This is a genomic window from Actinomadura sp. WAC 06369 (assembly GCF_003947565.1).
Taxonomy (GTDB): Bacteria; Actinomycetota; Actinomycetes; order Streptosporangiales; family Streptosporangiaceae; genus Spirillospora; species Spirillospora rifamycini.
In genome coordinates, this window is record NZ_QHJN01000023.1 from 1 (window position 1) to 57,341 (window position 57,341).

Genomic DNA, 57,341 nt, shown 5'->3' on the forward strand with positions numbered 1-57,341 from the left:
ACCTGCTGATGCTCAACGACGTCAGCACCGAGACCCAGACGATCGTCACCGGCTTCCTGCTCATCATCAGCGTCCTCGCGCCTCGCGGGACACGGCGATCAGCCGCGGCGTGAGGACGCTGATGATGAGCAGGAAGCCGGTGACGATCGACTGGGTCTCGGTGCTGACGTCGTTGAGCATCAGCAGGTTGCGCAGCAGGCCGATCACCAGCACCGCGGCGATGACGCCGCCGAGGGTGCCCTTGCCGCCGTCGAAGTCGATCCCGCCGAGCAGCACCGCCGCGATGACGGTCAGCTCCAGGCCGAGGCCGTTGTCGGCGCGGGCGCTGCCGTAGCGGAGCGTGTAGATGATGCCGGCGAGGGCGGCGACGACGCCCGACACCGCGAACAGCACGAACTTGATCCGCTTGACGCGGATGCCGGCGAAGTACGCGGCGTCCTCCTGCGCGCCGATCGCGAACAGCGAGCGGCCGATGCCGGTGGCGTGCAGGACGACCGCGGTCAGCAGCGCCAGGACGGCGAACAGCGCGATCGGGTACGGGATCGGCGTGCCCGGCACGTTGTTCAGCGTCATGTCGGTGTAGGTCTGGGGGAACTGCGACACCGCGCCGGTGCCGAGCGTGACGTAGGCCAGGCCCCGGTAGAGGGTCATCGTGCCGATCGTCACCGCCAGGGACGGCAGCCCCAGCTTCGTCACCAGGAACCCGTTGACCAGGCCGCAGACCAGCCCGACCGCGAGCACGATCGGGATGATCGACTCGATGGCCATGCCGCCGTCCCACAGCTTGCCGGTGAGGGCGCTGCACAGGCCGAGCACGGACGCGACCGACAGGTCCACCTGGCCGCAGACGACCAGCAGCGTCATCGGCAGCGCGATGAGCGCGATCTCCGACAGGTCCCGCAGCGCGAACGACAGGTTTCCGCTGTTGCCGAAGTCGGGCGAGACCCCGATGCCGCCGACGAACACCGCGACCAGCAGCGCCGTGATGGCCGTCTCCCACCGGACGAACCGTCCGGCCGCACCCGTCTTCGAGAGGGAGCGCGCGTCGCTCGTCATGAGTCCTTCCCCTTCGTGACCGTGACCGTCTCGGACCCGGCCGCCGCGGACCCGGCCTTCGCCGCCGCGCCGGGCGCGTCGACCGAATGCCTGGTGCGGGACTTCAGCGCCCGTGCGACGCGCAGCTCCAGCAGCCGGTCCACGCTGATCGCCAGGAGCAGCAGCACACCGGTGATGGCCTGCTGCCAGAACGAGTTGACCTTGAGCACCACCAGCACGCTGCCGATGGTGGTGAGCAGGAGCGCGCCGAGCGCCGCGCCGTACACGGTGCCGACGCCGCCGGTGATCGCGACGCCGCCGACCACGACGGCGCTGACGACCGTCAGCTCCCAGCCGTTGGCGGCGTCGGCGACGACCGTGCCGAACCGGGCCAGCCACAGCACCCCGGCGAGGCCGGCGAGGCCGCCGCTGACGAGGTAGGCGGTCAGCACGCGGCGGCGGATCGGGATGCCGGCCAGGCGCGCCGCCTCCGGGCTCGATCCGATCGCGTAGAACTCGCGGCCGGACGAGTAGGAGCGCAGGTAGTACCCGACCATCAGCATCACGATCACCGTGATGATCGGCAGGTACGGGACGCCGAGGACGCCGCCGGTGCCGATCGACAGGATCCCGTCCGGCACCTCGGACGCGCTGATCTGCTCGCCCTGCGCGATGCGGTACTGGAGTCCCTGGATCACGTACAGCGTGCCGAGCGTGACGACCAGGGCGGGCACCCTGCAGAAGCTGACGAGCAGCCCGTTGACGAGGCCGCAGAGGAGGCCGATGCCGACGCCGAGGGCGACGGCGACGAGGATGTTGGTGTCGCTGTCCGACACGAAGCTGCCGACGAGGAACGCGACGAGCCCGACGGTCGACCCGACCGACAGGTCGATGTTGCGGGTGACGACCACGATCGTCTGCCCGACGGCCAGCAGCACCAGGATCGAGGCGTTGAGGAAGATGTCCTTCACGCCCTGCTCGGACAGGAACCGCGGGTTCGCGATCGTCGTGGCGACGACCAGGACGACCAGCGCCCCGAAGATGCTCAGCTCGCGCGCGCGCAGGATGAAGTCGACGAGGCGGCGCCCTCCCCCCGGCGCGCCGTCCGGCCCGCTGCGGGCCGGGGACTCTGCGAGGACGGTCATGGGTCAGGCCGCCTTTCCGTTGTCGGCGCGGCCGGTCGCGGCGGCCATCACGTTCTCCTCGGTCGCGTCCCCGCGGCCGATCTCGGCGGTGATCCGGCCCTCGTGCATCACCAGGACGCGGTCGGCCATGCCGATCACCTCCGGCAGGTCGGAGGAGATCATCAGGACGGCGAGGTCCTGCGCGGCGAGTTCGGACAGCAGCCGGTGCACCTCGGCCTTGGTCCCGACGTCGATGCCGCGCGTCGGCTCGTCCACGATGAGGACGTCCGGCTCGGTCGCGAGCCACTTGGCGAGCACGACCTTCTGCTGGTTGCCGCCGGACAGGACGCCGACGACGTCGGTGAGCCGCGCGTACTTGAGCTGGAGCTTCAGCGCCCAGTCGGCGGCGCGGTCGCGCTCGACCTTCCGGGAGATCAGCCCGGCGCGGCCGGTCGCGCGGCGCAGCGACCGCAGCTGGGTGAGGCCCATGTTGCGCTCGATGGACATGTCCATGACGAGCCCCTGCTGGCGGCGGTCCTCGGGGACGAGCGCCAGCCCGGCCGACATCGCGGCGGTCGGGCTGCCCGCGGGCAGCGCCTTGCCCGCGACCTCCACGGAGCCGGCGTCCCAGCGGTCCACCCCGAAGATCGCGCGGGCGACCTCGGAGCGGCCCGCGCCGACCAGCCCGGCGAGCGCGACGATCTCGCCGCGCCGCACCTCGAACGAGACGTCGGTGAAGGTGCCCTCGCGGGTCAGCCGGCTCACCTTGAGCGCGACCTCGCCGGGCGCCACGTCCTGCTTGGGGTAGAGCGCGTCGAGGTCGCGGCCGACCATGCGGCGGACGAGGTCGTCGGGCGTGAGGCCCTCGAGCGCCTCGGTGCCGATGTAGGTGCCGTCCCGCAGCGTGGTGACCCGCTGGCAGATCTCGAAGATCTCCTCCAGCCGGTGCGAGATGAACAGGATCGCGCAGCCCTGCTCCTGCAGCGTCCGGGTGACGGTGAAGAGCCGGGCGACCTCCTGCCCGGTCAGCGCGGCCGTCGGCTCGTCCATGATCAGCACGCGGGCGTCCCGGGAGATGGCCTTGGCGATCTCGACGACCTGCTGGTCGGCGATCGACAGGCCGCGCGCGGGCTGCTGCGGGTCGAGCGCGACCCCGAGCCGCTCGAACAGCTTCGCGGTCTCGGCGTGCATCGCCCTGCGGTCGATGCGGCCGCCGGCGGCGCGCGGCTGCCGCCCCATGAAGATGTTCTCCGCGACCGACAGGTCGGGGAACATCGTCGGCTCCTGGTAGATGACGGCGACGCCGGCGGCCTGCGCGTCGGCGGGGCCGCCGAAGCTCACCGGCTCGCCGTCGACCCGCACCTCGCCCGCGTCCGGCCGGTGCACGCCTGCGAACGTTTTTACGACCGTGGACTTGCCTGCGCCGTTCTCCCCCGCGAGCGCGTGCACTTCGCCCGCGTGGAGCTCCAGGGTCACGCCCTGGAGGGCGCGGACGGCGCCGAAGGACTTGCTGACGTTGACCAGGGCCAATGTCGGCGGTGCCGACCGGCCGGGTGCACTCATGGCGACCCTCCTCGCGGGGGACGTCCGAAACGGGACGGTGAAAAACGTTTTAACAGGATGTTGCGGAGGACGGTAGATGTGACCTGATGCACCCGTCAAGAGGGAACATCGGCGAGAACCCGGCGTAACGTCGCGGAAACCTCGGTGTGGCAAGGGACGGCGACGTTTTGAAGATGCCCGGCGTCCGGGTCCGGCCGCCGCCCGCGGGGGCACCCGGCTGTTCATCTCGGGGTTGACACGTTTTAATCGATGACCCAAAGTGTCCGACACCACAACCGGATCCGACGGGGGCGAGAGCGTGAGCACTGAAGGCACCGGGCGGCCGGGCGGCGGCCGCCCCGCTCGGGGGCGCCCCGCCGTGGGCATCAAGCAGGTCGCCGCCCGCGCCGGCGTCTCCCCCGGCACCGTGTCGAACGTGCTCAACCGCCCCGAGCGGGTCGCCGAGGCCACTCGCGCACGCGTCGAGCAGGCGATCGTCGAGCTCGGCTTCGTCCGCAACGGCTCGGCGTCCACGCTGCGCGCCGGGCACAGCAGCACGATCGGGCTGATGGTGCTCGACCTCGCCAACCCGTTCTTCACCGACCTCGCGCGCGGCGTCGAGGACGTCGCCAGCGAGCGCGGCTACGCGGTGATCCTCGCGTCGTCCGCCGAGTCGGACGACCGGGAGCAGCGCAACCTGCGGGTGCTCGCCGAGCAGCGGGTCCGCGGCGTGCTGCTCACCCCGGTCGGCGACGACGGCGCGAACGCCGACGTGCTCCGCGACCGCGGCGTCCCGGTCGTCCTGCTGGACCACCCGACGCCGCGCGCCAACCAGTGCTCGGTCGCGGTGGACGACGTCGCGGGCGGCGAGCTGGCCGCCGGGCGGCTGCTGGACGACGGGGCCCGCACGCTCGCGTACGTCGCGGGCCCGTCCGTCCTGCGGCAGTGCGCCGACCGGCGCAGGGGGGCGCTGCGCGCGCTCAAGGCCGCCGGGCTCGGCCGGGAGGCGATGCGCGAGGTGACCGTCCCGGCGATGAACGCCCGGGCCGGGCAGGAGGCCGCGCTGCGGCTGCTGTCGGACGGCCGCCCGCTGCCGGACGCCGTCTTCTGCGCCAACGACCTGCTCGCGCTCGGCGTGCAGCGCGAGCTGCTGCAGGCCGGCGTGAAGGTCCCGACCGACGTCGCGATCATGGGGTACGACGACATCGAGTTCTCCGCGGCCGCCGCCGTCCCGCTCAGCTCCGTGCGGCAGCCCACCTACCAGCTCGGCCGCATCGCGACCGAGCTGCTGCTCGAGGAGTGCGACGACGAGGGCGCGGGGCACGCTCACCAGCAGGTGATGTTCCAGCCGGAACTGGTGGTCCGCGAGTCCAGCCGGCCCGCGGGGGGCCCGAAGGGGGGTCAGGGGTGAAGATCGCGCTGTTCCTGACGTGCGTCAACGACACGATGTACCCGGAGACGGGCAAGGCGATGGTGCGGCTGCTGCGGCGGCTCGGCCACGACGTCGAGTTCCCGCCCGGGCAGACGTGCTGCGGGCAGATGCACCTCAACACCGGCTACCGCACGCAGGCGAAGCACCTCGTCAAGGGGTTCTCCGAGACGTTCGACGCGTACGACGCGGTGGTGACGCCGTCGGCGTCGTGCGCGGCGATGATCCGGGACTGGCATCCCCGCCTCGCGCCCCGCACCGCGGGCCTGGCGTCCCGCGTCCACGAGCTGACCGAGTTCCTCGTGGACGTCCTCGGCGTCACCGACGTCGGCGCGTACTACCCGCACCGCGTCACCTACCACCCGACCTGCCACTCGCTGCGGATGCTGCACGTCGGCGACCGCCCGCTGAAGCTGCTGCGCGAGGTGCGCGGCATCGACCTGGTCGACCTGCCGGACGCGACCCAGTGCTGCGGGTTCGGCGGCACGTTCGCGCTGAAGAACTCCGAGGTCTCGGCCGCGATGTGCGCGGACAAGGTGACGGCCGTCCGGGAGACCGGCGCGGAGACCCTGTGCGCCGCCGACAACTCGTGCCTGATGCACATCGGCGGCGCGCTCAGCCGCACCCGCGCGGGCGTCCGGACCGTCCACCTCGCCGAGATCCTCGCGTCCACGGAGGAGGACCCGTCGTGACGTCCCAGAACGCGATGCCGACCTACCTCGGCATGCCGTCCTTCCCCGACGCCGCCCGGCGCGCCGTCGCGGACCCGCGGCTGCGCGGCAACCTCGCGCACGCCACCGGCACGATCCGGGAGCGCCGCGCCGACGCCGTCGCCGAACTGGACGACTGGGGCGCGCTGCGGGAGTCGGGCAAGCAGATCAAGGACCACGTCCTGGCGAACCTCGGCCACTACCTGCGGGTGCTCGAGGAGAAGGTGACCGAGGCGGGCGGAACGGTCCACTGGGCGCGGGACGCCGCCGAGGCGAACCGGATCGTCGCCGACCTGGTGAAGGCGACCGGCGAGACCGAGGTCGTCAAGGTCAAGTCGATGGCCACCCAGGAGATCGGCCTGAACGAGGCGCTCGCCGAGGAGGGCATCGCCGCCTACGAGACCGACCTCGCCGAGCTGATCGTGCAGCTCGGCCACGACCGCCCGTCGCACATCCTCGTCCCCGCCATCCACCGGAACCGGTCCGACATCCGCGACATCTTCCGCAAGGAGATGCCGGACGCGCCCGCGGACCTGAGCGACTCCCCCGCCGACCTCGCCGAGGCCGCCCGGCGGCACCTGCGCGCGAAGTTCCTGTCGGCGAAGGTCGCGGTGTCGGGCGTCAACTTCGCCGTCGCCGACACCGGCACCCTCGTCGTCCTCGAGTCCGAGGGCAACGGCCGGATGTGCCTCACCCTCCCCGAGACGCTCATCTCGGTGATGGGCGTGGAGAAGATCGTCCCGACGATGCGGGACCTCGAGGTGTTCCTGCAGCTCCTCCCCCGCTCGTCCACGGCCGAGCGGATGAACCCCTACACCTCCACCTGGACGGGCGTGCACCCCGGCGACGGGCCCCGCGACTTCCACCTCGTGCTGCTCGACAACGGCCGCACCGACACGCTCGCCGACGAGGTCGGCCGCCAGGCGCTGCGCTGCATCCGCTGCTCGGCGTGCCTCAACGTCTGCCCCGTCTACGAGCGGGCCGGCGGGCACGCCTACGGCTCCCCGTACCCGGGGCCGATCGGCGCGATCCTGTCGCCGCAGATCCGCGGCATCGGCTCCGAGGTCGACGCCTCCCTGCCCTACGCGTCGTCGCTGTGCGGGGCGTGCTTCGAGGCGTGCCCGGTCGCGATCGACATCCCCGAGGTGCTGGTCCACCTGCGCGCCCGCGCCGTCGAGGACGGGCCGCGCCACCCGGTGGAGAAGGCCGCGATGACGGCGGCCGGGTGGACGCTGCGCTCGCCCGCGCGGCTCGCGCTCGCGCAGCGCGCCGCGTCCGCGTCCCGCCGGATCGTCGCGCCGCGCGGCCGGATCCGGCGGCTGCCCGGGCCGCTCGGCGCCTGGACCGAGACCCGCGACGCGCCCGCGCCGCCGAAGGAGTCGTTCCGCGCCTGGTGGGCCCGCACCGACGGCGGCCGCACACCCGACCCGGGACACGGCACCGACCCGGCCGGCCCGGGAGGCACGGAGGACGCGAAGCGGGAGAAGGGGGAGGACGCGTGAGCGCGCGCGAGGAGATCCTGCGGCGGATCGACGGAATCGTCCCGGCGCGTCCGGACGCCGAGATCGCCGCCGACTACGCGCGGATCGAGCGCGGCTACCTGCGGCGGCACCACGACGACGGGGTGCTCGACCTGTTCGCCGAGCGCGTCGCGCACTACCGCGCGGTCGTCCTGCGCGCCGCCGAGGCCGACCTGCCGCGGGTGATCGCCGAGCGGCTGGCCGCGCGTCCGGGCGCGCACGGGGTCCCCGGCGACCTGCCGGCGGCGTGGCTCGCGGGCGCGGACGCCGACCTGGTGCGCGACCCGGCCGTCGCCGACCTCGACGGGCTCGCGGGCGCCGTCACCGGCTGCGCCGCCGCGATCGCCGAGACCGGCACGATCGTCCTCGACCACGGGGCCGGGCAGGGCCCGCGGGCGCTGTCGCTCGTCCCCGACTACCACCTGATCGTCGTGCGCGCCGCCCAGGTGGCGCCGGACGTCCCCGAGGCGCTGGAGCGGCTCGACCCGTCCCGTCCCCTGACGATGGTCTCCGGTCCGTCCGCGACCAGCGACATCGAGCTGTCGCGCGTGGAGGGCGTGCACGGCCCCCGAACGTTGGAAGTGGTGATCGCCGAATGAGCGAGAAGGTGTTCGCGGCCGTCGACCTCGGCGCGTCCAGCGGCCGGGTGATGACGGCGCGGGTCGGACCGGACGTCCTGGACCTGCGGGAGGAGCGGCGGTTCGCGAACCGGCCCGTGCGGGTGAACGGCACGCTGCACTGGGACATCCTCGGGCTCTACGGCAACGTTCTCGACGGCCTGCGCGCGCACACGGGCGAGCTGGCGTCCATCGGCATCGACTCGTGGGCCGTCGACTACGGGCTGCTCGACGAGGACGGGAAGCTGCTCGGCAACCCCGTCCACTACCGGGACGGGCGGACCGACGGGGTCATGGAGCGGCTGCGCGCCGAGATCGGCGACGACCTGCTCTACCGGGAGTCCGGACTGCAGTTCCTCCCGTTCAACACGATCTACCAGCTGGCCGCCGACGACCTGTCCCGCGCGCACTCCCTGCTGCTGATCCCCGACCTGCTCGCCCACTGGATGACCGGCGAGACGGTCGCGGAGCGGACGAACGCGTCCACGACGGGACTGCTCGACCCCCGCACCGGACTCTGGTCGACCACGCTGCTCGACCTCGTCGGCGCCTCGCCCGACCTCCTGGCGCCGCTGGTCGACCCGGGCGAGGTCATCGGCCGCATGGGGCCGGAGGCGGGCGGCGAGTGCGGGCACCGCGGCACCCCCGTCACCGCCGTGGGCTCGCACGACACCGCGTCCGCGGTCGCCGCCGTCCCGGCGTCCGGCCGGTTCGGCTACATCTCGTGCGGGACGTGGTCGCTGGTCGGCGTCGAGCTGGACGAGCCCGTCCTCGGCGAGGAGAGCCGCAAGGCGAACTTCACCAACGAGGGCGGGGTGGACGACACCGTCCGGTACCTGCGCAACGTGATGGGGCTGTGGCTCCTGCAGGAGTCGATGCGGGCCTGGGGGAACCCCGACCTGCCCGCGCTGCTCGCCGAGGCCGCGCGGGTGCCGGGGCTGCGCTCCCTCATCGACCCCGACGACCCGGAGTTCCTGCCGCCCGGCGACATGCCGTCCCGGATCGCCGCGCACTGCCGCCGCCGCGGGTTCCCCGAGCCGGCCACGCGCGCCGAGACCGTCCGCTGCATCATGGACAGCCTCGCCCTCGCGCACCGGGAGACGCTGCGCGAGGCGGCGCGGCTGTCGGGCACCGAGGTGGAGGTCGTGCACCTCGTCGGCGGCGGGAGCCGCAACGAGCTGCTGTGCCGGCTGACGGCCGACGCGTGCGGGCTCCCGCTCGTCGCGGGCCCGGTCGAGGCGACCGCACTGGGCAACGTCCTGGTGCAGGCGCGCGCGCACGGCATCGTGGGGAGTCTCGCCGAGATGCGCGAACTCGTCGCCGCGACGCAGCCGCTGCGCCGCTACGAGCCGTCGGCCGATTCCGGCCGCTGGGACGAGGCCGCCGAGCGCCTGCGCTGACGTGTAGCGCCGAGGTGTGGCGCCAACTTATGGCGCCGGGATATGGCGACGTATAGCCTCGCCGTGTGCGCGCGCGGCGAATCATCGGCTGGACGCTCGCCGGCGGCGCCGCGGGATACGCGGCGTCCTGGCTCGCCACGAGCACGGCGATGCTGCTGCTGAGCGAGCGCGCCCGTGCGGGCGTCCACCGTGTCCCCGCGCCGGGCATCGCGAAGTTCGCCCGCGTCGACGACCGCGTGTGGCGCGGCGCCGCCCCGACCGCCGAGGGCTACCGGTGGCTGCGCGCGCAAGGCGTCCGCACCGTCGTCGACCTCCGCTCCGAGGCCCCCGGGGCGCCCGGCCCGGCCGCCCGGGCGTCCGGCATGGCGGTCGTGCGGATCCCGGTGCGGGACGGGCGGACGCCGACGCCCCAGCAGGTGCGGCGGTTCCTGGACGTGGTCGCGGACGCGCGGCGCCCGGTGTTCGTGCACTGCGGGGCCGGGGTGGGACGGACGGGATCGATGGTCGCGGCGTACCTGGTCGGCGCGGGCCGGGCCTACGCGGCGACGGCCGCCCGGCGGAGCCTCGCGTTCGGACCGCCGACGCTCGAGCAGCTCGCGTTCATGCGGGGACTGGACGGCCCGGCGGCGCGGCGCCCGCCGCGGGCGGTGGTCCTCTTCAGCCGGATCGCCGACTCTCCCCGCCGGGCGCGGGCCCGGGCGCGCGGAATGTGACGGCCGGGGCACGGTTTACCCACCACCGGTTGACACCGGCCCCCTTGCGACGCTTGATAGCTATTGGACACGATGGTCAGAAGGAGGCGGATCCGTGCGGCCCCGCGGGGCCCGGGGGCGTGTTCCCCCGACTTATTGACTGATCACCCGATAAGGTGATCCCTGCAATTCTCGGGAACCGCGACGACAAGCATGATCACGGCGTATCGACCGCCTGTCGCTGTTGGGGTGTGGACATGGAGGGTCGTGCCGACCGCGACGCCGGTGCTCAGCCGATCGGCAACGCTCCGCTGGTAGGGCGACGGGACGCGCTGGACGGGATCGGCCGCGCCCTGGACGGCGTCGAGCACGGGTTCGGGTTCCTGGCGCTGATCGGCGAGCCGGGCGTCGGCAAGACGCGCCTGCTGGGCGAGTTGGCGGACGGCGCCGGGGCCCGCAAGCTGCCGTGCCGCGCCGGGCGCGCCGCCGAGTTCGAGCAGGAGATGCCGTTCGGCGCGGTCGTGGACGCCCTCGACGACCTCCTCGAGGACTCGGCCCCCGACCTGCCGGACGCGCAGCTGCGGCTGCTCGGCACCGTGTTCCCGTCCCTGTCGGATCCGGCGGCCGAACCGCCGCCCGCCGGCGGCGACCCCGTGTCGCGGGTGGCCCGCTACCAGCTGCACCGGACGGTGCGGCACCTGCTGGAGCAGCTCGCCGCGCCGTCCGGCCTGGTCCTGATCCTGGACGACCTGCACTGGGCCGACGACGCGACGATCGAGCTGCTCGACCATCTGGTCCGGCACCCGCCGCGCGCCCGGGTGCTCATCGCGGCGGCGTACCGGCCCGCGCAGGCGTCGCCGCGGCTGGCGGCGCTGGTCGACGCGGCCGGGCCGCACGGCACCCGCATGCCGGTCGACCCGCTCACCCAGGGGGAGGTCGAGGAGTTCCTCGGCCCGCGGGTGAGCCCGGCGCGGTGCGAGTCGCTGTACAAGGCCAGCGGCGGCAACCCGTTCTACCTCGAGGCGCTGGCCAGGATGGGGCGCGACGACGTCGCCGGGGGCTCCGGGATCGACGGGACCGACTGGCGCGAGGGCGTCGCCGAGCTGACCGAGGTGCCCGCGGCCGTCCGGACCGCGCTGCAGGTCGAGCTGAGCGCGCTGCCGGAGGAGGCGCTGCTGCTGGCGCGCGGCGCGGCCGTCGCCGCAGACTTCTTCGAGCCGGCGCTCGCGGCGGTGGCCGCCGAGCTGGACGAGCCCGCCGCGCTGGCGGCGCTCGACGTGCTGACCGGGCACGACGTGGTGCGCGCCGGGACGGGCGGGCGGTTCAAGTTCCGGCACCCGCTGGTGCGGCACGTCGCGTACGCGTCGACGGCGGCGGGGTGGCGGCTCGCGGCGCACGAGCGGGTCGCGGTCCGGCTGGCGGAGCTGGGCGCCCCCGCGACGGTGCGGGCCCACCACGTGGAGCGGTCGGCCCGGTTCGGGGACCGGCGGGCGGCGGCGACGCTGGTGGAGGCGGCGCGCTCGGTCGGGCAGCAGGCCCCCGGCACAGCCGCGTACTGGCTGCAGGCCGCGCTGGGGCTGCTGCCGGACGAGCCGGCGGGCGACGGCGACTCGGGCGGCGACTCGGGCGGCGGGCCGGACCGCACAGAGCTGCTGCTGGAGCTCGCGCACGTGCAGGCCGTCAGCGGCCACGCGGAGGAGGGCCGGGAGACCGCGCGGACGCTGCTGGCGCTTCTGCCCGAGGACGACACCGTCCGCCGGGCGCGGACCGTGCACCTGTGCGCGGTGATGGACCGGCAGATCGGCCGCATCCACGAGGCGCGCGCGCTGGTGCTCGACGAGCTGCGCCGCCTCCCGGACCGGCAGACGCCCGAGGCGGTGCTGCTGCGGATCCGGCTGGTCGCCGACCGCATCCAGAAGGCCGATGACCGCGGGTCCCAGGCCGTCCTGGACACCATCCCCGAGAGCGCGCCCGAGTGGGGCGCGGGCCTGACCGCGGCGGTCGCGTCGATGCGGCCGATGGTGTCGTACGTCCGCGGCGAGATCGCCGAGGCGATCGCGTACGCGCGCGCGGCCGACGAGCGGTTCTCCGCGGCGGCCGACACCGACTTCGCCGACTGCCTCGACTGCATCACCTGGCTGGTGTGGGCGGAGCTGTTCCTCGGCATGTACGACAGCGCGCTGCGGCACGTCGACCGGCTCGTCGCGATCGCGCGGCGCACCGGGCAGCTGTACATCCTCGGCTACATGCTGGCCGGGCGGGCCCGCGGGCTCAGCCTGCTCGGCCGGTTCGAGGAGGCCGCGGCCGCCGCCGACGAGGCCGCCGCCGTGGGCCGCGACCTGCGCTCCCCCGAGGTGATCGCCTACGGGGCGACGCAGCGGTGCCTGATCGCGAGCTGGACGGGCGACCACGAGCGGGCGTCGGCCGCCGGGGACGAGGCCGTCTCCTGCGACACCGGGTCGGGCGAGTGGTGGACGCACATGGCGCCCGTCTCCCGCGCGTTCGCGATGATCAACGCGGGGGACCACGCGGCGGGCGCGGAGGCGCTGATCTCCGCGTGCTCGGCCGGCACCGGCGGGCTCGACTTCGGCACGCTGACGGCGTGCGCCGAGTCGCTGGCGCGGGTCCGCGCCGGGCAGGACGACGCCGACGACGCGGCCACCTGGGCGAACATCGCCGAGGAGCTGGCCAACCCGGCGCTGGAGGGGGACGTCGGGCTGGGCCGGCTCGCCCGCGCCCACGCCGTCCGCCTCACCGACCCCGCGCGTGCGGCGGGCATCGCGGGCGAGGCCGCCGCGCTGCTGGCGGCGGCGGGCCGAAGCCCGGAGGCGGGCCGCGCCGAACTCACCGCCGGGATCGCGCACGCCGCCGCCGGGGACCGTCCGGAGGCGCTGGACCGGCTGCGGGCCGCCGCCGCCGTCTTCGACGCCTGCGGCATGCGGGACCTGCACGCCGAGACCGTCCGGGAGCAGCGGCGCCTCGGCGTGCGGGTGCCGGGCGCCGGTGCCGGGAAGGGCGGGCGGCGCGCCCGGGCGAAGGCGTCCGCGGACGCGCCGTACGGGCTGTCGCCGCGCGAGCTGGAGATCGCCGGGCTCGTCGCCGAGGGCTGCAGCAACCAGCAGATCGCCGAACGGCTGTTCCTCAGCGTCCGGACGGTCGAGACGCACCTCACCCGCGTCTTCGCGAAGATCGGCGTCTCGTCGCGGGTCGGGGTGGCGACCGCCATGCAGCGTCCGGAGTGAAGCAACGCCCGGAGTGAACCGACGAGTCCCTTTCCGACTCTTATCTCACGTACGTGGTCACGGGCCGCACGCCTCACGATGCACGTAAGTACGGGTTCTCCACGATGCCGCGCCGACCTCGGCGTTTGGCAGGGTAGGGGCGTCCGGAGCCGGGAGGAAGGCCGCGAAGGAGGTGGGCACCCCATGAAGACGATCAGAACGGTCGACGCGGACGGGATCGCACGTTTCACGCACGACGGCGTCGCCGACGCCGAGGTGTCCGCGCATCCCTTCGCCACCGCCGACGGCCTCGGCCTCGCGCTGACCCGGTTCCGCCGCGCCGGCACCGCCCACGGCGGCACCGACGCCGTCCTGCTGGTGCACGGGCTGACGACGTCCAGCGACATGTACGTCATGCCCGAGCACACGAACCTGGTGAACGCGCTGCACGACGCCGGGTTCGGCGACGTGTGGGCGGTCGACTACCGGATGAGCGCCCGGTTCCCCTACAACGCGGAGACCCACCGCCACACCTTCGACGACGTCGCCCACTGGGACCACCCGGCCGCGCTGGCGGAGATGCGCCGCCACATCGGCGACGGCCGCCGCGTCCACGTCATCGCGCACTGCGTCGGGTCGGTGACGTTCTCGATGGCGCTGTTCGCCGGGACGGTCACCGGCGTGTCCAGCCTGGTGTGCAACAGCGTCGCGCTGACGCCCCGCACGCCGCCGTGGTCGAGGCTGAAGCTCAGGTACGGCCCAGCGCTGATGGAGTACGTCCTCGGCCCGCCGTACGTCGACCCCCGCTACGGGACGTCGCCGGTGATGACGCGCGGCTGGATGCTCGCGAAGGGGATCGCGCCGTTCCACCGCGACTGCGGCGAACCGGCCTGCCACATGCTGTCGTTCATGTGGGGCGGCGGGCGCCCGATCTTCTCGCACGACAAGATGTCGCCGGTCACGCACGCCCGGCTGACCGACCTGTTCGGCGCCTGCAACGTCCACTACTACCGGCACATGCACAGGATGGTGGAGGCCGGACGCGCGGTGCGGTACGCCCCTCGGGACCCGCGGCACGCGGACCTGCCCGTCGACTACCTCGCGGGCGCCGCGGACGTGACGACGCCGATCCTGTTCCTCACCGGAGACCGCAACCACGTGTTCACCGACTCCAACATCGTCTGCCACCGCGCGCTCGAATCGATCACCCCCGGGCTGCACGAGCTGGAGATCCTCCCCGGCTACGGCCACCAGGACCCCTTCATGGGCCGGGCGTCCGACACCGAGGTGTACCCGCGGGTCCTGGACTTCCTCAAGCGGAAGGCGGGCTGAGGGCATGGCGGCGGGAGAGCGGGCCGAGCACGTCGACGCGGTCGTCGTCGGCTCCGGGTTCGGCGGGTCGGTGGCCGCCTACCGCCTCGCGGAGGCGGGGCTGTCGGTGGTGCTGCTGGAGCGCGGGCAGCCGTACCCGCCGGGCAGCTTCCCGCGCTCGCCCCGGCAGATGAACCGCGCCTTCTGGGACCCGGCCGCCGGGCTGTACGGCATGTACGACGTGTGGAGCTTCAAGGGCTGCGACTCGGTGGTGTCGGCGGGCCTCGGCGGCGGGTCGCTGATCTACGCGAACGTCCTGCTGCGCAAGGACGAGCACTGGTTCGTCGACGAGCAGCCGATGCCGGGCGGCGGCTACGAGTCGTGGCCGGTCTCCCGCGCCGACCTGGACCCGCACTACGACGCCGTCGAGCGGATGATGGGCGCGACGCCGTACCCGCTCGACACGGCGCCGTTCAGCGACACCCCGAAGACGCACGCGATGCAGGACGCCGCGGCGGAGCTCGGGCTGCGCTGCGAGCTGCCGCCCCTCGCGGTGAGCTTCGCCGGCGAGCCGGGCGGGCGGCCGGGCGTCGGCCTGCCGATCGCCGAGCCGCCGTACGGCAACCTGCACGGCATGCCGCGCCGCACCTGCAAGCTGTGCGGCGAGTGCGACATCGGCTGCAACGAGGGCGCCAAGAACAGCCTCGACCACAACTACCTGTCGGCGGCCGCGCACCACGGCGCCGACATCCGCACCGCCCGCGAGGTGAAGGCGATCCGGCCCCGTCCCGGCGGCGGCTACGAGGTCGACTACGTGCACCACGCCGACCTGACCGTCCGCCGCAGGCCGGCACGGCAGCCGGTGGAGACGATCACCTGCGACCGGCTGGTCCTGGGCGCCGGCACCTACGGCACGACGTTCCTGCTGCTGAAGTCGCGGTCGGCGCTGCCCGGGCTGAGCGGGGCGCTCGGCTCCCGGTTCAGCGGCAACGGCGACCTGCTGACGTTCCTGCTGAACGCCCGCGACCGCGAGCGCGTCCGGCCGCTGGACGCGTCCCGCGGGCCGGTGATCACCAGCGCGATCCGGCTGCCCGACGAGGTCGACGGCGTCCCCGGCGCGGGCCGCGGCGCCTACATCGAGGAGGGCGGCTACCCGGGGTTCACCGACTGGATCGTGCACAGCCTCGACGTGGGCGACGCGGTCGAGCGGGCGGTGCGCTTCCTGTGGGACCGGTTCGTCGAGTTCTTCAAGGACGCCCCGGATACGAACCTCTCGCGGGAGATCTCGGACCTGATCGGGGACGGCGCGCTGACCGTCAGCTCGCTCCCGCTGCTCGGCATGGGCCGCGACACCGCCGACGGGCGGCTGCACCTGCGGGACGGGCGCCTCGCCGCCGACTGGACGACCGAGACGAGCGAGGAGCTGTTCACCCGCGTCCGCAAGACCATGCAGGGCATCGCGGACGTGCTGGGCGCCGAGTACGCAGACAACCCGATGTGGTTCCGCAAGCGGATCGTCACCGTGCATCCGCTGGGCGGCGCCCCGATGGCCGACCATCCGGGGCGGGGCGTCTGCGACGCCTTCGGGGAGGTCCACGGGTTCCCGGGCCTGTACATCGCCGACGGGGCGGCGATGCCGGGCCCGGTGGGTCCCAATCCCTCCCTGACGATCGCCGCGCACGCCGACCGCATGGCGACGCGGCTGCTGGAGGGCGCGACCCGCGCCGTCTCCGCGCCGGGGGGCGCGGAGGCGGCGGGGGACCCCGTTCCGGTCCTCACGGGGGCCGAGCCGGTCGGGGGGTCGACCGGCTCGCCGGATCGGGCGGGGAACGGCGCGGCGTACGCGCCGGAGTCGGGGAGCCGCGGCGGTGCCAGGGGACCGTCCGCCGCGGCGTCCGGCCGTACGCCGCCGCCGCTCGATGCGGCGGACCCCGCCGCGCCCGCGCCCGCGCGCGCCGGGGCGGCCGGCGCCGAGGCGACCTCGCTGTCGTTCACCGAGACGATGAAGGGGTTCGTCACCTACGGCGTCACCGAGCCGCGCGCCGGGGCGGTGCACCCGGGGCGCGAGCCGCTGTCGTTCCGGCTGACGATCACGGCCGACGACGTGGACCGGTTCCTGGCCGAGACCGAGCACGAGGCGCGCGCCGAGGGCTGGCTGGACGCCGCCGCGCACGGGGGCCGGCGGCCCGTCCGGTGGGGGCGGTTCAACCTGTTCGCGCCGACCGGCGACGAGGACCGGCGGCTGATGAAGTACCGGCTGTTCTTCACCGACGGCGAGGACCGGCCGCGCACGCTCACCGGCCGCAAGAACGTGCTGCACGGGCCGCCGACGCGGATCTGGCCCGACACCTCCACGCTGTACGTGCGGCTGCTGGAGGGGCACGTCCCCGAGGACGCCGAGGCGGACGCGGCGGTCGTCGCGGCGGGCGTCCTGCACATCGAGCTGGGCGACTTCGCGGAGCAGCTCACGACGTTCCGGACGTCCGGCCCGGACGGCGCGGGGAAGCTGCTGGACTTCGCCCGGTTCTTCGCCGGGGAGCTGTGGGAGGTGTACGGCCCCGAGTCCGATTAGGGGCCGTCCGAGGACGGGTGCGGGCCGAGGGAACTGCGGGGTGCTCTCGGCCCGTGCCTCTTTCCCGGGCGCGCCGGACGCGCCGGACGCGCCGGACGCGCCGGGTGCTACAGGTCGCCCGCGTCGCGGGCGGGGCAGTCCGGGGGGCAGTTCGCGGCGTGCTCGGGAAGCCGGCGCACGAACATCGTCAGCATCCGCCGGAAGACGAAGCCCAGGAGGGGCCCGGTGCCGGGGACGAGCGGTTCGAACGTCGCCCGCCACCGCAGGTCGGTCCCGGTGCCGTCCTCGTGCTCCTCCAGGTGGACGTCCGAGCGGTACCGGCGGACGGGCAGCCCGGACAGCGCGATGTAGGAGAAGCGCGTGTAGGGCTCGAAGGCGACGGTCTGCTCCTTGGCGGGCCAGATCTGCTTGACGCACCCGACCCCGTACGTGGTGGTGTCGCCCTTGCGGACCTGGCGGGCGGGCGTCGGGAACGGGCCCCACGCGCCCCACGCCTCCGGAACGGCGAGGTGCCGGAAGAGCACCTCGGGCGCGGCGGTCGCGGTGGCGGCGACCTCGATCTCCTGCGGCATGCGTGCCTCCCCGGATGGCGGTCCCCGGCACCGTACCGCGCCGGACCCGCGGCGTCAGCCCTCGCCGCCCCGCCGGCCGCCGGGCCGCTCGCGGGCCCGGAACGCGGCGGTCTTGACGCGGTTCTGGCAGGCGGTGGAGCAGAACCGGCGGGTGCCGTTGCGGGACGTGTCGACGTAGACGCGGTCGCAGCGGGGCGCGGTGCAGACGCCGAGCCGGTCGCGGAACTCGCCGCCGAGGACGATCGCGAGCCCGGTGGCGCACGGGGCGGCCCAATCGGCGGTGAGCGTGCCGCCGTCGCCGTGGAAGTGGACGTGCCAGGGTTCGCCGTCGTGGCGTGCCAGGCGGGGCCGGGCGCGGGTCTCGTCGAGCAGCCGGTTGACCTGCCCGGCGGCGGCGTCCAGGTCGCCGGCGGCGACGCCCTCGAAGACCGCGCGCAGGTCGCGGGCGACGGCCGCGAGCTCCTCGGCCTCGGCCGCGTCGGCCCGGGGGCGTTCCGGGCGCAGCCCGCGGAGCACGTTCGACGCGGCGGCGAGCCGGTCGGCGGGGGCGGGCAGCAGGTAGGGGCGGCCGCGCCGCTCCCCCTCGGTCAGCTCGTTGACCAGCTCGACGGCGGCTTCCACGACCGCATCGGTGTGACTGTTGAAGTCCACTTGACCAGTTACGCCTTCCCGTTTAGCTTGTAACTATCCAAAGGCTATACGACAGTTACGGGAGAGGTCATGACGCTGCTCGACCGGGAGACCGCCGACGCGTGGATCGCACGCTGGGACGTCCAGCAGGAGGGCTACGTCCCCGACCGCGAGGAGCGGTTCACCGCGCTGATCGACGCGCTGGAGGCCGCCGCCGGACGGCCCGACCCGCTCGTCCTCGACCTCGGCTGCGGGCCCGGCTCGCTCGCCGCCCGCATCCTGGACCGGCTGCCCGCCGCCACCGTCGTCGCGGTCGACGCCGACCCGCTGCTGATGGCGCTCGGCCGGGCCGCGCACGCGGGCCGGGACGGGCTGCGGTTCGAGGAGCTCGACCTGCGCGACGCCGGCTGGGCGGCGCGGCTGCGGCTCGACCGGCGGGCCGACGCCGCCGTCAGCACCACCGCGCTGCACTGGATCTCCGGCGCGGAGCTGCGCGTCACCTACCGCGAACTGGCCGCGGTGCTGCGGCCCGGCGGCCTGTTCCTCAACGGCGACAACCTGGCGGCCGAGGACGCCGCGCCCGGCCTGGCCCGGCTGGAGACGGCGCTGCGCGAGCGGGAGCGCGCCCGGCGGTTCGCGCCGGAGGGCGCGGGCGCCCCGGAGGACTGGGAGCAGTGGTGGGCGGCGATCGCGGCGGACCCGGCGCTCGCCGGGCTGCTGGACGAGCTGGGAGGGCGGGGCTGGTACGAGCGGGCGACGGCGCTGTTCGTCGCGTCGGCGGTGCGGGACGAGGCGTCGATCGCGCACGTGCTGGCCGCGACGCGCGACCCCGACGCGTGGATCTCGCAGCAGGCGGTGCGGCTGTCGGTGCGGTACGCGCCGGGGCCGGAGGCGCTGCTGGAGAGCCTGCTGGACGCGCCCGCGGCGATCCGCGCGGCGACGTACCGGGCCGTCCGCAAGCACCGGCGGCGCGACCTCGCGGACGCGCTCCTCGGGCCGGTCGCGGACCGGTGGGGCGAGGACGAGGCGGCGTCGCTGCTGCCCGCGTGCGGCCCGGAGGTCGCGGCGGGACGCCTCAGGGCGCTCGCGCACGCCGTCCCGAACCGGCACTCGCTGGGACGGGCGCACCCCGCGGCCGTCCTCGACCACGCCGAGGAGAGCCTGCGGGCACTGGCGGAGGGCGCGCGGGCGTCCTGGTGGCAGTGGCACGGGACGGGCGTCGCGGCGGCGGTGGAGCACGACCCGGCGCGCGTGGTGGGGCTGCTCGAGGAGTACTGGCACACCGGCGACCTGCCATGGGCGCTGCTGCCCGGGGTCGGGCGGCTGCTGGACGCGGAGCCGGAGCGGACGCTGCGGCTGCTGCTGGCGGACGGGCGGCGGGCGGGGGCGCTGGTGCGCCGCCGCGCGGTGCGGGAGCGGATCGTCCGGATCGGCGGGGACGCGCTCGCGGAGGCCGCCCGGGCGGTCCGGGGCGACGAGCACACGCTGCGGCTGCTGCTGAAGGCGGTGCCGCCGAGCGAGCGGGGCGCGCTGTTCGACACGGCGATGCGCGGCGTCGACCTGACCGCCGCCGTCCTCGGGGACGCGCTGCTGGACGTCCTGCCGCGGGACGTGCGGGTCCGGGAGGCGCGCCGGATGCTGGGGCTGCGCGCGGTCGCCGACGATCCGGCGCAGGTGCGGCGGGTGACCGCGTTCCTGCCGTTCGAGGAGGCGCGCCCGGTGCTGGCCGAGCTGATCCGGCGGCCGGACGCCGAGGAGCGCGCGGCGGGGTACGCGCTGCTCGTCCGCTGCGCGGGCCGCGAGCGGGACCCGGAGGCGCTGGGCGCGCTCCTGGAGTCGTTCGACCGGCTCCGCAACGAGCAGGACCCGGTCCGGCTCAGGGCGCTGGACGCGCTGGCGTCGGTCCCGGAGGGGCTGCTGCGCGCCGGGCACGCCGAGTCCGTCCGCCGGTTCGCCGAGGACGCGCTGGACGCCCGGGACTGCTCGTACACGACCCGGCAGAAGCTCGCCCAGATCGCGGTGGCGTTCGCCCGGCAGGGCGCGCTGCGGGACGAGGGCGACCTGGCGGTGTTCGGCGTCGGGCTGCTGGAGCGGGTGGTGGGGCACGCGGGGTTCGCGCACCTGCCCAGGCTCGACCGGGGGCTGCCCCGCGGGCAGGAGCACCGGCTCGTCGAGCATCTGGCGCCGCTGCTGGAGCGGGACGCCCGCCGCGACGACCACGCGCTCGCGCTGGCGCTCGTCCGGGCGCTCGGCCGCCGCGCCCACGGGGTGCCGGTGCTGCAGGACGCGCTGGAGAAGGCGCTCGACGCCACCGACGACCGGACCATCACCGCCGCGATCGCGCTGTGGCTGGAGCCGCCGGGGACGCGCGGCGAGCGGGTCGAGCGGGTGGTGGGCAAGGACCCGTCGGCCGTCGCGGTCCCGGCGGTGCTCGCCGCGATCGCGTCCGAGCGCACCGACCTGCTGCACCTGGTGCTGTCCGGGAACGCGGCCGGGCGGTTCCAGCGCGACGACGTCGCGTACGTCCCGCGGGCGGAGGGCGCGTGGACGCGGCGCTGGACGGCGCGGCAGCACGCCGCGTACCTGCGGCTGCTGGAGCGGGCGGCGGGCGACGAGGGCGCCGCGGAGTCCGCGCGGGCCGGGGCGGTCGCGGCGATCGCGGCGGTGCCGGGGACGGGCGCGGAGCGGCTGCGCCCGTACCTGGAGTCGGACGACGCGCACCTGCGGCGGGCGGCGCTGAGCGCGGCGCCGTGGACGTCGTCGCCGCAGGACGTCCTGCCCGATCTGCTGGCGCGGGCGTCGTCCGACGACGCGCACGTCGCCGTGTACGCGGCGGGACGGGCGGCGCGGTTCGTCCGGCCGAGCGCACTGGGGCCGCTGCTGCGGCCGGTGCTGGCGGACGGCAAGATCACCGCGCGGAAGGAGGCGCTGCGGATCCTGCTGCGGACCCGGGTGCCGGACGCGCTGTCCGTCGCCGCGGAGGCGTGGGACGACCCGCGCCAGCACCGGGACGTGCGCGCGGCGATCGCGTCGGCGCTCCGCCCGTACATCGCCGACCCGGTCGCGCGGCGCGTCCTGGCGGAGGCGGCGCAGGGGCCGCGGGACCTCGCGCGGCAGGTGCTCGGCGGGTGGCCGCACGAGATCGAGGAGCGGTACCGGGCGGAGTACGCGGCGCTGATCGTCCGGGTGGCCGGGTCGGACGACCCGGAGGCCGCCGACGGGGCGCTGGAGGTGCTGGGCCGGTGGGCGCCGTGGGCGCCGGAGGTCCCGGGGCTGCTCGCGGGCGTCCTCACCGATCTCGGGGAGACGCGCCGCTGGCGGGCCGCGATGCTCGCGCTGCTGGGCTGCGTGCGCGAGGGCCTGGGCGCGGACGAGCTGGGCGCCGCCGTCGCGACGCTCGCCGGGACGGGCGACGGCGCGAACGCCGAGGCCGAGCGCGACCTCCCGGCCGCGCAGCGGCTGGCCGCGCTGGTGTCGGCGATCCGCGGCGGCGCCGCGCGGGACCGCGCGGCGAGCGAGCCGGCGCTCGCCGCGGTCGCGGGGCGGCTCCCGGTGCCGCTCGCGCTCGAGCTGTCGGCCGCGACGCTCGACTGGGACGCCGACGAGGACGAGGTGGACGACGCCCTGGACGCGCTCGCCGACGGCTGCGCGGGACTCGGCGCCCTCGCCGCCGCGGCGGTCGCCGAGGCGCTCGCGGGCGGCGAGGACGACGACCTGCACTACGGCTACGTCGTGCCGGACGTGCCGGACGCCGAGGACGTCCACCCGCACGCCGCCCGGCTCGCGGCGCGGGGCGACCTCGCCGGCGGCCTGTTCGCGTGCGCGCTCGCCGAGCTGCACGGCGACGAGGCGGGCTGGCCGCGGGAGTGGCGGTCGCTGCTGCGGGAGCTGCGCGCCCACCCGGAACCGGACGTGGTGTTCACGGCACGGAGGATCCACACGGCCGAGGAGTGAGGCCGCCCGTACGGCTCGTCCGCCGGCATCCGCGCACGTCCGGCCGGGCGCCCGCGGAGGCCGGCGAACGCGCCCCACGGAACGATCTTGAGGGGGCGCCTAGCAAGCATTAGGTTGTCGACATGCGGGTTCTCGTCACAGGCGCCTCCGGGTTCGTCGGGTCGCACACCGTCCGGGCGCTCCTCGCGCGCGGCCACGCGCCGCGCGCGCTGGTGCGCGATCCGGGGAAGGCGGCACGGGTCCTCGGGGCGCTCGGCGTCGCCGACGGCGACGTCGAGTTCGTCCGGGGCGACATGCTGGACGCCGGGGCCGTCGCCGAGGCCCTCGAGGGCTGCGACGCCGCGATCCACGCGGCCGCCGCGATCGGCGTCACCGGCCACGGCCGCGACGTCGTCGACGCCAACGTCGCCGGGACGCGCAACGTCGTCGGCGGGGCCGTCGCCGCCGGGCTCGCCCCGGTGATCCACGTGTCCACGATCGGCGTGTTCGTCCCCCCGGCGGGCCCGCTGATCACCGCGGACGCGCCCCTCGCCGGCCCCCGCACCGGCTACGGGCGCTCGAAGGTCGCCGCCGAACGCTACGCGCGCGGCCTCCAGGACGACGGCGCGCCCGTCACGATCGTCTACCCGGGCGGCGTGTTCGGCCCCGACCAGCCCGTCCTCGACGCCCTGCCGGAGGGGCTCGTGGGGGCCCTGTCGAAGGTCTGGCCGCTGCCGGGCGGCGGCGTCTCCGTGCTGGACGTCCGCGACCTCGCCGAGGCCCTCGCCCGCGCCGTCGAGTCCCGGCAGGGCGCGAGCCGCTGGGTGCTGGGCGGCCGCTACCTCACGTGGCCGCGGCTCGCGGCGCTGTGCGGCGCGCTCACCGGCGTCCGGCCGCGCACCTTCCGCGTGCCGTCCCCGGTGATGCTCGGCCTCGGGTCCGCGCTCGACGCGGCCAAGCGCGTCCGGTCCTTCGACTACCCGCTGACGCGGGACGCGGCCGAGTTCATGGTGACGCTCGTCCCGACCGACGACCGCCCCATCCTCGACGCGCTCGGCATCACGCTGCGCCCCGTGGAGGAGACGGTCGCCGACGGGCTGCGCTGGCTCGCCGCGTCCGGGCACCTGGACGCGCGCCGCGCGGGACGGCTCGCGCCCCCGGCGGCGCACGTCCCCGCCGCCGAGCGCACCGCCGTCCAGCGGGTGCTGGGCCCCGTCTTCCACCGGGTCTCCGGGTCCGCCTGGTTCGCGAAGGCCGGGCCCCGGATCGTCCCGCCCGTCGACCGCACCCTCAACCGGCTGACCGGCGGCCGCCTCATGCTCGGGCAGCTCCTCGTGCCCAGCCTGATCCTCACCACCACGGGCGCGGTGAGCGGCCTGCCCCGCACGACCCCGCTGGCGTGCCTGCCCGAGCGGGACGGGTCGTGGCTCGTCGTCGGCTCCAACTTCGGCCGCGAGAAGCACCCCGCCTGGACCGGCAACCTCCTCAGGACGCCGGAGGCCGAGGTCCTGTTCCGCGGCCGCGCCGTCCCCGTCAAGGCGCACCTCCTCGACGACGACGAGCGCGCCGAAGCCTGGCCCCGGCTCGTCCGGGTATGGCCGGTCTACGACCGCTACGTGGAGCGCACCACCCGGCGGCTCCGCGTCTTCCGCCTCACCCCCCGCTGACCCGTCACGAACCGCGCAGGGACCGGGACAGCCGGCGGCCGAGGAGCAGGTACGCGAGGACGACCCCGGCGACGTTCAGGATCACGTCGTCGATGTCGAAGGCGCGGCCGACCACGAACGCGCCCTGCACCAGCTCGACCGCGAACGAGAACAGCGCCGTCAGCACGGCGAGCCGGACCGGGCCGCGCAGCCGCTTGGCGACCAGCGGCACCAGCACCCCGATGGGGGCGAGCAGGGCGAGGTTGCCGCCGAGCTGGAGCACCGCCTCCTTGGTCGGGCGGTCCAGGTAGAAGCGCAGGGAGTCGCCGGGCCGGAAGTTCGCCCCGGCCTGCCCCTCGTCGCGCACGGGCGTCAGCGTGAGCCGGAACGCGACGTAGCAGAAGCCGCCGAGCAACACGAGCGCCGTGACGGCGACGGCGGCGCGCAGCGCGAGGAGGTGCCGGGGGACGCGTTCACCGGGCGGAGCGGGCTGCCACATTTCGACCAACACGGCGCCCCTCCTCCCCCGCCCGCGCCCCCGCATGCCCGCCGGCGCGATTCGGACGTCCGATATGCCCCTCCCGGGCCGGACCGCGGGCAGGCGGACGCCCGCGGCCCGGCCGGGCCGCGGGCGTCCCGTCCCGTCAGGCGGCGACGGCCGTCGTGGCGGGCTCCAGCGCCAGGTCGAGGACCTCCCGGACGTCGCTGACGGTGAACACCGTCAAGCCGTCCAGCACCTCCTGCGGCACCTCCTCCAGGTCGGGCTCGTTGCGCTTCGGGACGATCGCGGTGGTGATGCCGAGGCGGCTCGCCGCCAGCAGCTTCTGCTTCAGCCCGCCGATCGGCAGCACCCGCCCGGTCAGCGACACCTCGCCGGTCATCGCGACGTCCGGCCGCACCGCACGCCCCGACAGCAGCGACGCCAGCGCCGTCGTCATCGTGATGCCCGCGCTCGGCCCGTCCTTCGGGATCGCGCCCGCCGGCACGTGGACGTGCACGCCGCGGTCCTTCAGGTCGCCGACCGGCAGCTCCAGCTCCGCGCCCCGCGACCGCAGGTAGCTCAGCGCGATCCGCGCCGACTCCTTCATCACGTCGCCGAGCTGCCCGGTCAGCGTCACCCCGGTGTCGCCGGTCTCCCGGTCGGCCAGCGACGCCTCGATGTACAGGACGTCCCCGCCCGCGCCGGTCACCGCGAGGCCGGTCGCGACGCCCGGCACCCCGGTGCGCCGCTCGCCCCGGCTCAGCTCCACCTCCGGCGTGAACCGCGGCCGGCCCAGGTAGTCCTTGAGGTCGTCGGGGCCGACCGAGACCGGCAGCGACGCCTTCTCCAGCGCGACGTTCGCGGCGATCTTCCGCAGCACCCGCGCGATCGACCGGTCCAGCGACCGGACGCCCGCCTCGCGGGTGTACTCGGACGCGAGCAGCCGCAGCGCCGCGTCGTCCAGCGCCACCTCCGACGGCTCCAGCCCCGCCTTGCCGAGCTGGCGCGGCAGCAGGTGGTCGCGGGCGATCGTCACCTTCTCGTGCTCGGTGTAGCCGTCGAGCTGCACCAGCTCCATCCGGTCCAGCAGCGGCCCCGGGATCGCCTCCACCACGTTCGCCGTCGCCAGGAACAGGACGTCGCTCAGATCGAGCTCGACCTCCAGGTAGTGGTCGCGGAACGTGTGGTTCTGCTCCGGGTCCAGCACCTCCAGCAGCGCCGCCGTCGGGTCGCCCCGGTAGTCGGCGCCGACCTTGTCGACCTCGTCCAGCAGGACGACCGGGTTCATCGACCCCGCCTCCCGGATCGCCCGCACGATCCGGCCGGGCAGCGCCCCCACGTACGTCCGCCGGTGGCCGCGGATCTCGGCCTCGTCCCGGACGCCGCCCAGCGCGACCCGGACGAACGTGCGGCCCATCGCCCGCGCGACCGACTCGCCCAGCGACGTCTTGCCGACCCCGGGAGGCCCGGCCAGCGCGAGCACCGCGCCGCTGCGCCGCCCGCCGACCACGCCGAGCCCCCGCTCCTCGCGGCGCTTGCGCACCGCCAGGTACTCGATGATGCGCTCCTTCACGTCGTCGAGGCCCGCGTGGTCGGCGTCCAGGATCTCCCGGGCGCCCGCGATGTCGTAGGCGTCCTCGGTCCGCTCGTTCCACGGGATGTCGAGGACGGTGTCGAGCCAGGTGCGGATCCAGCCGCCCTCCGGCGACGCGTCCGACGACCGCTCGAGCTTGTCGACCTCCTTCAGCGCGGCCTCCCGCACCTTCTCCGGCAGGTCCGCCGCCTCGATCCGGGCGCGGTAGTCGTCCTCCTCGTCGGCGGGGTCGCCGTTCAGCTCGGCCAGCTCCTTGCGGATGGCCTCCTGCTGCTGCCGCAGCAGGAACTCGCGCTGCGTCTTCTCCATGCCCTCCTGCACGTCCTTGCGGATCGTCTCCGCGACGTCCAGCTCGGCGAGGTGGTCGCGCGCCCAGCCGATCACGAGGGTGAGCCGCTCGACGACGTCCGTCGTCTCCAGCACCTCCACCTTCTGCTCGTCCGACAGGTAGGGCGCGTACCCCGCGTTGTCCGCGAGCGTCGACGGGTCGTCGATCTGCTGCACCACGTCGACGACCTGCCACGCGCCGCGCTTCTGCAGGATCGCGCTGACGAGGCCCTTGTACTCCTTCGCCAGCTCCTGCGCCCGTCCGGACGGCGCCTGCTTCTCGATCAGGGTCCCCTCGACCCACAGCGCCGCGCCCGGCCCGGTCGTCCCCGTGCCGATCCGCACCCGGGCGACGCCGCGCACGACGGCCCCCGGCTCCCCGCCGGGCAGCCGCCCCTCCTGCTCGACCACGCCCAGGGTCCCGACCGCCGCGTACTGCCCGTCCAGCCGCGGCACCAGCAGCACCCGCGGCTTGCCGGGCGTCCGTATCCCCGGCCCCTTCGTCTGCGCCACCGCCCGCGCCGCCTCGATGGCCGCCCGCACCTCCGCGTCGCCGGACAGGTCGAGGGGCACCACCATGCCCGGCAGAACGGCCCCGTCGTCCAGGGGCAGCACCGGCAGCGTCAGGGTCTCGCTCATGCTCACTCCAAGTCCGTGTCCCACCGGCCCCTCGGGAGGACCGGCGACCCAACTCCAGAAGGTTGAGTCATCCACACTCAAGAAAACGGAGCAGCATTTTGTTTCCTCCCCCCGTTCGCTCTCAGCGATCAACGCCGGAGCCCCCCGTTCACGACACTGGGGGCATGCCCTTCGAGCACGCCCCGTGCCGTCTCGTGCAGCCAACGGCGGCGCTGCGGGAGTCATTCCTCGCGGGCGAACTGGCCGACTGCCGCGCCGAGGGGACGTCCGCCGCATGGCTCGCGCCCGCCTTCGCCGACTTCCGCGCGTTCGTCGCGGGACGGCGCGGCGTCCACGTCCGCTGGGGCGTCCCGACCACGACGTTCTGGTACGTCGCGGGCGGGCACTACCTCGGCACGCTGATCCTCCGCCACCGGCTGACGGCGGCCCTCGCCGACGCGGGCGGGCACGTCGGCTACCACGTCGTGGCGCCGTGGCGCCGGCGCGGCCACGCGACCCGGATGCTCGCCGCCGGTCTGGACGAGTGCGCCCGGCGCGGCCTCGCGCGCGTGCTGGTGACCTGCGCGCCGGGCAACGAGGCGTCCCGCCGGGTCGTCCTCGCCAACGGCGGCGTCCCGGCCGGGCGGAAGCGCGGCGAGGACCGGTTCTGGATCGCCCTCGACGACGGCCCCGCGAGCCGGAAATCGCGTTGCGGGTGAGGTGGGAGCGTGGCAGGTTGCCGATGACGGCGGCCGGTGCACGTAGCGGGCCGGACGCGCCGGTCGAGCGTGCGCCGCTAGCTGAGGGGGAACCGTGACGAACTGCCCCGAATGCGGCGGCCCCGGTCCCTGCGACGACCTGTTCCAGGAGCTGCTGGCGCTCGACCACTCGCGGCGCGAGCCGTGGGGGCCGCTGCACGGCGTGTCCGTCGCGTGCTTCGTGTACCAGCATCCGAGCCGGCTGGTGTCCGCGCCGCCGTTCGGCTGGACGATCCTGGACGCCTTCCTGCGGGACGGACGGGCGGGCGCCGAACGGGTCGTGTCCGGATTCCGGCGCGCGAACTCGCACCGCCGCCGCGAGGGCCCGGCCACGGACGCGCGGGCGCCCTCCGGGACGCCGCCCGCGCGGTTCGCCGTCACCATCGCCGAGGTCGCGGTCGACGGCACGTTCCCCGCGGACGGTTTCCCCGACCGCGTCCGGGAATGGGCGGCCGCGACCGTCGAGGCGTGGACGGCGCGTCCGGAATGACGCGGGGAAAACCGTTTCTCAAGGGGAGAGCCCGCGCGAATAATGGGCTCGGTGACCCTCACTAACTGGCCTTTGTACGGGCTCGTCCTGCGGACGCCCCGGCTGGAGTTGCGCCTGCCCGACCTGCGGGAACTCGACTCCGCGGGCGACCTGGCCGCCGAGGGGGTCCACGATCCGGCGGCGATGCCCTTCGCGACGCCCTGGACGGACGCGCCCCCGGCGGAGCGCGGGCGGGCGCACATGCAGTTCCACTGGCGGCAGCTCGCGGAATGGACGCCCGAGAACTGGACGCTGCAGCTCGCCGTGTTCCTCGACGGCCGGACGGTCGGCGTCCAGAGCGTCGGCGCCCGCGACTTCGCCGTGGTGCGGGAGGTCGGGACCGGCTCGTGGCTCGGGCGCCGCTTCCAGGGGCGGGGCGTCGGCACGGAGATGCGCGCGGCGGTGCTCGCGCTCGCGTTCGAAGGGCTGGGCGCCGAGACGGCGGTGAGCGCGGCGTTCGCCGACAACGCGGCGTCCGTCGCGGTGTCGCGGAAGCTCGGGTACGAGCCGAACGGGACCGAGCGGGTGCGGGTGCGGGACGAGCGGCGCATCGACCGGCGGTTCGTCCTCGATCGGGCCGGGTGGGAGCGGCACCGCACGGTGGACGTCGAGATCCGCGGGCTCGCGTCCTGCCTGCCCTTCTTCGGCGTCTGAGTTTATTGTCGGCGGCATGGCGGACGTCGAGGTGTTCCAGGGGCAGCGGCCCCGGCTGATGGGGCTCGCGTACCGGATGCTGGGGTCGGCGGCCGAGGCCGAGGACGTCGTGCAGGACGCCTACCTGCGGTGGAGCCGGGCCGACCGGGTCGAGGTGCCGGCGGCGTGGCTGACGACGGTGGTGACGAACCTGTGCCTCAACCGGCTGTCGCTGGCGCGGGTGCGGCGGGAGAGCTACGCGGGCCCGTGGCTGCCGGAGCCGGTGCTGACCGCGGACGGGGCGCTGGGGCCGCTGGAGACGGTGGAGCAGCGGGAGTCGGTGTCGCTGGGCGTGCTGGTGCTGCTGGAGCGGCTGTCCCCGGCGGAGCGCGCGGTGTTCATCCTGCGGGAGGCGTTCGGGCATCCGCACCGGGAGATCGCGGAGATCCTCGGCATCGGGGAGGACCATTCCCGCCAGCTCCACCGGCGGGCGCGCGCGCACGTCGGGGAGGACGGCCGGAGGCGGGACGTCGACGCCGGGCGGCACCGGCGGATCGTCGAGACGTTCTTCGGGGCGACGCTGGACGGGGACGTCGCGGCGCTCGAGCGGCTGCTGGCCGAGGACGTCGTCGCGGTGGCGGACGGCGGCGGCGAGGCGTCGGCCGCGCGGCGCCCGATCGCGGGGCGCGCGACCGTCCTGCGGTACCTGCGCGGGCTGGGGCGGCGCCCGGAGGCGGCGCGGGTGACGAGCCGGGTCGCGGAGGTCAACGGGGAGCCGACCGTCCTGTTCTGGGTCGGGGACGCGCTGTCCGGCGTGCTGTCGGTGCAGGTCGAGGACGGGCGGGTCGCCCGCGTGCGGATCGTCCTGGCGCCGCGCAAGCTGGCGTTCGTCGCCGCGCAGCTCGTGTGAGCGGCGTCACGCGCGCGGGCCGTCACGGATCGGGGCCCTGACCGGTTCAGCTTCCGGAACTCGAGCGAGGAGGAAGCATGACTCACCGCATCGTGGTGCTCGGCGCCGGGTACGCGGGGCTGGGCGCGGCCAAGCGCGCGGCCCGGACCGCCGGACCGGACGCCCGGGTGACCCTCGTCAACGCGTCCGACCGCTTCGTCGAGCGGGTCCGGCTCCACCAGTTCGCGGCCGGGCAGGACCCCGCGGACCTGCCGCTCGCGGGCCTGCTCGACGGGACGGGCGTCGAGCTCGTCGTCGCCCGCGCGACGGGCCTCGACGCGGGCGCCCGGACCGTCCGCCTGGACGGCGCCGCGGACCTCGGCTACGACACGCTCGTCTACGCGCTCGGCAGCACCGCCGACCTGGACGCCGTGCCGGGGGCGCGCGAGCACGCGCTGGGGATCGCGCGGAAGGCGGACGCGGGGCTCCTGCGGGAGCGCCTGCCGGAGCTGGGGTCGGTGGCGGTGGTCGGCGGCGGCCTGACCGGGATCGAGACGGCGGCCGAGCTCGCCGAGGCGCGGCCGGGGCTGCGCGTCGAGCTCGTCACCGCCGGGCCGCTCGGCGAGGGCCTCGGCCCCCGCGCGCGCCGCCACGTGCACCGGGCGCTGGCGCGGATGGGCGTCGCGGTGCACGAGGACGAGCGGGTCGCGACCGTCGCCGCGGACGGCCTGCTGCTGGCGGACGGCCGCGACCTGCCGGCGGACGCGGTCGTGTGGACGGCGGGCTTCCGCGTCCCGCCGCTGGCCGCCGACGCGGGACTGGAGGTGGACGAGCGCGGGCGCGTCCGCGTGGACGGGGCGCTCCGGGCGCGGAGCCACCCGGAGGTGGTCGCCGTCGGGGACGTCGCCGTGCTGCCGGTGCGGGGCCGCGCGGCGCGGATGTCCTGCCAGATCGGCCTGCCGATGGGCCTGCACGGCGGGGCGGCCGCGGGGGCGCTCGCCCGGGGCCGCGAGCCGCGGCCGGCGAAGCTGCGCTACATGTCGCAGTGCGTCAGCCTGGGGCGCCGCGACGGCGTCGTCCAGTTCACCCGGGCGGACGACACGCCCATCGAGCGGGCCGTCCTGACGGGGCGCTCGGCGGCGCGGGTGAAAGAGGCCGTCGTGCGCGGCACGGTGTTCGCGATGCGCCGCCCTAACGTGGCGGCGGCGGGATACTGACGAGCAGCGCGGTGACGTTGTCCGCGCCGCCCGCGTCCAGCGCGCGCCCGACCAGGGCGCGCGCGTCGTCCAGGGGGCTCCCGCCCGGCATGGCGGCGCGCAGCGGGGCGGGGTCGGGCAGGTACCGCCACAGCCCGTCGGTGCAGAGCAGGAGGCGGCCCGCGCCCGCGGGGCGCAGGCTGCGGCAGCGGGGCTCCGGCTCGCCCGCGTCGGCGCCGAGCCAGGCGGCGATCGCGTCGTGCTCCCCGACGTCGTCCTCGGTGAGCGCGGTGCCGGGCCCCTCGTCGGGGAGCCAGTAGGCGCGGCTGTCGCCGATCCAGCTCGCCCACAGGCCGTCCGGTCCGGCGACGCCCGCGACGTACGTGCACGCCGGGGCGGACCGGGCGGACGCCGCGAGCGCGGCGACGGCGCGGCCCGCGCGGGCGGCGGCCTCGTCCAGCGCGGTCTCGGGCAGGACGCCGGCGGGGAGCCGGGCGGCGAGGACGGCCGCGGCCGTGTCGGCGGCGACCCGGGCCGCCCGGTCGGCGCGGGGCGCCATGGAGACGCCGTCGCAGACGACGCCGATCGTCCACGGCCCGGCCGCGACCAGGGCCATCGCGTCGGCGTTGACGTCCCGGCGGCCGCGGTCGGCGACCCCGGCGGCGCCGGGGACGGCCGTCTCCAGGTGGGCGCGGTAGGCGGGCTGCGCGGCCCCGCAGTCCCAGCAGCGGCCGTCGGGCGCGACGGTACCGCCGCACTCGGCACAGGGCATGACGGGAAAATAGCTTGCCTGACGGGCGAACCGCATGAGAACGTGCGTCCGCTCCCACGAGAGGACGATCGATGCGCCACCCGGTTCTCCGCACGACCGCGACCGACGCCTCGGCGGCGGAGCGCGCCGCGCCCTGACCGGGCGCGCGGCACGCGCTCCCGGCGCCGAGGCGAGCCCCTGACGGCCTGTCTCTCGCGGAGCCCGGCGGCTCCGCCGTGTCGAATCGTGGAGTCCCGTGTCCTCGCACGCCCCTTCCGCGGCGCCCGCGCGCCGCGGCGAGCCGGCCCCGCTCGGCCGCCGGCTCGTCCTCCTTCTCGCGCTGACCTGCGGTGTCGCGGTCGGCAACCTCTACTTCCCGCAGGCGGTCGGCCCGCTCGTCGCGGACGGTCTCGGCGTCTCCCCCGGCACGGCGGCGCTGGTGGCGACGGCCGCGCAGTTCGGCTACGCGGCCGGAAACTTCCTGCTGGTGCCGCTCGGCGACCGGATCCCGCACCGGACGCTGATCGTCGTGCTGCTCGTGCTGACCGGGATCGGGCTGCTCGCGGCGGCCGGGTCCCCGGCGCTGCCGCCGCTGCTCGGCGCGAGCGCGTTCGTCGGGATCACGACGGTGGTCGCGCAGGTGATCGCGCCGATGGCAGCCGGGCTGGTCGCCGACGAGCGGCGCGGCGCCGTGCTGGGGACGCTGCTGAGCGGGTCGATCGGCGGGATGCTGCTGGCCCGCGCCTTCGGCGGCGTCATCGGCGACCGGCTGGGCTGGCGCGGCCCGTACGTGGTGTCGGCGGCGGCCGCGCTGGTGCTGGCGGCCGTGCTGGCGGCCGCGCTGCCGGCGGCGCGGCCGCCCGCCCGGGTGCCGTACCGGACGCTGCTCGCGGCGGCGCCGCGGCTGCTGCGGCGCGAGCCGGCGCTGCGGCGTTCGTGCCTGTACCAGGCGGCCGTCTTCGGCGGGTTCCAGGCGGTGTGGACGGGCGCCGCGCTGTACCTGACGGGTCCCGAGTACCGGCTGGGGGCGTCCGCCGTCGGCGTCCTGGCCCTGGTCGGCGGGGTGACGATGGCGTGCACGCCGGCCGCCGGACGCCTCGTCGACCGGCGGGGCGCGGACGCGGTGAGCCTCGCCGCGATAGCGGGGACGATCGCGGCCGCGGGCGTCCTCGCGCTGGGCGTCCTCGGCGGCACGGCGGGGCTCGTGGCGCTGGGGGCGGGCACGCTGCTGCTCGACGTGGCGATGCAGGCGGGGATGGTCGCGAACCAGGCGCGGATCTTCGCGCTCCGGCCGGACGCGCGCAGCCGGATCAACACCGCGTACATGACGTGCGCGTTCCTCGGCGGCAGCGCCGGCTCGTGGCTGGGCGCCCGCGCCCACGCGGCGTTCGGCTGGCCGGGCGTCTGCGGGCTGGTGGCCGCGCTGGCGGCGGCCGCGCTGGCCCGCCACCTCCACCACCTGTGGAGTTCTCATTATCGATAATGATAAAGTGCGTCCGTGAGCACATCGAAGGAGCGGTGGGAGGAGCTGGCGCTCCATCCGGTACGGCTGCGGATCCTCCGCTCGGTCGCCGGCGGGCGCCGCACGACGCGGGAGATCGCCGCGCTGCTGCCGGACGTCCCGCAGGCGACCCTGTACCGGCACCTGGCCGCGCTCGCCAAGGGCGGCCTGCTGGAGGCGACCGAGGGGCGGCGGATCGGGCAGGAGCGCGTCTACACGATGCCGCCCGGCGGCGCGGTGCTCGGACCCGAGGAGCTGGCCGCGGCGACCGCCGAGGACCACGGGCGGTACTTCACCGCGTTCGTCTCCAGCCTCCTCGCCGACTTCTCCCGCTACCTGGCGCGCGACGAGATCGACCTCGTCGCCGACGGCGTCGGCTACCAGCAGGCCGTCCTGCACCTGGACGACGCGGAGTTCGCCGAGTTCGCGCGCGGCTTCGCCGAACTCGTCGGCCCGCTCACCGCGAACGAGCCGGGCGGGGGACGGACACCGCGCCTGCTCGCGACCGTCCTCATGCCCGTCGCCCCGCCCGACGACCCTGCCGAGGAAGCCCCCGAGGAAGCCCCCGAGGAAGCGCCCGCCGGCGACCCCGGCGAGGCCCCCGACGACACCTGACGGCCCGGACCCGGGCCGCGACGAGAAAGGCGATGACATGGCCGAAGTGAAGGTCGCCCGCGACCGCATCGACATCGAGTTCGGCAGGTGGGAACGCACCTGGACGGGCCGCGGCCGGGTCACCGTCCCGCTCGCCGCCGTCGACGGCGCCGCGTGCGTCGACCGGCCGCTGCGCGTCCCGCGCGGTACCCGGCGCGGCTGCCACGTCTCCGGCGTGGCGAAGATCGGCGTCTGGGGGCTCGTGCGCGGCCCGCGCCGGCTCGTGGCGGTGCGGCGCGGACGCCCCGGCCTGCACCTGACGCTGAACCGGGAGCTCGCCGGGGACGACTTCGACGAGATCGTCGTCTCCCACCGGGACGCGGCGGGGCTCACCCGGCGCATCCACCGCGCCGCCGCGGACCGCCGGGGCCGGACGTGACGGGCCCGGACGCGACGGGCCCGGACGCGACGGGCCCGGACGCGACGAGCTCGGACGCGACCGGGCCGCGGATCGAGGTGTCCGGGCTGACCAAGCGGTTCGGCGACGTCGTGGCCGTGGACGGCGCCGGCTTCACCGTCGAGCCCGGCCGGGTCACCGGCTTCCTCGGTCCGAACGGCGCCGGGAAGACCACGACGATGCGGATGATCGTCGGGCTGGTCGCGCCGACGTCCGGGACGGCGACGGTCGGGGGGCGGCGCTACCGCGACATCCCGAACCCGTCGGCGACGGTCGGCGCGGTCTTCGACGCCTCGACGTTCCACCCGGCGCACACGGCGCGCGACCACCTGCGCGTGTACGCGGCGATGGGCGGGCACCCGGACGGGCGCGTCGACGAGCTGCTCGGCGTCCTCGGGCTCGCCGCGGCGGCGGACCGCCGGACCGGCGGCTTCTCCACCGGCATGCGGCAGCGGCTGAACCTCGCGACCGCGCTGCTGGGCGACCCGCCGGTGCTGCTGCTCGACGAGCCCGGCAACGGCCTGGACCCGGAGGGCACGGCGTGGCTGCGGACGTTCCTGCGCCGCCTCGCGGGCGAGGGCCGCACGATCCTGTTCTCCAGCCACGCGCTCGGCGAGGTGCGGCAGATCGCCGACGACGTCGTGGTGATCCGCGGCGGCCGGGTCGTGGCGGCCGGGGCGCTGGACGGCCTCGCGGGCGCGGCGCCCGTCGTCCTGGTCCGCTCGCCGGACGCGGCCGAGCTCGCGCGGACGCTCGTCCGGGAGGCGCCGCCCGGACGTCCCGTGCGCGCCGAACCGGCCGGGCCGGACGCGCCCGAGGAGCTGCGGGTGCACGGGCTGGACGCCCCGGGCGTCGCGGCCCTCGCCGCCGCGCACGGGTTGCGCGTCCACGGCCTGTCCACCGAGGAACTCGATCTGGAGCGGCTGTTCCTGGAACTCACCGGAGGGGCGCGATGAGCCGGCTGGTCAAGGCGGAGTTCCGCAAGCTGCTCGCCACCCGGGTCTGGCTCGGGATCCTGCTGCTCGGCGGGCTCGCCGGGGGCGGCCTCGTCGGCGTGCTGACCGCCGTCGGCCCGGAGAACTTCGACCCGCCGATGCCGGGCCTGCACACCGAGGAGGGCGTCCGGTCGGTCCTGGGGATGCTCGGGTTCACCGCGCTCGTCCCGGCCGCGGTCGGCACGCTGGCGATGGCGTCGGAGTACCGGCACCGGACGGCCGACGCCACGTTCCTGTTCGCGCCGCGCCGCGGGCGGGTCCTCGCGGCGAAACTGCTGGTGCACGGCGCCGCCGGGGCCGGGTACGGGGCGGTGCTCGCGGGCACGGCCGCCGCCGCGTTCTTCGGCGTCGCCGCGGCGAAGGGCGTCGACCTGGGGCTGCCCGCCGGGACGATCCTCGCCCTGCTCGCCCGCATCGGCGTGGCGATGACGGTGTACACGCTGCTCGGCATCGGGATGGGCGCGCTGATCCCGAACCGGACGGCGGCGCTCGGCGTCGTCATCGGCTACCTGTACGCGGGCGAGACGCTGCTGATGATGGTGCCGGGCGTCCGGTGGCTCTACCCGTGGCTGCCGGGCGGGGCGACCGCGGCGCTGACCGACTTCACCGCGGTCGCGGACGCCCTCTCGCAGCAGATGGCGACCGATCCCGTCCGGCTGCTGCCGCCGGTGGCGGGCACGCTCGTCCTCCTCGGGTACGCGGCCCTCGCCGCGGCCGCCGCCGTCGCGGCGCCCCTGCGCCGCGACCTCACCTGACCCGGCCCCGGCCCCGGCCCCGGCACGGGGGCCGGGGCCGGGCGGCCGGGCGGTCAGGCGATCAGGCCCGGGATGGTGCTCGGGGACGCCTCGCCGCCGGCGGCGCGCCGCGACTCGTCGGCGGCCCACTTGAACACGCCGGTCGCCATCAGCGACGGCTCGGCGGCGGCGCGGGCGGCGTACACCTCGGCGCGGGCCCCGTGCAGCGCGGCGTCCTGCGGGTCGGCCAGCACCGCCGTCTCGGCGAGGTGCGCGGCCAGCCGCAGGTCGCCGTCCGCGGCGGCGCGGCGGGCGGCGTCGGCGACCTTCGCGGCGCCGCCCGCCAGGTCCGCGACGGCCCGCGCCACGGCGGCGTCCGGGGCGGGCTTGAGGTGCGCGGGGTTGCCGTCGTACCAGCCGCCGTACATGCGCCACAGGTTCCGGACGATGAACTCCGGCTCGTCGTACTTCGCCTGCAGGTAGACGCGGTCGGCGAGGTGCGCGGGCGGCGTCACCGCGTGGACGATCTCGTCGAGGCGGCGGCCCTCGTTGAGCAGGCCGAGCGTCTGGTCGACGATGCTCTCCAGCCACTCGGCGGTCTCCAGCAGCGCCTGCTCGATCCGGTCGGCGCCGAAGACGGGGGCGCCGTGCGACGGCATCATGATCTCGGCGCCGAGCGCGGCCATGCGGCGCAGCGCGTGCGCCCACTCGCGGGGGTAGCGCTGCACCTTCTGCGGGTTGCCGCAGTTGGGGGCGAGCCAGATGAACAGGTCGCCGGGCAGGAGCAGCCGGTGCTCGGGGACGTACGCGACGGCGGCGTCGTCCGTCTCGCCCTTCGCGTGGAACAGCTCGAACGTGAGGTCGCCCCGGGTGACGGTCAGGGCGTCGCGGAACGTCACGTCCGGGTGCCGGTACTCGGTGGGCCAGCGCAGGCCCGGGATCTGGAACTGCCGCTGGTTGATCACCGCGTTGTACCCGGCGGTGAGGGCGTACCGGTCGAAGCGGTCCCGGACGTTCTCGTGCGCGACGACCTGGGCGCGCGGGCCGTCCTCGGCGTCGAACGGGTCCATGCCCATGACGTGGTCGACGTGGCCGTGCGAGTAGAACGCGAGGCTCAGCGGGTCGGACGTCCACTCGCGGATCCGGGCGTGCATCTTCCCGGCGTACGCCTCGTTGCCCGTGTCGAACAGGATCAGCTCGCCGCGCGTGCGGAACGCGATGACGTTGCCGAACCCGGGCTTCCAGCCGAGCCCGTCGGCGATGTCGATGACGCCCTTTCCGCCCATCCCGGTGTTGGCGATGCTGTCGTCGCTCTCGCCGGACCACACCTTGTCGGCGTATTCCCTGATGTTCATATCTGTCCTTTCGTCAGTGCGCGGGAACCGCCGCCCGCGGGGCGCGCCGCGTCGAGCGCGGCGCGGTCGCGGGCGGGGCGCACGAAGGCGGCGGCCAGCAGACCGCCGACGATCATGAGTGCGGCGCCGAGGTCGAACGCGTGGCGGAAGCCGGCCTCGGCCGTCCCCGCGGCGTCCACGACCGCGCCGGTGAGCACCGGGCCGAGCGCCCCGGCGAGGGACGCCAGCGCGGTCACCGTGCCGAGGACCGCGCCGCGCTGCCGGACGGGCGCCAGCTCGGCCGCCGCGGCCTGCATCAGCCCGAAGAACGCGTTGCCGAACGTGTAGGCGACCATCAGCACCGCGACGAACGCCGCTCCCCCGCCCGACCGGGTGACCAGCAGCATCGCGGCGCCCGACAGGACGACCGCGGCGCCGCCGAGGTACCCGAGCGCCGCGCGGCTGGACCGTCCGGCACGCGTCATCCGGGTCGAGGCGTAGCCGATGGACAGCATCACGACGATGCCGACGACCTGCGTCGCCGCCGTGACGAGGCTCGCCCGCTCCAGCTCCATGCCGTGCACCCGCTGCAGGTACTGCGGCAGCCAGGTGACCGCGACCGCCATCGACCAGTACGCCGCGAAGCCCGCCGCGAGGCCGCCCAGGACGGTGCCGCAGGTGATCATCCGCAGGAACGGGAAGCGCGGGCCGTCCGCCGCCGCGCCGCGCGCGGAGTACCCGCCCTCGCCGCCCTTCGCCAGCCACAGCGCGACCCACAGCACCCCGAGCAGGCCGGTCGCCAGGAACGCCGACCGCCAGCCGGCGCTCGTGATCAGCGCCGCCAGCGCCGGCGCGCCGAGCGCGACGCCGAACGCGCCGCCGGTCGCCAGCAGCGTGCTGGGCAGCGCCCGCTCCCGGTCGGGGAACCAGCTGAACGCGGTGTGGTTCGCCATCGCGAGCGCGGGGCCCTCGGCCATCCCGAGCGTCACCCGGGTGACCATCAGGGTGAGCAGGCCCGCCGCCGGCAGGGCGACCGCGAGCTGCGAGGCGCTCCACACCGCGACCAGGCCGACGAGCAGCCATCTGACGGGCAGCCGGTCGGCCAGGAACCCGACCGCGACGCCCGAGACGCTGAACAGCAGGAAGAACACGCTGCCGATCGAGCCGAACTCGGTGTCGGTCAGCCGGAGTTCCGCGCGGATGTGGTCGCCGGCGAGGCCCAGCACCGCCTTGTCCATGAAGTTGATCATCATGAACAGGACGAGCAGGACGACGACCGTCCACGCCCGGCGGGAACGCGACGCGTCGGGTTGCGGGGGTTTCGCGGTGGATGCCATGCGTGCTCCGTCCGTTCTGGTACGGATCACCCTTCCTCGCGGACGCGGGCCTCCACAATCGGCGACCGTCCCTTGTTCACCCCGGGATCGCTGTGACATGTCACAATCACGCTGAAGGGGGGCCGGTCATCGACGAACGGGAGGCGCGGCGCATCGCGGCGGCGGTCGCGGCGCGCTGCGAGCCGAAGGTCAACCGGCTCGCGCGCGAACTGGCCGAGCGGCGGTTCGCCGCCATCCCCGACTACGCCGACCTGCCCGCGGACATGCGCGACCTCGAGATCGCCGCCACCGCCCGGTTCGCGATCCGCCAGTTCCTGGACCTGCTCGGCGGGACCCCCGCCGACCGCGACGACCGGCGCCTCTTCCTCGAGCGGGCCGCGCAGCGCGCCGAGGAGGGCGTCGGCCTGTCCACCCTCCTGTCGACGTACTACATCGGCGCCGAGCTGATCTGGGACGCGCTCGTCGCCGAGGTGCGGCCCGCCGAGCGGGACGCGCTCCCGCTGCTGGCCCGCCTGCAGATCCGCGAGACCAACCGCGTCGTCGCCGCCGTCGCCGACGCCTACCAGGCGGCGCAGGCCGCCGTGCAGGACGAGCGCCGCGACGCCCTCCGCGAGATCGCGCGGGCCCTCGTCGCGGGCGAACCGGCGCGCGCCACCGCCGAACGCTACGGCGTCCCGCTGCCCGACTCCTTCCTCGTGCTGAACCTGCCCCTGCCCGACCGCCCCGCCGGCGTCGCCGAGCGCCGCCTGCAGCGCCGCGTCCGCGCCGCCGTGGAGGGGTTCGCGGGCGGCGCGACCCTCACCCATCTCGACGGCCGCGGCGTCCACGTCCTGCTGCCCCTCCGCGCGGCCGACCGGATGGACGAGCTCCGCCGCGCCCTCGGCCGCGCCGAGCCCGCCGCCGTCGGCGCGGCCCGCGCCCGCGCCGCCGACGTCCCCGGCGCGTCCGCGCGGGCCGCCCGCATCGCCCGGATCGCCCGCGCCACCGGGCGTCCGCCCGGCGTCTACGAGCTCGGCGACGTCCTGCTCGACTACCACCTGAGCGGCGCGCCGGACGGCGGTCCCGCGCTCGCCGCGGTCCTCGACCCGCTCGACGGCCACCCGGAGCTCCTCGAGACCCTCCGCGCCTTCCTCGACCACGACCTCGACCGGCGCCGCACCGCCGCCGCGCTCGCCGTCCACCCGAACACCGTCGACAACCGCCTCGCCCGGACGTCCCGGCTGATCGGCGTCGACCCCCGCACGACCCGCGGCACCCTGCTGTGCGCCACGGCGCTCACCCTGCGCCGCCTCGGCTGACCCCGCCCCTGGCGGGCGTTCCCGGCCGCTCCGCGGGCCCGCAGGGCAATGCGAAGGCAAAGTCTGGTGACGATCATGATTCCGCGCGCACACCCCGGTTTACGCGGGCATGACCCCAGGGTACTTAACGCAACGAGTTCGTGACAGTGAGTGAACGAGCGGACCGCGGGGCGGCAAAGCCCCAGGTCCCGGACGAGAGGAGGCCGAGATGCGACGCACCGCGGGTGGCGGCCTCACCGGCGCGGCCGAGGGCGTCCCCGGCACGTCCCGGCCCGGCGCGCGGCGTCCCCCGACGCCGGCCGCGGACGCCGTGCACGGCGGCACACCTCGGGCCCTCGGCCGCACCGGACCGTCCCGTCCCCCGTCCTGCGGGCACCCCGCCCAACACCGGACGCCGGCGCCGCACGCCCCCGCGGCACCGGTGCTCCCCCGCGGCCGGGTCGGCGGCGCCGTGCCGGACGCCGCCGGCCCGGACCGCCCACCACCGAGCGCCCCCGCGGGGCCGCGCCCGTCCCGGCACGGTCCCGCGCCGGTCCGATCGCCGCCCCGGCGCCGCCGCCCGGCGCGGGCGGGCCCGCGGCCCGGCGGGAGCCCGGCTCCCACGGTCGTCCCGACCCCCGGCCCGCGAGCCCGCGGCCGAGCGGCGGCCCGCGCTCTCCCGACCACCGGGACCGCGCGCTCCGCCACCCGCGGCCCGCCCTCCCAGGGCCCGGCGGACGTGCGGCTCTCCCGGAACGAGAGCGCACGGCGGACCGATCCCGCGGTCCACCGTCGACGTCCCCTCGGCGGCCGCCTTTCCCTCCGGCCGCCGGGGGCTCTCCCGAACATCACGCGGGTGTCGGCGCGGCACCCGCTCCCGTCCCGCCGTCCGGGTCCGCGCGACCCGGCGGTCCGCTCCCGAAAGGAGGTGGGCGCCCGGCTCCCAACCCGTCCGGCCATGCGCCGGTGACCCGAAGGCGGCCGGCACTCCGTCCGACCCCCGTCTCGGCCGCCGCACGCAGTCAGGGATCGCTGCGGAGTCCGGGCCCGCGAGGTGCACGCACCTCGCGGGCCCGGACTCATGCGCGCACGGGACCGGCCGGGCGTCAGAGCTTGCGGCGCCAGACCTGCCCGTGGACGGTGTCGCCGAAGCGGGAGACCGGCGGCTCCTCCTCGGTGAGGACGAAGCCCGCGCGGGCGTACACGCGGTGCGCCGGGCGCTGGAGGGCCGTCGTCCACAGCATGATCTCCGCGTAGCCGGCCTCCTCCGCGAAGCGGACGCACGCGTCGACGAGCGCCGCCCCGACGCCCGCGCCGCGCGCGCCGGGCTCGACGTGCAGGAGCCGCAACCGGGCGACGTCGTCGGCGGACCGCTCGTCCAGCAGCGCGAACACCTCGCGGCCGCGCGGGGTGAGCCGGACGACCTGGCGGCGGCCGTCCTCCGCCGAGCGCTCCCGCGTCGCCAGGCCGTCGCTCTCGAACCGGGCGAGCATCCTGCTGAGGTAGCCGGCGTCCAGGCCCGCGGCCCGGGTCCACGGGACGGGGAGGTCAGACTCCGGCTTCGGCCGGCTGCTTCCCGGACGCCTGCAGCGCGCGGGCGTCGCGGACGATCCGGCGCTCGACGAAGAACGTCATCAGCGGGACGATCCCGCCCAGCACGATGTGCACCATGCGGTTGAGCGGCCAGCCGGTCCGCCGCCACAGGTCGTAGGCGGCCGCCAGGTAGACCATGTAGAAGAAGCCGTGGATCGGGGACACGATGCCCGCCATCTCGGGCATGTCGGTCGGACCGTACTTCAGCACCATGCCGATCACCAGCAGCACCAGCAGCGTGCCGACGAGCATGGCGAGGATCCGGTACCGGGTCACCGCGCCTTCCACAGTTCACACCTTTCTGCGGCCCGGCGGCCGTTCGCGCGGACCGGGCTCGTGCGGGGTCAGTCGCGCCGGTCGCTCTGGGAGTTGAGCCGGGCGAGGTAGCGGTTGTAGGCCGCCAGGGCGGGGTCCTCTTCCTCCTGCTGACGGATGATCTCCCGCTTCACCGCGGCCTCAGCGGGCTCCTCGATCACCTTGGGCGCCGGGGAGTCCACGCCGTCGCGCTCGTCCCGGATCATCTTGACCCACATCACGACCACGAAGATCGCGAAGATCGGCCACTCGAAGGTGTAGGCCCAGCTGCGGTCGTTGCCGGCCTGGGCGCGGTCGTACTGCCACCAGCCGAAACCGAGGAACGCGGCGCACAGCACGATCGCCAGCGCATGCAGGCCGAGCCAGCCGGGAGTGAGGAACCGTCGCACGTCATCGAGACTACCCCGCCCTTCCGGAAGTCCGCGCACACCCCCGCCGCAGACGGGACCGGCGCCGCTCGGCTATTTGTCGGAAGGATCCTTTACCTTCCCTCCCATGGCGACTACGGCACAGTCCTATTCGTACACGCGTCCGTCCGGGGTGGACGGCGGCCTGCTGGGGCTGTCGACGTCGGGCGGGACGACGGGGAGCGGGCCCCGGGCGCATCCGCACTTCTTCAGCGGCGTCCTCACGCAGGCCGCCCCGGCCGCGGCGGCGCTGATCGGACTGGCCGACGTCGCGCAGACCCGCTACCACCAGCCGCGGCCCACCGGGTTCCGCGACCCGGTGGTCACCTGCAACGGCGACCGGCTGCGGCTGGAGTCGTTCTCCGCGTGCGGCGGCGTGTACGCGCGGCTGGACGTCCTGGAGGCCGCGATGGACGGCGAGGTGCACGAGCGCGGCACGACGAACGTGGACGTGAACGGCCCGCTGCGCGAGGCCCTCGCCCGCGTCGGCGGCTCCGACCCGCTGCACCTCGCGGTCGGCGAGGAGGAACTGGCCGTCACGACGCTGGACGGCGCCGTGGTGGAGAAGAAGGTCCCCCTCCCCGACCGGTGGCTGCGCGGGTTCGCCGAGGTCCAGGTGATCACGGCCGGGTTCGATCCGCGCGCCGAGCTGACCGGGCCGGACGCCGTCCGGTTCCTGCGGTCCCTGCGCGGCCGGACCCCCATGTGGGCCGTGCCCGCCGGGCGGACGCTGCGGCTCGCGCCGCGTCCGGCGCCGGGCGCGGTGTGCCTGGCGGGGGCGGACAGGCTCCGCACGATGCTCCCGCTGCTGCGCTTCGCCCGCGCGCTCCGCGCCTACGGGCCGCCGGTCGCGGCCGGGAGCGGCCCCGCCGCGAGCGTGTGGGAGCTGGAGCTGCCCGGGATGCGCTACGTGCTGGCGCTGTCCCCGGAGCGGTCGCGCGGGTTCTCCGGCGAGGGCGCGGTGCTCGACGCCCTCGCGACGGACGAGGCGGCGGGCGACGCCGACCTCGTCGGCGCGCTCCTGGCGTTCGAGCCGCGCGTCGAGCCGGACCTGCTGGCCGAGCGCTCGGGGCTGCCCCTCGACCGGACGAAGGCGGCGCTCGTCCAGCTCGGGACGTCCGGCCGCGTCGGGTTCGACACCGCCGAGGCCGCGTTCTTCCACCGCGAACTCCCGTACGACCCGTCCCGGGTGGCGGCGCTGAACCCGCGGCTGCGGGCGGCGCGGGCGCTGGTCGAGGACGGTTCCGTGCGGTTCACCGGCGACGGCGTCGCCGTGGTGGCGACCGGCGGCGGGGAGCGGCTCGTCCGGTTCGACGGCGCCGGCGACGCCGCGTCGTGCACGTGCCCGTGGTGGCACGACCACCGGGGCGGGCGGGGTCCGTGCAAGCACGTCCTCGCGGCCCGGATCGTCCGCCGCGAAGCGTCCGCCGAGGCCGTCCGATGACCGCGTGGGACGACGTCCGCGGGGCGATCGAGGCGAAGGACCAGGGCCGCGTCATCGCGCTGGCGGCGAAGCTCGACGGCGCGGGCCGCCGCGAGGTCGCCGACGCGCTGCCGGGGCTGCTGCGGGAGCTGCGGGCGAAGGCCGAGTGGAACGTCCTCGAACGCGGGTACGTCGAGCCGCTGCTGCTCGCGGGCGCGGGCACGATCGGCGGGGCGTCCGCCGCGGCGGCCTGGCTGTGCCGCCGGGAGCTGGAGGTGTGGCCCATGCGGTTCGCGCGCGGCGGCCTGCAGCACGACCTGGTGAAGGTCACCGCCGCGCGCCCCGCCGAGTGGCGCGCCGACGTCGGCCGCCGCATCGCCGACCGCCTCCGCGCGGGCGACGACCGCATGGGCTCCCTGTGGCCGATCGCGGCGGAGTTCACCCTGTCCGCCGGGGCCGCCGCGCCCGCGTCGGACGGCTTCGTCGCCGGCTGGGCCGCCCTCGCCGACCCGGCCGCGCTGGCCGACGACCCGTTCCTCGACGCGCTGGTCCCCCGGCTGTTCGACGCGGACGGCGTGGGCGGCGCGCTCGCCGACGACGAGATCCGCGTCCGGTGGGACCGGGAGCGCACCACCAACTGGGCCGAGGCGCTCGCCGGGCTCGCCGCCGCCGGGCGGCTCGACCGCGCCGCGCTCATCGACGGCTGCGTCGGCCGGTTCCTGCGCGGCGGCACCTCCCACGAGCTGCGCTTCTTCGTCCGGCTGCACGACCTGCTCGACCCGTCGGACGAGGAGGCCGCGGCGCGCGTCCGCGACCACGTCCGGCTGCTGCCCGCCGCCCCGTCCACCGTCGCCGGCCTCGCGCTCCGGCAGGTCCGGCGGGCGGACGACCTCGGCCGGCTCGACGCCGGGCTGTTCGCGGAGGCCGCCGACGCGCTCGCCTTCCGCCCCGAGAAGAAGCTCGTGCGGGCCGCCCTCGGCTGGCTCGACCGGACCGCCCGCAAGCGCGACCGCGTCGACGCGACGGTCCGCGCGGTCACGGCCGTGTTCGCCACGGAAGCCCTCGACCTGCGGGAACGCGCCGTGAAGATCGCGGTGAAGCACGCCGGACGGGTGGACGCCGCGACCCGCGAGACCGTGCGGGACGCGGCCGCCGGGCTCCCCGCGGACCTCCGCGCCGCGCTCGCCGCCGGGTACGGCGCGGTGGACGCGGGCGCCGAACCGGCGCCCGTCCCGTCCGGTCCGCCCCCGTACGTCCCGCGCGCGCTGCCCGCCCCGATCGCCTCGCTCGCCGAACTGGCCGAGGAGTTCCGCGCACAGCAGCACGCGACGTTCGCCTGGGTCGCGACGGAACGTTTCCTCGCCGCGCTCGTCGAGTCCGCGTTCACCGACCCGTCGGGCACGCGCGAAGCCCTGCGCCCGCACGTCCAGGTCGACCTCTCCGAGCACCACCGCCTGCATTCGTCGACGCGCGCCGCCCACTACTGGGCCGCGCTCGCCGGCCAGATGCTGGTCCGCCCGTTCCCGGTCGAGCCCCCCGCAGCCCGCTGGTTCGACACGCGCCGGACGGGGGTGGACGGCCCGCCGGTGCGCCGGCTCCTCCTCTGGCGCAAGCGCGAGATCATCGCCTCGGTGGGCCGTACCCCCGTGCTGCTGGCCGCACCGACCGAGGGCAGCGGACATATCGCCCCCATGACGCTCGTCGAACGCCTCGAACGCCTTGAGGCGGCCGGCGTCGAACCCGGCCGCGCCGACCTCGCCCAAGCGCTGCTGCGCATCCCCCGCGACGTCGATCCGGACGCCGCGATCCGCGCGGAATCCCTGGTCTCCGAGGCCGGACGGACGGTCGCGCCGCTGCTCGCGTCCGGCGGGCTGCCCGACCCGGTCGTCCAGTGCAGGCGGCTGGACGAGCCGCTCCGGACCGAGCGCGGCCGGGTGCCGAAACCGCCGCCGCACGGCGTCGTGAGCGTGGCATCCCCCGGGGACGGCCTCCCGGAACCCCTCTCGGAACTGTGGTCCTACGACGCGAAGTTCACCGCGGGGCACGACTGCGGCGGCACCGAGTCGTGGCCCGCGCTCCTGCCGTCGCACCGCGAGTTGGCCGCCGCGCACGCCCTCCCCCACCAGTTCGACCCGTACGAGTACGCGTCCGGCCAGGGCGCGACCGCGCTCGCGCTGGCCGCGGCGGACGGCCCGGCGGGCGCGGCCACGGCGGCGGTCCTCGCCTACGCCCTCGCGCACCGGGACGCCCGCGAGCGCGCGGACGCGGTCGAGGCGTTCCTCGTGTTCGCGGCGCGCGGGCACCTCCCGGCCGCCGGGACCGGCACCGCCCTCGGCACGCTGGCGCGGAGCGGCGCGATCACGCCCAACCGCGCCGTCCGGTCCCTGGCCGAGGCCGCCGACGCGGGCGCGCACGCCGGCGTCTGGCCGGTGATCGCCGCCGTGCTGCCCGCGCTGCTCCCCGAGCCCGGCACCCGCGCCCCGTCCGGCCTCCCCGACCTCCTGGCGCTCGGCGCCCGCACCGCCGAGTCCGTCCGCGCCCGGGACGAAGTGCCGGGGCTGGCCGAGGTCGCCGCCCGCGGCGGCTCCAGCCGCCTCGTCACCGAGGCGGCCCGCCTCCACCGGGTCCTGACCGGGGCCTGAGCGCTCAGGGGCGGCCCGTCCTCCTTCCCCGGGACGGGGCGCCCCGGCGCCGAAGCGCGCCGCCCACGGCATTCGGTGCAACGAAGGCGGGTCCGGCGGGGTTGAATACCGGGAGGAAGGAGCGCACCGATGGAGGAGACCCTCGCGTTCGGCACGGTCGAGACCGTGCTCGGGCGCCTGCTCGTGGCCGTGACCGAGACCGGCGTCGTCTCGCTGAACTTCCACGACACCCCCGGCGCGCGCGCCCGCACCGTCAAGGCGGCCGGGCTGCCCGTCGTGGACGATCCGGGCCGGACGGCCCCCGCGCTGGAGGCCCTGCGGGCCTACTTCGCGGGCGGCCGCGAGACGTTCGGGCTGCCGATCGACTGGCGGCTGGCGTCCGACGCGCACCGGGCGGTGCTGTCGACCCTGTACGAGGCGGTCCCGTACGGGGCGGTCGTGACGTACGGGGAGCTGGGCGAGCGCAGCGGGACGGGCCTGCACGCGCAGGTCGTCGGGCAGGTGATGGGCGCGAACCCGATCCCGCTGATCGTCCCGTGCCACCGGGTGGTCGCGTCGAACGGCCTCGGCGGGTACAGCGGGGCGTGCGGCGTCGAGGGCAAGCGGTGGCTGCTCACGCTGGAGGGCGCGGTGCCCGCGACGCTCGACTGGGACATCGCCGTCGCGCCGTGATCAGCTCTCGTAGGAGACGCCGGTGAGCGACTCGGAGACCTGCCAGAGGCGGGCCGGGACGCCGGGCCGGGTGGCCTGCGGGGGCGTGACGACCTCGGTGGGTGCGCCGCGGTACTGCAGGACGCGGGGGCCGTAGCAGGCGCCGCCGCGCACGTCGGGGGACGTCGCGGCGTAGAGCAGGGGCAGGGCGCCGTCGCGGGCGGGCTGGGCGATGAGGGCGTTGCCGAGGCCGGTGACCCGTTCGAGGAGGCGGCTGCCCTGCATGCGGGGGCCGGTCTGCTGGAGGTTGGTGGCGGCGTAGCCGGGGTGCGCCGAGACGGCGGTCACCTCGGGGACGCGCCGGTCGAGTTCGGCGGTGAAGGCGAGGTTGGCCAGCTTGGACTGCCCGTAGGCGGCCCACTTGCGGTAGCGGCGCTCCCCCTGGAGGTCCTTCCAGTCGAACCGGCCGCTCCAGGCCAGCCCGGACGTGACGTTCACGACGCGCGGGGCCTTCGCGGCGCGGAGCGCGGGCAGGAGCAGCCCGGTGAGCGCGAAGTGGCCGAGGTGGTTGGTGCCGAACTGCATCTCGAAGCCGTCGGCGGTGGTGCGGTGCGGGAGCGCCATGACGCCCGCGTTGTTGACGAGGACGTCGAGGGGTTCGGTGCGGGCCTCGGCGAAGGCGCGGACGGACGACAGGTCGGCGAGGTCGAGGGAGCCGAGCGCGACGTCGGCGCCGGGGACGGCGGCGCGGATCCGGTCGTGGGCGGCCTGCCCGCGCTCGGCGCTGCGGCAGGCCAGCACGACGGACGCGCCGTGCCGCGCCAGCTGGAGGGCGGTGTGGTAGCCGAGGCCGCTGTTGGCCCCGGTCACGATCGCGCGGCGCCCGCCGAGGTCGCCGATGTCGTCCGCGGTCCAGCCTCGCATGGGATCCTCCAGGTCGCTTCGCGGGGAGCCCTCAAGCTAGACCGGCCTTCGAATGGCCGACAACCGGACGGCGGTGTGGTGCGGTTCACATCGCCGCCCGGGTGCGCGGGTTCAGGCCGGAAGGGTGTTCTCGATGGCGGTGACGACCTCGTCCGATTCGGGCTCGACCTGCGGCGCGAAACGGGCGGAGACCGTGCCGTCGGGGGCGATGAGGAACTTCTCGAAATTCCACCGGATGTCGCCGGTGTGGCCCTCGGCGTCGGGGGCGCCGACGAGGCCCCGGTAGAGGGGGTGGCGGTCGTCGCCGTTCACGTCGACCTTCTCGGTCAGCGGGAACGTGACGCCGTAGGTCGTCGAGCAGAACTCGGCGATCTCCTCGGGCGTGCCGGGCTCCTGGCCCATGAACTGGTTGCAGGGGACGCCGAGGACGGTGAAGCCGCGCTCGGCGAACCGCTCCTGGAGCCGTTCAAGGCCGGAGTACTGGGGGGTGAGGCCGCACTTGGAGGCGACGTTGACGACGAGCACGGCCTTGCCCCGGTACTGCGCGAGGTCCGCGGAGCCGCCCCGCAGTCCCTCGATCTCTACGTCGAAGACAGACATGGGCCGATCTTAGGAGATCGGACCTCCCCGGCCGCCGGCCGGCCGGGGAGGGCGTCACGGTGCCGCCGTCAGGGGGACAGGTCCAGGCCGTCCACGAACGACGAGAGGGAGCCGCCGGCCCGGCCGAGCTGCGTGAAGATGTTGTTGACGAAGCCGGCCGCCTCGTTCGGTGAACTCAGGAGGTAGAAGATGACGAAAGCGATCGCCACATATTTCATGTTCTTCTTCATGAGCAACGCCGTCCCTGTCCTAGCGCCGTGACACAATGACCCGCTTTGATTGTGCCCAGGCGTGTCCGCCCGCAAAGCGCGATTTTACTGTGACGCGGCCGCCAGCGCTTGGTGGCCATGCGAAAGAGCCCCGCACCGTCCGAGGTACGGGGCCGAAGAAGAACCGGGGCGGCTTCCGGGGCCGCCGTATCAGCGGGCCGCCGAGTCGATGACCTCCGCTTCGACGGCCGCCGCGCGCAAGACTCACCACCCAAGACTCACCACGCAGGACCCGACACGCGGGGCGCGGCGCGAACGGCCCGGCGCGCGGAACACGGCACCGGAGACCCGCCCCCGGAGCCCGCGTCCGGGGGACGACCGCCCGGGGACGACCGCCCGGGGCTACGCGGGGATCGCGCTCATGAAGGTCGACAGCGACTCCGCGGCGCTGCCGAGGCCGCTCAGGGCGTTGTTGACCATGCTCGCCGCCCCCTCCGGCCTGCTCACGACGTACCACGCCAAGAACGCGATGGACGCGATCTTCAGGTGCTTCTTGTTCACTTCAACCACCCTCTGAGGTCGGATGCCTACGCACAGTAGTTCCCTAGGGTGGCCGAACGGAGATCAAGAGGGGACAAAGAGGCGGTCAAGCCCGCTTGGCGTGCTCGGTGAGGTACTCGATGTAGAAGGGGCGGAGGGCGTCGCCGAGCTCGCCCTCCCCCGCGTGCGTGAACTCCTCCAGCAGCGACAGCCCGTGCAGGAGGTCGAACCTGGCGCGGCCGGTCTCGCCCAGCGCGGCGGCCGCCGCGGGGATCGCGCGCAGCAGGTTCCACAGGAAGCCGACGTCGTGCTCGTCCTTCGCGACCCGCACCGCGCGGTCGTACAGCTCCTTGGACGTCAGCTGCTCCAGGTTCTCCTCGGGTGTCGCGTCCGGCATGCTCCGACTCTAACCCGCGGCCTTCTCCGCGACGCTCGCCGGGATCGGCCGGTCCTGCTTCAGCGCGTCGAACAGCGTGCCCGCCTTCTGCCGGTCCCAGGTGATGTAGGACCCGGCGGCGGCCGAGCTGCCCGACCCGCCGATCGGGACGGTCGTCATCACGCCGTCGCCGCCGCTGACGCCCTTCATCGCCCACATCATCCGGGCGAGGTCGTGGATGTGGTCGTTCTCGTCGACGAGGAAGTTGCTCGCGCCGTTCGTCGCGAGCGGGATGCTGCGGAACGGGTTGACGAGCGTGCCGGGGCTCGCCGCCTTCTTCATCAGCGCCCCGAAGAACTGCCGCTGCTTCTCGACGCGCTCCAGGTCGGCGCGCGCGTAGTTCCGGCTCCGGACGTAGCCGAGCGCCTGCGCGCCGTCGAGCGTCTGGCAGCCGGACTGGAGGTCCAGGCCGGCCTTGGGGTCCTTCATCGGCTCCTTGACGCAGATCTCGACGCCGCCGACGGCGTCCACGACGCCGACGAACCCGGCGAACCCGATCTCGGCGTAGTGGTCGATGCGGACGCCGGTGGCCTCCTCGACCGTCCGGACGAGCAGCTTGGGGCCGCCGAGGGCGAACGCGGCGTTCAGCTTGTTGCGCCCGTGCCCCTCGATCGGGACGTACGAGTCGCGCGGGAGGCTGACGAGCGACGTGCCGCCCTCGCCGTAGTGCAGCAGCATCATCGAGTCGGTGCGGCGCCCGCTCGCCTTGCCGGTGGCCATCTTGTCGCGGTCTTCCTTCGACAGCCCCTCGCGGCTGTCGGAGCCGACGATCAGCCAGTTCGTCCCGGGGGTGTCGGCGACGCGGCCGGCGTAGTCGGTCAGGACCTCCTCGCGCTCCAGCTTGCCGTCGAGGTAGAAGTAGCCGCCGACGAGCAGCAGCAGGACGACGACCAGGAAGACGCTCAGCCCGCGCCCCCACCGGCGCCGGCGGGGCGGCGGGCGGCGCCGGGCCGGCGGCGGGCCGCCGGGGCCGCCCGGACCGCCGGGCTCGCCCGGATACGGCCGGGCGCCGGCGAGCTGGTCGCCGGCGTAGGGGTCGTCGTAGGGATCGGCGTACGCGTCGCCGTAGGGATCCCGTCCGCGGCCCGCGTGGGGGTGTCCCGCTCCGGCGCCTTCATACCCGCTGCGCGCCACGCGGCGGCCCTCCTCGCGTCGTCCCCGGCCTTCCGGCCAGCCGTTCGTCATGCCGTAGACCATAGACAAAACGGGGCGTCCCTCGCTTCCATCCCCCGCATGATTGTCCACTGCTCCAAATCACCATGCCGAGGGACGGGGCGTCGCGCTCGGGTCCGCGTCCCGTCCCCGCAGCCTGCCCCGCCCCGGGCGCCCCATGCCTGCCGGGCGCGCCGCCGCGTCACAGGTACGGGCCGTACCCCCCGCCGCCGCCGTCCCGCTCGGCGGGCCGCGCCTCCGGCAGGTCCTCGGGACGGAGCGTGCCCGCCTCGGCGGGCGGGAGCTCGCCCTCGACCGAGGTGATGCGGCGCGCCTGCCGGGAGATCGCGGCCTCCAATAGGTTCCGGACGAACCGGGCGTTGCCGAACGCGTCGCCGCGCGGGTGCCCGGTGACGAGCCGGCGCAGCGCGTCCGTCGTCCCCGGCGCCAGGACGAACCCGTCCTCGGCCGCCATGAACTCGAAGATCGCGACGAGCTCGTCGTCGGAGTAGTCGGGGAAGTGCAGGACCTTCGGGAAGCGGGACTCCAGGCCCGGGTTGGCCCCGACGAACCGCTCCATCTCCGTCCGGTAGCCCGCGACGATGACGACGAGGTCGCCGCGGTGCTCCTCCATCAGCCGCAGCAGCTCGGCGATCGCCTCGTGCCCGAAGTCGCGCCGGTCGCCGCCCGCGTAGGGGTCGGCGGGGGCCAGCGCGTACGCCTCGTCGACGAACAGCACGCCGCCGAGCGCCCGCTCCACCGCGGCGCGCACCCGCGGCGCCGTCTGCCCGATGTACTCGGCGACGAGGTCGGCGCGGGTGACCTCGACCAGGTGGCCGGACGACAGCAGCCCGAGCTGCGCGTAGACGGCGGCGACCAGCCGGGCGATGGTGGTCTTGGCGGTGCCGGGGTTGCCGGTGAACACCATGTGCCGCGCCGGGGAGCCCGGCGCGACCTTGGCGTCCATGCGGAGCCGCCCGGCGCGGGCCTCGGCGACGAGCGCGGCGACCTCCCGCTTGGTCGCGTCGAGGCCGATGAGCCGCTCGATCCGGGCGAGCGGGTCGCCGGGGACGCCCTCGCGGCCGCGGGCGAGCGCGTCCGGGACGTCCTCCGGGAGGATCTCGTCGAGCGACTCGGTCTCGTCGACGACGCCGTCGGCGAGGACGCGGCGGCCCTGCAGCGCGACGGCGCGGTCGAGCAGGTTCACCATCGTGCGGGCGTTCGCGGACCCGGGGCCCTGCGGCGCGGCCCGCAGCAGCGCGCGGACCCGCTCCAGGACGCCGTCGGCGAGCGCGAACCCCGCGTCGGCGGCCTTCGCGGCGAACACCCGCACGAGCTCGTCCTCGGTGAAGCCCGGGAACCGGACCGTGCGGGGGAAGAACGCGGCGAGGTCGGAGTGCGCCTTCAGCAGCCCGTTCAGCTCGGCCTCCGGCCCGGTCAGCACCACGACGAGGTCGTCGGTGTGGGACTGCACGGTGGCGACCAGGACGTCCAGGACCTCCCGGCCGCGCGCCGGGTCCCCGGACGAGACGAGCGCGTGCGCGTCGCGGACCAGCAGCACCCCGCCGAGCGCCTGCTCCACCGCCCGGCGGACGCGCAGGACGCTCTCGGTGGCGTACTCGCCGAGCAGGTCGGCCCGCTCGACCTCGGTGAGGTGCCCCGACGACAGGACGCCGCGGTCGGCGTAGATCCGGCCGAGGATCCGCGCCACCGTCGTCTTGCCGGTGCCGGGCCCGCCGGCGAACACCAGGTGCCGGGGCCGGGCGGCGGCCGCCATCCCGGCCTCGCGGCGCAGCCGGGCCGCCTCGGCCTCGGCGACGAGGGCCTCGACCTCCCGCTTCGCGGGCTCGATCCCCACGCACGCCGCCAGCTCGGCGAACGGGTCGCTCTGCGCGGGGCGGCCGGGGATGAGCCGCTCGGGGAGGTCGTCCGCGGTGATCCGCGGCGCGCTCCCGGCGGCCTCGGTCCCGGCCCCGGCCCCGGCCGCCGCCCCGGCCCCGGCCTCGCCGAGGCGGGCGCGGGCCGCCGCGGCGGACCGTTCGGCGAGCTGCTCGGCGAGCCGGGCGCCGCGCAGGTTCAGCAGCGCCGGGGTGCGGGCGAGCCGCGCGCCCGCGGCCGCCGCGACGTCCGCCGGCACGGCGAACCCGCGCCGTGCGGCGGCGCGGGCGAACAGCTCGGCGAAGCCGTCCTCGGCGAAGTCGCGGGTGCGGGCGGTGTCGAACGCGCCGACGAGCGCCGGGTTGGCGTCGAACAGCCGCCGGTCGCCGCCGGGGCGGCACAGCGCGACGACGTCCAGCGCGGGCGAGCGGGCCATGAGCCGCCGCAGCTCCTCGACGGCGGCGGCGCCGCACCGCTCGTGCGCGGCGAGCCGCTCCAGGTCGTCGACCACCAGCAGCATCCGGGCCTCGACGCAGTCGCGGACGCGGGCCTGCAGCCACAGCACGGCGTCGCTGACGCCCAGCGACGCGAACACCTGGTCGGAGATCCACAGCGCCTCGCGGACGGCGCCGCCGACGGCCAGCCGCCGCTCCACCAGTTCGGCGGCGGTGCCCTTGCCGGTCCCGGCCGGTCCGGTGATCAGCAGCCGGACGGGCCGCTCCCCCGCGAGCCGCGCCGCGACGGCGTCCGCGACGGCCCGCGCGAGTTCCGGCTGCCCGACGAGGTCGTCGTCCGGCGGCTCCGGCGGGCGCTCGTCCGCCTCCGCCCCGGCCCCCGGCCCGCCGCCGGACGCGTCGGCGGGCGCGTCGGCGGGCGCGTCGGCGGGCGCGTCGGGGGACGCGTCGGCGGACGCGTCCGCGTCCGCCGCGCGGGCGGCTCCGGGGAACAGCGCGTCGCCCAGCGGGTTGACGACGCGGCGCGCGGTGAACAGCCGCCGCACGTCCGCCTGGAACGCGCGGACGGGCACGCGGTCGCGCGGCGCGACCGGCGCGCCCGGCAGGCCCTGCACGGCGCCGGTTATCCGGACGGCCATGTCGAGCCAGGCGCGGGCGGCGTCGGCCTCGCCCGCGACGAGCGCGAGCGCGAGCCGGTCCCGCACGTCGTGCCGCCACGGGTCGACGGCGAAGTCGGGGCGCAGCGCGCGCATCCGGTCCTGCAGGCCGGCGTGCCGGTCGGTGCCGAGCGTCACGGCCAGCTCGGCGGGGGCGGACGCGGCGTCGGCGGCGAGCAGCAGCCGGGCGAGCGCGTCGTCCGCGGGCTCCCCGGCCCCGAGGGCGGCGAGCAGCCGCCCGTGCGCGGCGCCGAACCCGTCGCAGGCCCAGCCGAGGTAGGCGACGGGCCCGGCCAGCTCCGGCAGGACGGCCAGCTCGCCGTCCGTCAGCCCGGCGGCCCAGGCGTCCTCCAGCAGCGGCTTCGAGACGGTCAGGTCGCACTCGCGCAGGGCGGGGTCCGCGGCGCGCCGCTCGAAGACGTCGATGAGCGCGCGGCGGCGCCGCTCGACGGGCTCGAGCCCCTCGAACACGTCCAGGCCCGCCCGCGCCAGGTCCAGCATGAGCGCGCGGAGGGCCGGGTCGTCCCCGGCGGGCTCGGCCAGCCACAGGCCCGGCGGCCGCCACCGCCCGGCCTGGGAGAACCAGGCGAGGGGGTCGCGGACGCTGGGCTCGGGCGCCGCCATGAAGTCCGCCAGCACCTCGTAGTCGACGTCGCCGCGGGAGCCGCCGCGCAGCGCCGACGCGCCGAGCAGGAAGGTCAGCAGCGACCACAGTTCGGCCCCGGCGGCCGTGGTGCCGTCGTTGTAGAAGTCGCCGTGGCGGCGGGGCAGTTCCACGACGCGCGGGTCGTCGTTGAACGCGACGGCCCGCTCCCGCAGCTCGTCGTACAGCCCGTCCGGGACGCGCCAGGGCCCGTGCGCGTACACGTCGAGCACGGGCTCCTCGGTGAGCAGCACTTCGAGATGGTCCGGCAGCCGGGGGGAACTCACCTGTGGGTCCTTCTCCTGCGTGAGGGGGCGGGGCGGCACGTCTGGTGAGCACCCTATGACTCCGGTGACGCCCGACACACCCGCGCGCTACATGCCCCGTCCGGGGGAAGTGGTGCGAGAATTTGTCATGTGTAAAGCAATTGTCGGCAGCGAACCTCAGGAGGCGCCGCGTGCGACCGCTCGAAGTCACCGCCCGCAGCGAGAACGGCCGCGCCGTCGTCCGGTTGCGCGGCGAGCTGGACATCGCCACCGCCGACACGCTGCGCCGCGGGCTGCGCGACGCGCGGCGCGACCACGGCGACGATCTCGTCCTCGACCTCAGCGACCTCGAGTTCATGGACTCGGGCGGCCTGTCGGTCATCGTGGCCTGCTACAAGGCGGCGGCCGCCGCGGGCGGCGGGGTGGCGCTGGCCGCGCCGCGGCCGGTCATCCGCCGGGCGCTGGAGATCACCGGCCTGCACCGCCGGATGCCCGTCCACGGCACGCTGCGCGAGGCCCTCGCCGCGACGCCGGACGAGCGTCCGGTGACCCGCCGCCCGATCCACGGCAGCAGGTAGGCGCGCGCCCAGTGCAGGTCCTCGCGGCGGGACGCGAGCCAGTCGGCGCCCTCGAACGGCGGCCACGGCTCGCGCCAGTCGCCCTCCACCGGCAGCCCGATCACCTCCGCGACGCGCAGCGCCATGCGGCGGTGCCCCTCCGGCGACAGGTGCAGCCGGTCCTCGAACCAGGCCCGGGGGTCGTCGAACACCCGCAGCGCCCACAGGTCGACGACCGTGCACCCGCGGCGGTCGGCGATGGCCCGCAGGTGCATGTTGTAGGTGGCGCCCTTCCCCCGGATGCGCCGCCCGTTGCGCAGCCCGCGCGGGTCGAACCCCGTGAAGACCACCACGCGCGAGCCGGTGGCGCGCAGCCGCCGCACGGCGTCGTCGAACAGCACCGCGAGCGCGTCCGGGTCGGCGCCGGGCCGCAGGATGTCGTTGCCGCCCGCGCACAGCGTCACGAGGTCGGGGCTCATCGCGACGGCCGGCGGGACCTGGTCGTCGACGATCTGGCGCACCAGCTTGCCGCGCACCGCGAGGTTGGCGTACCGCAGCCCCGGGTTCCGCGCGGCGATGTGCTCGGCGAGCCGGTCCGCCCAGCCGCGGAACCGGTCGTCCTCGCCCGGGTAGGGGTCGTTCAGTCCTTCGGTGAAACTGTCCCCGAGGGCGACGTACGTGCGGATCCCGTCCGCCGCCCCCGGTGCCGCATCATGTTCGATCACGTCGAACAATGATGCATCGTACACACGACCTACGCGACCGTAGGGAGCCCCGGTGTGAAGGAACAGACACAACCGTCCGCAGCCGCCGCGTCACGCCTCGCACGACCCGAGACCCTGCGGCTCCGGAGGCCGCGCGAAGCGCCGGGGGTTCCAGGGGTCGCCCCCCGGACGACTACGTCCAGCTCGGCGAGGACGTCCCGAGGGGGCCGGCCGGCGGCGCGGGCGGAGCGGGCGGGGCCGCGGGCTGCGCGTGGGCGCCGGCCGTGGCGTGCACCGTCATCGCGTGCTGAACCAGCGTGATCAGCACCTGCTTGGTGGACTCGCGGCTGCGCGCGTCGCACTGCACGATCGGGACGTGCGCGCTGATCGACAGGGCGTCGCGGATGTCCTCGATCGCGTACTGGAACTCCCCGTGGAACCCGTTGACGCCGACGACGAACGGCAGCCCGAGCTCCTCGAAGTAGTCCACGGCGGCGAAGCAGTCCTCGAGCCGGCGGGTGTCGACGAGCACCACGGCACCGATGGCGCCGCGCACCAGGTCGTCCCACATGAACCAGAACCGGTGCTGCCCGGGCGTGCCGAACAGGTACAGGATCAGCTCGCTGTCCAGCGACACGCGGCCGAAGTCCATCGCGACGGTCGTGGTGGTCTTGTCCGGGACGGCCGACAGGTCGTCGACGTCGGCGGACGCGGCCGTCATCACCGCCTCCGTGGTGAGCGGCATGATCTCCGAGACCGAGCCCACGAAGGTCGTCTTGCCGACGCCGAACCCGCCGCCGACGACGATCTTGACCGAGGTCAGCTCGGTTTCGCCGTCGGGCGGCCCGGAGACCTGGTCAGAGCTTCCGAAGGCCACTGAGCACCCTTTCTAGCAGGCGGATGTCCGGCTGACCGCCGGCTGTGGTGGAGGGCTGCGACTGGTGCAGGCGCAGCAGGCCCTCGACGGCCATGTCGGCGACCAGGACGCGCGCCACCCCGAGCGGGATGCGCAGCAGCGCCGACACCTCGGCCACCGAACGCGCCTGCCGGCACAGGTCCATGATCGCCCGGTACTCCGGGGTCAGCACGGCCACGTCCCGCGGCGGGTAGGGGGCGGCGGTGACCAGGGCCTCGATGGCCAGGTCGTACCGCGGCTTCGTCCGCCCGCCGGTGACGGCGTACGGGCGCACCAGCGAGCTCGACTCGCCGTCGTCGTCCTGTGCGGCCGCCCGCCCCGGCATCGGACGCGGCGGCCGGGGCTCGCCCGGCCAGCCGCCGGGGCCGCCGGGGCCGCCTCCGTAGGGACTGCCTCGATCCATGTCGCTGACCTC

General features: G+C 75.6%; 48 protein-coding genes and 1 pseudogene. 26 read left to right on the forward strand and 23 right to left on the reverse strand.

Annotated features, from left to right (window positions below):
- Window positions 1-66: 66 nt before the first annotated feature.
- From DMH08_RS08905 to DMH08_RS08915, 3 genes are read right to left on the reverse strand one after another with little or no spacing between them, the layout of a single operon-like run.
- A complete protein-coding gene (locus DMH08_RS08905; protein WP_125612933.1) occupies window positions 67-1,056 on the reverse strand; it encodes an ABC transporter permease in 990 nt (329 codons plus the stop codon).
- Window positions 1,053-2,180: an ABC transporter permease gene (locus tag DMH08_RS08910; protein WP_084550911.1), complete on the reverse strand. Its 1,128-nt coding sequence runs from the start codon at window positions 2,178-2,180 to the stop codon at window positions 1,053-1,055. Before DMH08_RS08910 ends, DMH08_RS08905 begins: the two co-directional genes overlap by 4 nt.
- 3 nt (window positions 2,181-2,183) lie before the next feature.
- Window positions 2,184-3,722, reverse strand: a complete 1,539-nt coding sequence (locus DMH08_RS08915) for a sugar ABC transporter ATP-binding protein (RefSeq protein ID WP_026404643.1) — start codon at window positions 3,720-3,722, stop codon at window positions 2,184-2,186.
- Between the two features lie 298 nt (window positions 3,723-4,020).
- Between DMH08_RS08915 and DMH08_RS08920 the strand changes: the two genes are divergently transcribed.
- The 9 genes from DMH08_RS08920 (at window position 4,021) to DMH08_RS08960 (ending at window position 17,173) form a co-directional block, all read left to right on the forward strand.
- Window positions 4,021-5,112 (forward strand): LacI family DNA-binding transcriptional regulator, encoded by a 1,092-nt coding sequence (locus DMH08_RS08920; protein WP_125612935.1) that lies wholly within the window; start codon window positions 4,021-4,023, stop codon window positions 5,110-5,112.
- Window positions 5,109-5,822, forward strand: a complete 714-nt coding sequence (locus DMH08_RS08925) for a (Fe-S)-binding protein (protein ID WP_026404645.1) — start codon at window positions 5,109-5,111, stop codon at window positions 5,820-5,822. The genes DMH08_RS08920 and DMH08_RS08925 overlap by 4 nt, the downstream gene beginning before the upstream one ends.
- 32 nt (window positions 5,823-5,854) lie before the next feature.
- Window positions 5,855-7,342 carry a LutB/LldF family L-lactate oxidation iron-sulfur protein gene (locus tag DMH08_RS08930; protein WP_199747700.1) on the forward strand — a complete coding sequence of 496 codons (1,488 nt, stop codon included), beginning with the start codon at window positions 5,855-5,857 and terminating at the stop codon, window positions 7,340-7,342.
- Window positions 7,339-7,959, forward strand: a complete 621-nt coding sequence (locus DMH08_RS08935) for a LutC/YkgG family protein (RefSeq protein WP_026404646.1) — start codon at window positions 7,339-7,341, stop codon at window positions 7,957-7,959. The genes DMH08_RS08930 and DMH08_RS08935 overlap by 4 nt, the downstream gene beginning before the upstream one ends.
- Window positions 7,956-9,377 carry a rhamnulokinase gene (locus DMH08_RS08940; protein WP_125612937.1) on the forward strand — a complete coding sequence of 474 codons (1,422 nt, stop codon included), beginning with the start codon at window positions 7,956-7,958 and terminating at the stop codon, window positions 9,375-9,377. The genes DMH08_RS08935 and DMH08_RS08940 overlap by 4 nt, the downstream gene beginning before the upstream one ends.
- Window positions 9,378-9,442: 65 nt before the next feature.
- The gene (locus DMH08_RS08945) at window positions 9,443-10,090 is read left to right on the forward strand and encodes a fused DSP-PTPase phosphatase/NAD kinase-like protein (protein ID WP_233617490.1); all 648 of its coding nucleotides are present in this window, start codon (window positions 9,443-9,445) and stop codon (window positions 10,088-10,090) included.
- 236 nt (window positions 10,091-10,326) lie between these two features.
- Window positions 10,327-13,311 carry a helix-turn-helix transcriptional regulator gene (locus DMH08_RS08950; protein ID WP_026404648.1) on the forward strand — a complete coding sequence of 995 codons (2,985 nt, stop codon included), beginning with the start codon at window positions 10,327-10,329 and terminating at the stop codon, window positions 13,309-13,311.
- A 183-nt stretch (window positions 13,312-13,494) separates the two neighbouring features.
- Window positions 13,495-14,622: an alpha/beta hydrolase gene (locus tag DMH08_RS08955; protein ID WP_051301255.1), complete on the forward strand. Its 1,128-nt coding sequence runs from the start codon at window positions 13,495-13,497 to the stop codon at window positions 14,620-14,622.
- A 4-nt stretch (window positions 14,623-14,626) separates the two neighbouring features.
- Window positions 14,627-17,173, forward strand: a complete 2,547-nt coding sequence (locus tag DMH08_RS08960) for a GMC oxidoreductase (protein ID WP_125612939.1) — start codon at window positions 14,627-14,629, stop codon at window positions 17,171-17,173.
- A gap of 107 nt (window positions 17,174-17,280) precedes the next feature.
- On the opposite strand, the gene DMH08_RS08965 is transcribed toward DMH08_RS08960, so the two are convergent.
- A complete protein-coding gene (locus DMH08_RS08965) occupies window positions 17,281-17,745 on the reverse strand; it encodes an SRPBCC family protein (RefSeq protein WP_026404651.1) in 465 nt (154 codons plus the stop codon).
- Window positions 17,746-17,799: 54 nt separating this feature from the next.
- The gene (locus tag DMH08_RS08970) at window positions 17,800-18,396 is read right to left on the reverse strand and encodes a CGNR zinc finger domain-containing protein (RefSeq protein ID WP_125612941.1); all 597 of its coding nucleotides are present in this window, start codon (window positions 18,394-18,396) and stop codon (window positions 17,800-17,802) included.
- 69 nt (window positions 18,397-18,465) lie between these two features.
- Between DMH08_RS08970 and DMH08_RS40920 the strand changes: the two genes are divergently transcribed.
- Both DMH08_RS40920 and DMH08_RS08980 read left to right on the forward strand, forming a co-directional pair.
- Window positions 18,466-22,329, forward strand: a complete 3,864-nt coding sequence (locus DMH08_RS40920; RefSeq protein ID WP_199747697.1) for a class I SAM-dependent methyltransferase — start codon at window positions 18,466-18,468, stop codon at window positions 22,327-22,329.
- 122 nt (window positions 22,330-22,451) lie between these two features.
- Window positions 22,452-23,975 (forward strand): nitroreductase family deazaflavin-dependent oxidoreductase, encoded by a 1,524-nt coding sequence (locus tag DMH08_RS08980; protein WP_125612943.1) that lies wholly within the window; start codon window positions 22,452-22,454, stop codon window positions 23,973-23,975.
- A gap of 4 nt (window positions 23,976-23,979) precedes the next feature.
- Here the strand turns inward: DMH08_RS08980 and DMH08_RS08985 are convergent, their stop codons facing one another.
- Together DMH08_RS08985 and lon are read right to left on the reverse strand one after the other, a co-directional pair.
- Window positions 23,980-24,465, reverse strand: a complete 486-nt coding sequence (locus DMH08_RS08985; RefSeq protein ID WP_233617491.1) for a VanZ family protein — start codon at window positions 24,463-24,465, stop codon at window positions 23,980-23,982.
- 133 nt (window positions 24,466-24,598) lie between these two features.
- On the reverse strand, window positions 24,599-26,995 hold the full coding sequence (lon, locus tag DMH08_RS08990; RefSeq protein ID WP_026400445.1) for an endopeptidase La: 2,397 nt from the start codon (window positions 26,993-26,995) through the stop codon (window positions 24,599-24,601).
- Between the two features lie 164 nt (window positions 26,996-27,159).
- On the opposite strand from lon, the gene DMH08_RS08995 reads away from it, so the two are divergent.
- The 5 genes from DMH08_RS08995 to DMH08_RS09015 all read left to right on the forward strand — a co-directional run bounded on the left by DMH08_RS08995 (window position 27,160) and on the right by DMH08_RS09015 (window position 31,000).
- Window positions 27,160-27,693: a GNAT family N-acetyltransferase gene (locus DMH08_RS08995; RefSeq protein WP_125612947.1), complete on the forward strand. Its 534-nt coding sequence runs from the start codon at window positions 27,160-27,162 to the stop codon at window positions 27,691-27,693.
- Window positions 27,694-27,787: 94 nt separating this feature from the next.
- Complete coding sequence (locus tag DMH08_RS09000; RefSeq protein ID WP_125612949.1) at window positions 27,788-28,222, forward strand: DUF5946 family protein; 435 nt, start codon at window positions 27,788-27,790, stop codon at window positions 28,220-28,222.
- A gap of 51 nt (window positions 28,223-28,273) precedes the next feature.
- Window positions 28,274-28,915 (forward strand): GNAT family N-acetyltransferase, encoded by a 642-nt coding sequence (locus DMH08_RS09005; RefSeq protein ID WP_125612951.1) that lies wholly within the window; start codon window positions 28,274-28,276, stop codon window positions 28,913-28,915.
- Between the two features lie 16 nt (window positions 28,916-28,931).
- The gene (gene sigJ, locus DMH08_RS09010) at window positions 28,932-29,804 is read left to right on the forward strand and encodes an RNA polymerase sigma factor SigJ (RefSeq protein ID WP_125612953.1); all 873 of its coding nucleotides are present in this window, start codon (window positions 28,932-28,934) and stop codon (window positions 29,802-29,804) included.
- A gap of 77 nt (window positions 29,805-29,881) precedes the next feature.
- The gene (locus tag DMH08_RS09015) at window positions 29,882-31,000 is read left to right on the forward strand and encodes an NAD(P)/FAD-dependent oxidoreductase (protein ID WP_199747698.1); all 1,119 of its coding nucleotides are present in this window, start codon (window positions 29,882-29,884) and stop codon (window positions 30,998-31,000) included.
- On the opposite strand, the gene DMH08_RS09020 is transcribed toward DMH08_RS09015, so the two are convergent.
- The gene (locus DMH08_RS09020; RefSeq protein ID WP_125612955.1) at window positions 30,975-31,751 is read right to left on the reverse strand and encodes a PP2C family protein-serine/threonine phosphatase; all 777 of its coding nucleotides are present in this window, start codon (window positions 31,749-31,751) and stop codon (window positions 30,975-30,977) included. The genes DMH08_RS09015 and DMH08_RS09020 overlap by 26 nt on opposite strands.
- A gap of 235 nt (window positions 31,752-31,986) precedes the next feature.
- Here DMH08_RS09020 and DMH08_RS09025 point away from each other — a divergent pair, with 235 nt between their 5' ends.
- The 5 genes from DMH08_RS09025 to DMH08_RS09045 are packed head-to-tail and all read left to right on the forward strand — an operon-like array spanning window position 31,987 to window position 36,032.
- Window positions 31,987-33,213, forward strand: coding sequence for an MFS transporter (locus tag DMH08_RS09025; RefSeq protein WP_125612957.1), 1,227 nt, complete (start codon window positions 31,987-31,989; stop codon window positions 33,211-33,213).
- Window positions 33,214-33,228: 15 nt separating this feature from the next.
- On the forward strand, window positions 33,229-33,846 hold the full coding sequence (locus DMH08_RS09030) for a helix-turn-helix domain-containing protein (RefSeq protein ID WP_125612959.1): 618 nt from the start codon (window positions 33,229-33,231) through the stop codon (window positions 33,844-33,846).
- A gap of 37 nt (window positions 33,847-33,883) precedes the next feature.
- Complete coding sequence (locus DMH08_RS09035; protein ID WP_026400451.1) at window positions 33,884-34,264, forward strand: hypothetical protein; 381 nt, start codon at window positions 33,884-33,886, stop codon at window positions 34,262-34,264.
- Window positions 34,261-35,238, forward strand: a complete 978-nt coding sequence (locus tag DMH08_RS09040) for an ATP-binding cassette domain-containing protein (RefSeq protein WP_125612961.1) — start codon at window positions 34,261-34,263, stop codon at window positions 35,236-35,238. Before DMH08_RS09035 ends, DMH08_RS09040 begins: the two co-directional genes overlap by 4 nt.
- Window positions 35,235-36,032, forward strand: coding sequence for an ABC transporter permease (locus tag DMH08_RS09045; RefSeq protein WP_026400453.1), 798 nt, complete (start codon window positions 35,235-35,237; stop codon window positions 36,030-36,032). Before DMH08_RS09040 ends, DMH08_RS09045 begins: the two co-directional genes overlap by 4 nt.
- Before the next feature lie 53 nt (window positions 36,033-36,085).
- On the opposite strand, the gene DMH08_RS09050 is transcribed toward DMH08_RS09045, so the two are convergent.
- Window positions 36,086-37,366, reverse strand: coding sequence for an alkyl sulfatase dimerization domain-containing protein (locus tag DMH08_RS09050; RefSeq protein ID WP_125612963.1), 1,281 nt, complete (start codon window positions 37,364-37,366; stop codon window positions 36,086-36,088).
- Entirely contained in the window at window positions 37,363-38,682 is a 1,320-nt protein-coding gene (locus DMH08_RS09055) for an MFS transporter (protein ID WP_158642277.1), read from the reverse strand. The genes DMH08_RS09050 and DMH08_RS09055 overlap by 4 nt, the downstream gene beginning before the upstream one ends.
- Before the next feature lie 92 nt (window positions 38,683-38,774).
- Between DMH08_RS09055 and DMH08_RS09060 the strand changes: the two genes are divergently transcribed.
- Entirely contained in the window at window positions 38,775-39,980 is a 1,206-nt protein-coding gene (locus DMH08_RS09060; protein WP_125612967.1) for a PucR family transcriptional regulator, read from the forward strand.
- Between the two features lie 1,085 nt (window positions 39,981-41,065).
- Here DMH08_RS09060 and DMH08_RS09065 read toward each other — a convergent pair.
- Genes DMH08_RS09065 through DMH08_RS09075 form a run of 3 tightly spaced genes read right to left on the reverse strand, consistent with a single transcriptional unit; the run spans window position 41,066 to window position 42,256 of the window.
- Window positions 41,066-41,452 carry a GNAT family N-acetyltransferase gene (locus DMH08_RS09065; protein WP_125612969.1) on the reverse strand — a complete coding sequence of 129 codons (387 nt, stop codon included), beginning with the start codon at window positions 41,450-41,452 and terminating at the stop codon, window positions 41,066-41,068.
- Window positions 41,453-41,507: 55 nt separating this feature from the next.
- On the reverse strand, window positions 41,508-41,840 hold the full coding sequence (locus DMH08_RS09070; protein ID WP_026400455.1) for a DUF3817 domain-containing protein: 333 nt from the start codon (window positions 41,838-41,840) through the stop codon (window positions 41,508-41,510).
- 56 nt (window positions 41,841-41,896) lie between these two features.
- Window positions 41,897-42,256 carry a hypothetical protein gene (locus tag DMH08_RS09075; protein WP_026400456.1) on the reverse strand — a complete coding sequence of 120 codons (360 nt, stop codon included), beginning with the start codon at window positions 42,254-42,256 and terminating at the stop codon, window positions 41,897-41,899.
- Window positions 42,257-42,362: 106 nt separating this feature from the next.
- Here DMH08_RS09075 and DMH08_RS09080 point away from each other — a divergent pair, with 106 nt between their 5' ends.
- The 3 genes from DMH08_RS09080 (at window position 42,363) to DMH08_RS09090 (ending at window position 47,011) form a co-directional block, all read left to right on the forward strand.
- Window positions 42,363-43,718, forward strand: coding sequence for an SWIM zinc finger family protein (locus DMH08_RS09080; protein WP_125612971.1), 1,356 nt, complete (start codon window positions 42,363-42,365; stop codon window positions 43,716-43,718).
- On the forward strand, window positions 43,715-46,339 hold the full coding sequence (locus tag DMH08_RS09085) for a DUF6493 family protein (RefSeq protein WP_125612973.1): 2,625 nt from the start codon (window positions 43,715-43,717) through the stop codon (window positions 46,337-46,339). Before DMH08_RS09080 ends, DMH08_RS09085 begins: the two co-directional genes overlap by 4 nt.
- A 129-nt stretch (window positions 46,340-46,468) precedes the next feature.
- Window positions 46,469-47,011: a methylated-DNA--[protein]-cysteine S-methyltransferase gene (locus tag DMH08_RS09090; protein WP_125612975.1), complete on the forward strand. Its 543-nt coding sequence runs from the start codon at window positions 46,469-46,471 to the stop codon at window positions 47,009-47,011.
- On the opposite strand, the gene DMH08_RS09095 is transcribed toward DMH08_RS09090, so the two are convergent.
- The 7 genes from DMH08_RS09095 to DMH08_RS42330 form a co-directional block, all read right to left on the reverse strand.
- On the reverse strand, window positions 47,012-47,914 hold the full coding sequence (locus DMH08_RS09095; RefSeq protein ID WP_125612977.1) for an oxidoreductase: 903 nt from the start codon (window positions 47,912-47,914) through the stop codon (window positions 47,012-47,014). It lies immediately after the preceding gene.
- Between the two features lie 111 nt (window positions 47,915-48,025).
- Window positions 48,026-48,514, reverse strand: coding sequence for a glutathione peroxidase (locus tag DMH08_RS09100; RefSeq protein ID WP_026400459.1), 489 nt, complete (start codon window positions 48,512-48,514; stop codon window positions 48,026-48,028).
- A 68-nt stretch (window positions 48,515-48,582) separates the two neighbouring features.
- Window positions 48,583-48,723, reverse strand: coding sequence for a hypothetical protein (locus DMH08_RS40925; protein ID WP_169528779.1), 141 nt, complete (start codon window positions 48,721-48,723; stop codon window positions 48,583-48,585).
- Window positions 48,724-49,125: 402 nt separating this feature from the next.
- Window positions 49,126-49,284: a hypothetical protein gene (locus tag DMH08_RS40930; RefSeq protein WP_169528780.1), complete on the reverse strand. Its 159-nt coding sequence runs from the start codon at window positions 49,282-49,284 to the stop codon at window positions 49,126-49,128.
- Between the two features lie 85 nt (window positions 49,285-49,369).
- Complete coding sequence (locus DMH08_RS09105; protein WP_125612978.1) at window positions 49,370-49,660, reverse strand: hypothetical protein; 291 nt, start codon at window positions 49,658-49,660, stop codon at window positions 49,370-49,372.
- A gap of 9 nt (window positions 49,661-49,669) precedes the next feature.
- Window positions 49,670-50,884, reverse strand: coding sequence for an LCP family protein (locus DMH08_RS09110; protein WP_084549765.1), 1,215 nt, complete (start codon window positions 50,882-50,884; stop codon window positions 49,670-49,672).
- 169 nt (window positions 50,885-51,053) lie between these two features.
- Window positions 51,054-54,770, reverse strand: coding sequence for an AAA family ATPase (locus DMH08_RS42330; protein ID WP_125612980.1), 3,717 nt, complete (start codon window positions 54,768-54,770; stop codon window positions 51,054-51,056).
- Window positions 54,771-54,940: 170 nt separating this feature from the next.
- On the opposite strand from DMH08_RS42330, the pseudogene DMH08_RS09120 reads away from it, so the two are divergent.
- Window positions 54,941-55,207: pseudogene (locus tag DMH08_RS09120) on the forward strand (STAS domain-containing protein); the annotation flags it as partial.
- On the opposite strand, the gene DMH08_RS09125 reads toward DMH08_RS09120, so the two are convergent.
- From DMH08_RS09125 to DMH08_RS09135, 3 genes are all read right to left on the reverse strand, one after another.
- On the reverse strand, window positions 55,141-56,031 hold the full coding sequence (locus tag DMH08_RS09125; protein WP_233617492.1) for an SGNH/GDSL hydrolase family protein: 891 nt from the start codon (window positions 56,029-56,031) through the stop codon (window positions 55,141-55,143). The pseudogene DMH08_RS09120 and the gene DMH08_RS09125 overlap by 67 nt on opposite strands.
- A gap of 172 nt (window positions 56,032-56,203) precedes the next feature.
- The gene (locus DMH08_RS09130; RefSeq protein WP_026400462.1) at window positions 56,204-56,833 is read right to left on the reverse strand and encodes a GTP-binding protein; all 630 of its coding nucleotides are present in this window, start codon (window positions 56,831-56,833) and stop codon (window positions 56,204-56,206) included.
- 34 nt (window positions 56,834-56,867) lie between these two features.
- Window positions 56,868-57,329 (reverse strand): DUF742 domain-containing protein, encoded by a 462-nt coding sequence (locus tag DMH08_RS09135; RefSeq protein WP_026400463.1) that lies wholly within the window; start codon window positions 57,327-57,329, stop codon window positions 56,868-56,870.
- Window positions 57,330-57,341: the final 12 nt, after the last annotated feature.

Bases quoted from the DNA above. Each gene is read 5' to 3' on its own strand.
- DMH08_RS08905 (WP_125612933.1), bottom strand. From the start codon at position 1,056: ATGACGAGCGACGCGCGCTCCCTCTCGAAGACGGGTGCGGCCGGACGG.
- DMH08_RS08910 (WP_084550911.1), bottom strand. From the start codon at position 2,180: ATGACCGTCCTCGCAGAGTCCCCGGCCCGCAGCGGGCCGGACGGCGCG.
- DMH08_RS08915 (WP_026404643.1), bottom strand. From the start codon at position 3,722: ATGAGTGCACCCGGCCGGTCGGCACCGCCGACATTGGCCCTGGTCAAC.
- DMH08_RS08930 (WP_199747700.1), top strand. From the start codon at position 5,855: ATGCCGTCCTTCCCCGACGCCGCCCGGCGCGCCGTCGCGGACCCGCGG.
- DMH08_RS08940 (WP_125612937.1), top strand. From the start codon at position 7,956: ATGAGCGAGAAGGTGTTCGCGGCCGTCGACCTCGGCGCGTCCAGCGGC.
- DMH08_RS08950 (WP_026404648.1), top strand. From the start codon at position 10,327: ATGGAGGGTCGTGCCGACCGCGACGCCGGTGCTCAGCCGATCGGCAAC.
- DMH08_RS08955 (WP_051301255.1), top strand. From the start codon at position 13,495: ATGAAGACGATCAGAACGGTCGACGCGGACGGGATCGCACGTTTCACG.
- DMH08_RS08960 (WP_125612939.1), top strand. From the start codon at position 14,627: ATGGCGGCGGGAGAGCGGGCCGAGCACGTCGACGCGGTCGTCGTCGGC.
- DMH08_RS08965 (WP_026404651.1), bottom strand. From the start codon at position 17,745: ATGCCGCAGGAGATCGAGGTCGCCGCCACCGCGACCGCCGCGCCCGAG.
- DMH08_RS40920 (WP_199747697.1), top strand. From the start codon at position 18,466: ATGACGCTGCTCGACCGGGAGACCGCCGACGCGTGGATCGCACGCTGG.
- DMH08_RS08980 (WP_125612943.1), top strand. From the start codon at position 22,452: ATGCGGGTTCTCGTCACAGGCGCCTCCGGGTTCGTCGGGTCGCACACC.
- lon (WP_026400445.1), bottom strand. From the start codon at position 26,995: ATGAGCGAGACCCTGACGCTGCCGGTGCTGCCCCTGGACGACGGGGCC.
- DMH08_RS08995 (WP_125612947.1), top strand. From the start codon at position 27,160: ATGCCCTTCGAGCACGCCCCGTGCCGTCTCGTGCAGCCAACGGCGGCG.
- sigJ (WP_125612953.1), top strand. From the start codon at position 28,932: ATGGCGGACGTCGAGGTGTTCCAGGGGCAGCGGCCCCGGCTGATGGGG.
- DMH08_RS09015 (WP_199747698.1), top strand. From the start codon at position 29,882: ATGACTCACCGCATCGTGGTGCTCGGCGCCGGGTACGCGGGGCTGGGC.
- DMH08_RS09020 (WP_125612955.1), bottom strand. From the start codon at position 31,751: ATGCCCTGTGCCGAGTGCGGCGGTACCGTCGCGCCCGACGGCCGCTGC.
- DMH08_RS09035 (WP_026400451.1), top strand. From the start codon at position 33,884: ATGGCCGAAGTGAAGGTCGCCCGCGACCGCATCGACATCGAGTTCGGC.
- DMH08_RS09045 (WP_026400453.1), top strand. From the start codon at position 35,235: ATGAGCCGGCTGGTCAAGGCGGAGTTCCGCAAGCTGCTCGCCACCCGG.
- DMH08_RS09050 (WP_125612963.1), bottom strand. From the start codon at position 37,366: ATGAACATCAGGGAATACGCCGACAAGGTGTGGTCCGGCGAGAGCGAC.
- DMH08_RS09055 (WP_158642277.1), bottom strand. From the start codon at position 38,682: ATGGCATCCACCGCGAAACCCCCGCAACCCGACGCGTCGCGTTCCCGC.
- DMH08_RS09065 (WP_125612969.1), bottom strand. From the start codon at position 41,452: ATGCTCGCCCGGTTCGAGAGCGACGGCCTGGCGACGCGGGAGCGCTCG.
- DMH08_RS09080 (WP_125612971.1), top strand. From the start codon at position 42,363: ATGGCGACTACGGCACAGTCCTATTCGTACACGCGTCCGTCCGGGGTG.
- DMH08_RS09085 (WP_125612973.1), top strand. From the start codon at position 43,715: ATGACCGCGTGGGACGACGTCCGCGGGGCGATCGAGGCGAAGGACCAG.
- DMH08_RS09090 (WP_125612975.1), top strand. From the start codon at position 46,469: ATGGAGGAGACCCTCGCGTTCGGCACGGTCGAGACCGTGCTCGGGCGC.
- DMH08_RS09095 (WP_125612977.1), bottom strand. From the start codon at position 47,914: ATGCGAGGCTGGACCGCGGACGACATCGGCGACCTCGGCGGGCGCCGC.
- DMH08_RS09100 (WP_026400459.1), bottom strand. From the start codon at position 48,514: ATGTCTGTCTTCGACGTAGAGATCGAGGGACTGCGGGGCGGCTCCGCG.
- DMH08_RS09105 (WP_125612978.1), bottom strand. From the start codon at position 49,660: ATGCCGGACGCGACACCCGAGGAGAACCTGGAGCAGCTGACGTCCAAG.
- DMH08_RS09110 (WP_084549765.1), bottom strand. From the start codon at position 50,884: ATGACGAACGGCTGGCCGGAAGGCCGGGGACGACGCGAGGAGGGCCGC.
- DMH08_RS09135 (WP_026400463.1), bottom strand. From the start codon at position 57,329: ATGGATCGAGGCAGTCCCTACGGAGGCGGCCCCGGCGGCCCCGGCGGC.